At 70.9% G+C, this 55976-nt stretch carries 55 protein-coding genes (2 of these 55 only partly in view); 32 read left to right on the top strand and 23 right to left on the bottom strand.

What is annotated here, in order from left to right; all coding sequences use genetic code 11:
* The 4 genes in view from ACFYXF_RS38420 to ACFYXF_RS38435 are tightly spaced (at most 22 nt apart) and all read left to right on the top strand, a layout consistent with a single transcriptional unit that may run on beyond the window.
* On the top strand, positions 1-72 hold the end of the coding sequence (locus ACFYXF_RS38420) for a carbohydrate ABC transporter permease (protein WP_389356612.1). 831 nt of this gene lie to the left of the window's left edge; the window shows 72 of its 903 coding nt (coding positions 832-903); its start codon lies beyond the left edge, outside the window; the stop codon is at positions 70-72.
* 16 nt (positions 73-88) lie between these two features.
* The gene (locus ACFYXF_RS38425; protein ID WP_389356613.1) at positions 89-1036 is read left to right on the top strand and encodes a carbohydrate ABC transporter permease; all 948 of its coding nucleotides are present in this window, start codon (positions 89-91) and stop codon (positions 1034-1036) included.
* A gap of 22 nt (positions 1037-1058) precedes the next feature.
* Positions 1059-2396 (top strand): ABC transporter substrate-binding protein, encoded by a 1338-nt coding sequence (locus ACFYXF_RS38430; RefSeq protein WP_389356614.1) that lies wholly within the window; start codon positions 1059-1061, stop codon positions 2394-2396.
* 14 nt (positions 2397-2410) lie between these two features.
* Positions 2411-3613: a Gfo/Idh/MocA family protein gene (locus ACFYXF_RS38435; RefSeq protein ID WP_389356615.1), complete on the top strand. Its 1203-nt coding sequence runs from the start codon at positions 2411-2413 to the stop codon at positions 3611-3613.
* A 36-nt stretch (positions 3614-3649) separates the two neighbouring features.
* Here ACFYXF_RS38435 and ACFYXF_RS38440 read toward each other — a convergent pair whose 3' ends face one another.
* Both ACFYXF_RS38440 and ACFYXF_RS38445 read right to left on the bottom strand, forming a co-directional pair.
* On the bottom strand, positions 3650-4345 hold the full coding sequence (locus ACFYXF_RS38440) for a L,D-transpeptidase family protein (protein ID WP_389356616.1): 696 nt from the start codon (positions 4343-4345) through the stop codon (positions 3650-3652).
* 83 nt (positions 4346-4428) lie between these two features.
* On the bottom strand, positions 4429-5259 hold the full coding sequence (locus ACFYXF_RS38445) for an SDR family NAD(P)-dependent oxidoreductase (RefSeq protein ID WP_389356617.1): 831 nt from the start codon (positions 5257-5259) through the stop codon (positions 4429-4431).
* 49 nt (positions 5260-5308) lie between these two features.
* On the opposite strand from ACFYXF_RS38445, the gene ACFYXF_RS38450 reads away from it, so the two are divergent.
* Entirely contained in the window at positions 5309-5854 is a 546-nt protein-coding gene (locus ACFYXF_RS38450) for a hypothetical protein (RefSeq protein WP_389356618.1), read from the top strand.
* A 7-nt stretch (positions 5855-5861) separates the two neighbouring features.
* Here the strand turns inward: ACFYXF_RS38450 and ACFYXF_RS38455 are convergent, their stop codons facing one another.
* The 3 genes from ACFYXF_RS38455 to ACFYXF_RS38465 are packed head-to-tail and all read right to left on the bottom strand — an operon-like array spanning position 5862 to position 7897.
* The gene (locus ACFYXF_RS38455) at positions 5862-6788 is read right to left on the bottom strand and encodes an SDR family oxidoreductase (RefSeq protein ID WP_389356619.1); all 927 of its coding nucleotides are present in this window, start codon (positions 6786-6788) and stop codon (positions 5862-5864) included.
* Between the two features lie 58 nt (positions 6789-6846).
* Positions 6847-7434 carry a DUF6624 domain-containing protein gene (locus ACFYXF_RS38460; protein ID WP_389356620.1) on the bottom strand — a complete coding sequence of 196 codons (588 nt, stop codon included), beginning with the start codon at positions 7432-7434 and terminating at the stop codon, positions 6847-6849.
* A gap of 43 nt (positions 7435-7477) precedes the next feature.
* Complete coding sequence (locus ACFYXF_RS38465; protein ID WP_389356621.1) at positions 7478-7897, bottom strand: ATP-binding protein; 420 nt, start codon at positions 7895-7897, stop codon at positions 7478-7480.
* Between the two features lie 325 nt (positions 7898-8222).
* Between ACFYXF_RS38465 and ACFYXF_RS38470 the strand changes: the two genes are divergently transcribed.
* Positions 8223-9059, top strand: a complete 837-nt coding sequence (locus ACFYXF_RS38470) for an SDR family NAD(P)-dependent oxidoreductase (protein ID WP_389356622.1) — start codon at positions 8223-8225, stop codon at positions 9057-9059.
* Between the two features lie 132 nt (positions 9060-9191).
* Here ACFYXF_RS38470 and ACFYXF_RS38475 read toward each other — a convergent pair whose 3' ends face one another.
* The gene (locus ACFYXF_RS38475; protein ID WP_389356623.1) at positions 9192-10637 is read right to left on the bottom strand and encodes a hypothetical protein; all 1446 of its coding nucleotides are present in this window, start codon (positions 10635-10637) and stop codon (positions 9192-9194) included.
* Positions 10638-10896: 259 nt separating this feature from the next.
* Between ACFYXF_RS38475 and ACFYXF_RS38480 the strand changes: the two genes are divergently transcribed.
* The 5 genes from ACFYXF_RS38480 to ACFYXF_RS38500 all read left to right on the top strand — a co-directional run bounded on the left by ACFYXF_RS38480 (position 10897) and on the right by ACFYXF_RS38500 (position 14677).
* Positions 10897-11718, top strand: coding sequence for a helix-turn-helix domain-containing protein (locus ACFYXF_RS38480; RefSeq protein ID WP_389356624.1), 822 nt, complete (start codon positions 10897-10899; stop codon positions 11716-11718).
* Between the two features lie 3 nt (positions 11719-11721).
* Positions 11722-11967, top strand: a complete 246-nt coding sequence (locus ACFYXF_RS38485; protein WP_389356625.1) for a DUF397 domain-containing protein — start codon at positions 11722-11724, stop codon at positions 11965-11967.
* Between the two features lie 258 nt (positions 11968-12225).
* Positions 12226-12765 (top strand): hypothetical protein, encoded by a 540-nt coding sequence (locus ACFYXF_RS38490; RefSeq protein WP_389356626.1) that lies wholly within the window; start codon positions 12226-12228, stop codon positions 12763-12765.
* Between the two features lie 33 nt (positions 12766-12798).
* Positions 12799-13608 (top strand): SAM-dependent methyltransferase, encoded by an 810-nt coding sequence (locus ACFYXF_RS38495; RefSeq protein ID WP_389356627.1) that lies wholly within the window; start codon positions 12799-12801, stop codon positions 13606-13608.
* A 133-nt stretch (positions 13609-13741) separates the two neighbouring features.
* Entirely contained in the window at positions 13742-14677 is a 936-nt protein-coding gene (locus ACFYXF_RS38500) for an alpha/beta hydrolase fold domain-containing protein (protein WP_389356628.1), read from the top strand.
* A 45-nt stretch (positions 14678-14722) separates the two neighbouring features.
* Here the strand turns inward: ACFYXF_RS38500 and ACFYXF_RS38505 are convergent, their stop codons facing one another.
* From ACFYXF_RS38505 to ACFYXF_RS38540, 8 genes are all read right to left on the bottom strand, one after another.
* Positions 14723-15631 carry an RNA polymerase sigma-70 factor gene (locus ACFYXF_RS38505; protein ID WP_389356629.1) on the bottom strand — a complete coding sequence of 303 codons (909 nt, stop codon included), beginning with the start codon at positions 15629-15631 and terminating at the stop codon, positions 14723-14725.
* A 102-nt stretch (positions 15632-15733) separates the two neighbouring features.
* Entirely contained in the window at positions 15734-16933 is a 1200-nt protein-coding gene (locus ACFYXF_RS38510) for an NAD(P)/FAD-dependent oxidoreductase (RefSeq protein WP_389356630.1), read from the bottom strand.
* A gap of 293 nt (positions 16934-17226) precedes the next feature.
* Positions 17227-18564, bottom strand: coding sequence for an MFS transporter (locus tag ACFYXF_RS38515; RefSeq protein WP_389356631.1), 1338 nt, complete (start codon positions 18562-18564; stop codon positions 17227-17229).
* A 167-nt stretch (positions 18565-18731) separates the two neighbouring features.
* Positions 18732-19685 carry a catechol 2,3-dioxygenase gene (locus ACFYXF_RS38520; protein WP_389356632.1) on the bottom strand — a complete coding sequence of 318 codons (954 nt, stop codon included), beginning with the start codon at positions 19683-19685 and terminating at the stop codon, positions 18732-18734.
* Entirely contained in the window at positions 19685-20758 is a 1074-nt protein-coding gene (locus tag ACFYXF_RS38525) for a 4-oxalomesaconate tautomerase (protein ID WP_389356704.1), read from the bottom strand. The genes ACFYXF_RS38520 and ACFYXF_RS38525 overlap by 1 nt, the downstream gene beginning before the upstream one ends.
* Before the next feature lie 29 nt (positions 20759-20787).
* Entirely contained in the window at positions 20788-21498 is a 711-nt protein-coding gene (locus tag ACFYXF_RS38530) for a 4-carboxy-4-hydroxy-2-oxoadipate aldolase/oxaloacetate decarboxylase (protein ID WP_389356633.1), read from the bottom strand.
* A complete protein-coding gene (locus ACFYXF_RS38535; protein ID WP_389356634.1) occupies positions 21495-22244 on the bottom strand; it encodes a PIG-L deacetylase family protein in 750 nt (249 codons plus the stop codon). Before ACFYXF_RS38535 ends, ACFYXF_RS38530 begins: the two co-directional genes overlap by 4 nt.
* A 79-nt stretch (positions 22245-22323) precedes the next feature.
* Positions 22324-22974 (bottom strand): GntR family transcriptional regulator, encoded by a 651-nt coding sequence (locus ACFYXF_RS38540; protein ID WP_389356635.1) that lies wholly within the window; start codon positions 22972-22974, stop codon positions 22324-22326.
* Positions 22975-23200: 226 nt separating this feature from the next.
* On the opposite strand from ACFYXF_RS38540, the gene ACFYXF_RS38545 reads away from it, so the two are divergent.
* Positions 23201-25276, top strand: a complete 2076-nt coding sequence (locus tag ACFYXF_RS38545; protein WP_389356636.1) for a discoidin domain-containing protein — start codon at positions 23201-23203, stop codon at positions 25274-25276.
* A 22-nt stretch (positions 25277-25298) separates the two neighbouring features.
* Positions 25299-25892 carry a TetR/AcrR family transcriptional regulator gene (locus ACFYXF_RS38550; protein WP_389356637.1) on the top strand — a complete coding sequence of 198 codons (594 nt, stop codon included), beginning with the start codon at positions 25299-25301 and terminating at the stop codon, positions 25890-25892.
* Positions 25893-25919: 27 nt separating this feature from the next.
* Here the strand turns inward: ACFYXF_RS38550 and ACFYXF_RS38555 are convergent, their stop codons facing one another.
* A complete protein-coding gene (locus ACFYXF_RS38555) occupies positions 25920-26774 on the bottom strand; it encodes a DMT family transporter (RefSeq protein WP_389356638.1) in 855 nt (284 codons plus the stop codon).
* 116 nt (positions 26775-26890) lie between these two features.
* Between ACFYXF_RS38555 and ACFYXF_RS38560 the strand changes: the two genes are divergently transcribed.
* Positions 26891-27769, top strand: a complete 879-nt coding sequence (locus ACFYXF_RS38560) for a LysR family transcriptional regulator (protein ID WP_389356639.1) — start codon at positions 26891-26893, stop codon at positions 27767-27769.
* 86 nt (positions 27770-27855) lie between these two features.
* Here the strand turns inward: ACFYXF_RS38560 and ACFYXF_RS38565 are convergent, their stop codons facing one another.
* From ACFYXF_RS38565 to ACFYXF_RS38575, 3 genes are read right to left on the bottom strand one after another with little or no spacing between them, the layout of a single operon-like run.
* On the bottom strand, positions 27856-28500 hold the full coding sequence (locus ACFYXF_RS38565; RefSeq protein ID WP_389356640.1) for an NAD(P)H-dependent oxidoreductase: 645 nt from the start codon (positions 28498-28500) through the stop codon (positions 27856-27858).
* Positions 28501-28531: 31 nt separating this feature from the next.
* Complete coding sequence (locus ACFYXF_RS38570; RefSeq protein ID WP_389356641.1) at positions 28532-29980, bottom strand: sensor histidine kinase; 1449 nt, start codon at positions 29978-29980, stop codon at positions 28532-28534.
* Positions 29977-30675 carry a response regulator transcription factor gene (locus ACFYXF_RS38575; RefSeq protein ID WP_389356642.1) on the bottom strand — a complete coding sequence of 233 codons (699 nt, stop codon included), beginning with the start codon at positions 30673-30675 and terminating at the stop codon, positions 29977-29979. Before ACFYXF_RS38575 ends, ACFYXF_RS38570 begins: the two co-directional genes overlap by 4 nt.
* A 150-nt stretch (positions 30676-30825) precedes the next feature.
* Between ACFYXF_RS38575 and ACFYXF_RS38580 the strand changes: the two genes are divergently transcribed.
* Genes ACFYXF_RS38580 through ACFYXF_RS38590 form a run of 3 tightly spaced genes read left to right on the top strand, consistent with a single transcriptional unit; the run spans position 30826 to position 33626 of the window.
* The gene (locus ACFYXF_RS38580; protein WP_389356643.1) at positions 30826-32163 is read left to right on the top strand and encodes a ferric reductase-like transmembrane domain-containing protein; all 1338 of its coding nucleotides are present in this window, start codon (positions 30826-30828) and stop codon (positions 32161-32163) included.
* A gap of 10 nt (positions 32164-32173) precedes the next feature.
* The gene (locus ACFYXF_RS38585) at positions 32174-32899 is read left to right on the top strand and encodes an FMN-binding protein (RefSeq protein ID WP_389356644.1); all 726 of its coding nucleotides are present in this window, start codon (positions 32174-32176) and stop codon (positions 32897-32899) included.
* 4 nt (positions 32900-32903) lie between these two features.
* Positions 32904-33626: an FAD:protein FMN transferase gene (locus tag ACFYXF_RS38590; RefSeq protein ID WP_389356645.1), complete on the top strand. Its 723-nt coding sequence runs from the start codon at positions 32904-32906 to the stop codon at positions 33624-33626.
* 80 nt (positions 33627-33706) lie between these two features.
* Here ACFYXF_RS38590 and ACFYXF_RS38595 read toward each other — a convergent pair whose 3' ends face one another.
* Entirely contained in the window at positions 33707-34336 is a 630-nt protein-coding gene (locus tag ACFYXF_RS38595) for an MBL fold metallo-hydrolase (protein ID WP_389356646.1), read from the bottom strand.
* The gene (locus tag ACFYXF_RS38600) at positions 34336-35421 is read right to left on the bottom strand and encodes an S-(hydroxymethyl)mycothiol dehydrogenase (RefSeq protein WP_389356705.1); all 1086 of its coding nucleotides are present in this window, start codon (positions 35419-35421) and stop codon (positions 34336-34338) included. The genes ACFYXF_RS38595 and ACFYXF_RS38600 overlap by 1 nt, the downstream gene beginning before the upstream one ends.
* 209 nt (positions 35422-35630) lie before the next feature.
* On the opposite strand from ACFYXF_RS38600, the gene ACFYXF_RS38605 reads away from it, so the two are divergent.
* Together ACFYXF_RS38605 and ACFYXF_RS38610 are read left to right on the top strand one after the other, a co-directional pair.
* Entirely contained in the window at positions 35631-37463 is a 1833-nt protein-coding gene (locus tag ACFYXF_RS38605) for a rhodanese-like domain-containing protein (protein WP_389356647.1), read from the top strand.
* A complete protein-coding gene (locus ACFYXF_RS38610) occupies positions 37460-38206 on the top strand; it encodes a sulfite exporter TauE/SafE family protein (RefSeq protein ID WP_389356648.1) in 747 nt (248 codons plus the stop codon). Before ACFYXF_RS38605 ends, ACFYXF_RS38610 begins: the two co-directional genes overlap by 4 nt.
* Before the next feature lie 81 nt (positions 38207-38287).
* Here ACFYXF_RS38610 and ACFYXF_RS38615 read toward each other — a convergent pair whose 3' ends face one another.
* Positions 38288-38575, bottom strand: coding sequence for a metal-sensitive transcriptional regulator (locus ACFYXF_RS38615; RefSeq protein ID WP_105973141.1), 288 nt, complete (start codon positions 38573-38575; stop codon positions 38288-38290).
* 88 nt (positions 38576-38663) lie between these two features.
* Here ACFYXF_RS38615 and ACFYXF_RS38620 point away from each other — a divergent pair, with 88 nt between their 5' ends.
* Positions 38664-39293: a rhodanese-like domain-containing protein gene (locus ACFYXF_RS38620; protein ID WP_389356649.1), complete on the top strand. Its 630-nt coding sequence runs from the start codon at positions 38664-38666 to the stop codon at positions 39291-39293.
* Here ACFYXF_RS38620 and ACFYXF_RS38625 read toward each other — a convergent pair.
* Complete coding sequence (locus tag ACFYXF_RS38625) at positions 39283-39885, bottom strand: transketolase (protein WP_389356650.1); 603 nt, start codon at positions 39883-39885, stop codon at positions 39283-39285. The genes ACFYXF_RS38620 and ACFYXF_RS38625 overlap by 11 nt on opposite strands.
* Before the next feature lie 257 nt (positions 39886-40142).
* Here ACFYXF_RS38625 and ACFYXF_RS38630 point away from each other — a divergent pair, with 257 nt between their 5' ends.
* From ACFYXF_RS38630 to ACFYXF_RS38645, 4 genes are all read left to right on the top strand, one after another.
* A complete protein-coding gene (locus ACFYXF_RS38630) occupies positions 40143-40937 on the top strand; it encodes an isopentenyl transferase family protein (protein WP_389356651.1) in 795 nt (264 codons plus the stop codon).
* Positions 40934-42319, top strand: a complete 1386-nt coding sequence (locus ACFYXF_RS38635; protein WP_389356652.1) for an FAD-binding protein — start codon at positions 40934-40936, stop codon at positions 42317-42319. Before ACFYXF_RS38630 ends, ACFYXF_RS38635 begins: the two co-directional genes overlap by 4 nt.
* 14 nt (positions 42320-42333) lie before the next feature.
* Positions 42334-43878: a TIGR00730 family Rossman fold protein gene (locus ACFYXF_RS38640; protein ID WP_389356653.1), complete on the top strand. Its 1545-nt coding sequence runs from the start codon at positions 42334-42336 to the stop codon at positions 43876-43878.
* A 70-nt stretch (positions 43879-43948) separates the two neighbouring features.
* Positions 43949-45712 carry an ABC transporter ATP-binding protein gene (locus ACFYXF_RS38645; RefSeq protein WP_389356654.1) on the top strand — a complete coding sequence of 588 codons (1764 nt, stop codon included), beginning with the start codon at positions 43949-43951 and terminating at the stop codon, positions 45710-45712.
* A 3-nt stretch (positions 45713-45715) separates the two neighbouring features.
* Here the strand turns inward: ACFYXF_RS38645 and ACFYXF_RS38650 are convergent, their stop codons facing one another.
* On the bottom strand, positions 45716-46561 hold the full coding sequence (locus ACFYXF_RS38650) for a (2Fe-2S)-binding protein (protein WP_389356655.1): 846 nt from the start codon (positions 46559-46561) through the stop codon (positions 45716-45718).
* A 209-nt stretch (positions 46562-46770) separates the two neighbouring features.
* Here ACFYXF_RS38650 and ACFYXF_RS38655 point away from each other — a divergent pair, with 209 nt between their 5' ends.
* The 8 genes from ACFYXF_RS38655 to ACFYXF_RS38690 all read left to right on the top strand — a co-directional run.
* Entirely contained in the window at positions 46771-47763 is a 993-nt protein-coding gene (locus ACFYXF_RS38655) for a FecCD family ABC transporter permease (protein ID WP_389356706.1), read from the top strand.
* Positions 47760-48809 (top strand): FecCD family ABC transporter permease, encoded by a 1050-nt coding sequence (locus ACFYXF_RS38660; protein WP_389356656.1) that lies wholly within the window; start codon positions 47760-47762, stop codon positions 48807-48809. The genes ACFYXF_RS38655 and ACFYXF_RS38660 overlap by 4 nt, the downstream gene beginning before the upstream one ends.
* The gene (locus ACFYXF_RS38665; RefSeq protein WP_389356657.1) at positions 48806-49633 is read left to right on the top strand and encodes an ABC transporter ATP-binding protein; all 828 of its coding nucleotides are present in this window, start codon (positions 48806-48808) and stop codon (positions 49631-49633) included. Before ACFYXF_RS38660 ends, ACFYXF_RS38665 begins: the two co-directional genes overlap by 4 nt.
* A gap of 43 nt (positions 49634-49676) precedes the next feature.
* A complete protein-coding gene (locus tag ACFYXF_RS38670) occupies positions 49677-50720 on the top strand; it encodes an ABC transporter substrate-binding protein (RefSeq protein ID WP_389356658.1) in 1044 nt (347 codons plus the stop codon).
* Between the two features lie 120 nt (positions 50721-50840).
* On the top strand, positions 50841-52028 hold the full coding sequence (locus ACFYXF_RS38675; protein ID WP_389356659.1) for an acetyl-CoA carboxylase biotin carboxylase subunit family protein: 1188 nt from the start codon (positions 50841-50843) through the stop codon (positions 52026-52028).
* Between the two features lie 14 nt (positions 52029-52042).
* Positions 52043-53758 (top strand): IucA/IucC family protein, encoded by a 1716-nt coding sequence (locus ACFYXF_RS38680; RefSeq protein ID WP_389356707.1) that lies wholly within the window; start codon positions 52043-52045, stop codon positions 53756-53758.
* On the top strand, positions 53755-54966 hold the full coding sequence (locus tag ACFYXF_RS38685; RefSeq protein WP_389356660.1) for an MFS transporter: 1212 nt from the start codon (positions 53755-53757) through the stop codon (positions 54964-54966). Before ACFYXF_RS38680 ends, ACFYXF_RS38685 begins: the two co-directional genes overlap by 4 nt.
* A protein-coding gene (locus ACFYXF_RS38690) for an IucA/IucC family protein (protein ID WP_389356661.1) crosses the window boundary here: on the top strand, positions 54966-55976 show its 5' portion. 777 nt of this gene lie beyond the right edge of the window; the window shows 1011 of its 1788 coding nt (coding positions 1-1011); its start codon is at positions 54966-54968; its stop codon lies off the right edge, out of view. The genes ACFYXF_RS38685 and ACFYXF_RS38690 overlap by 1 nt, the downstream gene beginning before the upstream one ends.

A 55976-nucleotide genomic window follows, 5' to 3' on the forward strand; every position in this document is an offset into this window, starting at 1 on the left:
CTGGTCGTGCTGAGCGCGATCACCTTCCTCCAGTACCGGCTCACCCGGGCCGGCCAGACCGACCTCGGCTGACCGGAAGGAGCATGCAATGACAACACTGACCTCACCGGCTCCGGCCCCGACGCCCACACCGACCAGGGCTGTCGTACGACCGCTGCGGCCCAGGCCCTCCCTCGGGCGGATCGCCGCCTGGGCGGTGCTGGCCGCGATCATGCTGGTCACCCTGGTGCCGTTCTACTGGATCCTGCGCACCGCCCTGTCCACCAACACCGGCCTCGCGGCGAACCCCTCCGACCCGCTGCCGGTGGGCCTCACCACCGGTGGGTTCGAGCGGGCGCTCGGGCTCCAGTCGACCAAGGAGGCCATCGCGCAGGGCGGCGCGGGCGGCGGTCTGGACTTCTGGCGCTATCTCCTCAACTCGGTGATCGTGTCGACCCTGATCAGCGGCTGCCAGCTCTTCTTCTCGGCGATGGCCGCGTACGCCTTCGCCCGGCTGCGCTGGCGCGGCCGGGACACGGTCTTCGGGCTGTTCCTGGCGGGCCTGATGGTCCCGGCGATCTTCACCCTGCTGCCGAACTTCGTCCTGATCAAGCAACTCGGCCTGGTGGACAACCTGTTGGGGATCGCGCTGCCGACGATGTTCATGACGCCGTTCGCGGTGTTCTTCCTGCGGCAGTTCTTCATGAACGTGCCCCGGGAGGTCGAGGAGGCGGCCCTGCTCGACGGCGCCGGGAAGATCCGGATCTTCTTCCGGGTGATGCTGCCAATGGCGTCGACGCCCGTCATCACGCTGGGCGTACTGACGTACATCACTTCCTGGAACGACTACTTCTGGCCGCTGATGGTGTCCTACAGCGACAGCTCGCGCCTGCTCACCGTGGCACTGGCCATGTTCCGCGCGCAGACACCCCAGACCGGCTACGACTGGTCCGGCCTGATGGCGGCCACCCTCATCGCCGCCCTCCCGATGCTCGTGCTCTTCGGCTTCTTCGCACGGCGCATCGTCAGCTCCATCAGCTTCACCGGCGTCAAGTAAGGGGACAGGGATGCGAATTCACATGCGAACGGTCGGCGCGCTGACCGGGGCGCTGGCGCTGTCCCTGGTGACCGGCTGCGCTCAGGGCGGCGCGGCCGGGTCGGGCGGGAACACGGTGACGTACTGGCTGTGGGACGCCAGCCAGCAACCCGCGTACGAGGCTTGCGCGAAGGGGTTCGAGAAGGAGAATCCGGGCCTGACGGTGAAGATCACCCAGATGGGCTGGGCCGACTACTGGACCAAACTCACCGCGAGTTTCATCGCGGGCACCGAGCCGGACGTCTTCACCGACCACATCCAGAAGTTCGGGCAGTTCGCCGATCTGAACGTGCTCGAACCGCTGGACGACCTGGACATCGACGACTCCGCCTACCAGGCGGGTCTGGCCGCCAACTGGAAGGGTCAGGACGGCCATCGCTACGGGACGCCCAAGGACTGGGACACCGTCGCGCTCTTCTACAACCAGAAGATGGCCGAGGCGGCCGGGCTCACCGCCGACCGGCTGAACACCCTCTCCTGGAACCCGCAGGACGGCGGCACCTTCGAGAAGGCCATCGCGCACCTGACCGTCGACAAGAACGGCAAACGCGGGGACGAGAAGGGCTTCGACAAGGACAACGTCAAGGTCTACGGGCTGGCCACGGGCGGCGCCGGCGACGGCGACGGCCAGACCACCTGGAGCCCGTTCACCGCCTCGGCGGGCTGGAAGTACACGGACAAGGCACGCTGGGGCACCAAGTACCAGTACGACAGCGAGACCTTCCAGTCGGTGATCGACTGGTACTTCGGCCTGGCGAAGAAGGGCTACCTGGCGCCCTTCACCGACTACACCGACGGCGCCAACCCGGCCAACGCCCAGCTCGCCTCCGGCAAGGCCGCGGCCTCCTTCGACGGTGCCTGGATGATCTCCACGTACTACGGCACCAAGGGCATCGACATCGCCACCGCACCCACGCCGACCGGCCCGACCGGGAAGCGGGCCACCATGATGAACGGCCTCGCCGACTCGGTCACCAAGAACGCCCGCAACAAGGAGGGCGCGAAGAAATGGGTGCGGTACCTGGCCTCCGACGAGTGCCAGCAGACCGTCGGCGGCTACGGGATCGTCTTCCCCGCCACCCTTGGCGGCACCCAGGCGGCTGTGGCGGCGTACAAGAAGAAGGGCATCGACGTGTCCGCGTTCACCGAACCGGTCACCGACAAGAAGAACTCCGCCACCTTCTCCTTCCCGATCACCGACTACGCGGCGGACGTGTACTCCCTGATGCGCCCCGCGATGCAGGACGTCTTCGCCAACAACGCCCCGGTGAGCGGCCTCGACGGGACCAACGACCAGATCAATCTCATCCTCGGACAGTGAAAGGCTCACACTTCATGACGTTCTCCCTCGGCATCGTGGGCGCCGGGCAGTTCTCCGGCCAGTTCGCCAAGCTGTTCCTCGCCCATCCGGGCGTCGGCGAGGTGTACGTGACCGACCTCCTGCCGGAGCGGGCGGAGCAACTGGCCGCGGCGGAAGGCCTGTCGGGCACCTTCCCCTCGTACGAGGCGATGCTGGAGTCGCCGGCGGTCGACGCGGTGGCGATCTTCACCCAGCGCTGGACGCACGGCCCGCTGGTCCTCCAGGGGCTCGGCGCGGGCAAGCACGTGTACTCGGCGGTGCCGATGGCGGTCAGCGCGGAGGAGATCGGCGCGATCATCGACGCCGTACGGGCCACCGGGCTCACCTACATGATGGGTGAGACGAGTCAGTACAACCCGGCGACCGTCCACGCCCGCAACCGGATAGCGGAGGGCGCCTTCGGCAGGATCTTCTACGCCGAGGGCGACTACGTCCACGACATGGACCTCGGGTTCTACGAGGCCTACCAGTACAGCGGCGGCGAGAACTGGAAGGCGACCGCCAGCTATCCCCCGCTGCTCTACCCGACGCACTCGGTGGGCGGGGTGCTCGGCGCCTGGCAGACGCACGCGGTGAGCGTGTCGGCGATCGGGGTGCGGGACGAGCGCGGCGACGGGGTGTTCGACAAGGAGGTCAGCCAGTTCGGCAACGACTTCTCGAACGCGAGCGCGCTGTTCGAGGTCGCGGGCGGCGGTTCGTTCCGTACGAACGAGTTCCGCCGGGTCGGCTACCCGTCGCAGATCCGGGAGTCGCGGTTCCGGTTCTTCGGTACGGACGCGAGCATGGAGCAGCTGGCCACGGTCGCCTTCTGGCAGGACAAGAAGGGGGTCACGGACATCAGCGAGCTGCTGGAACCCAAGCCCACCATGGCTCCTGACGATCCGTCACTCCAGCACATCGCCCCGGACCTGAGGGCCGCGTTCACCTCGGGCTCGGCTCCGGTGCACGACCGCTCGCGCCTCCCGAGGGAGTTCGACAACCTGCACAACGGCCACGAGGGCAGCCACCACTTCCTGGTGGACGACTTCGTGACGGCGGTCAACACCCGCACCCTGCCGACGGTGAACGCGTGGGTGGCCGCCCGCTACACCCTGCCGGGCATCGTGGCGCACGACTCGGCACGGCAGGGCGGGGAGCGGCTGCCGATCCCGGACTTCGGGGACGCTCCCGACGCGTAAGTCGCGGTCCTCGGTGGCGGGTGCGGCCGGGTGCTGTCAGGTGCCCGGCTTGCGCCCGTACACGAAGACGTCGTCGCCGTTCTTCAGGAGGGACCAGTACTTCTTGGCGGTCGTCTTCGTCATGTTGACGCAGCCGTGCGAGCCCGGCGGGTTCCACATGCTGAGGCCGACCGAGTGGAAGGCCTGGCCGCCGTCGAAGAACTGGCTGTAGGGCATGGGCACGTTGTAGATGTTCGAGACGTGGTCGATGTCCCGCCAGTAGATCTTCTTCAGCCCGGTGCGGGTCTCGTAGTGGTTGCGGCCGGTACGGACCGGCACCGGGCCGTAGACGAGACGGCTGCCGTCCTGGATCCAGCTGAGCTGGAGCGTGAGGTTGACGCAGGCGATCCGGCCCTTGTTCGTCGGGCACTTGCCTTCCTTGTTGGGCTTGTTGCCGACGGCCCGCTGCTTCAGCATCAGGTCCATCACGCCCCAGGTGACGGGACCCGCGTAGCCCTGGTTGGGGGTGATGCCGTGCTTGTTCTGGAAGGCGCGGATGGCCTTGCAGTCACCGACCGACTGCACGCCGTCGACGGGCCGCCCGAGGAACTTCTCGACCTTCTTCTGGTACGGACCGGTCTGTGTCGTACAGCTCGCGGCCTGCGCCGGGGCGGTGCCGAGCACCAGCGTGAGCGGCGCCACCAGCGCCGTGATGCCGAGCGCGACGGCTCCTCGTCTGCGTACGTCCCCCATGGTGGAACCTCTCTCCTGCGTATATGTACCGATGTGTACCGAGTGCGGGTTGCGATGTGCGGTCAATGTGCGATTCCTGCCAGCTAGACCGGTGTTTCGGGTGATCGGTTGTAGGGCGGCCCGGGCCGGGACGAAACGGTGACATTGCGGAACCCGGTGTTGACCGCAGTGAGGCCGCCGTCGACGCGCAGGGTGGTGCCGGTGATCCAGGCCGCGTCGCCGGAGGCGAGGAAGGCGACGGCGGCGGCGACGTCCTCCGGTTCGCCGATCCGCCCCAGGGGATACAGCTCACGCAGCGCCTCCAACTCCCCGTCACGGCCCGCCCAGGCCGTGGTCCGTACGGTGCCCGGCTCGACCAGATTGACGCGGACCCCGCGGGCGGCGGCGTGCCCGGCGAGGGTGCGGGTGAGGGAGGCGAGGCCCGCCTTGGCCGCGCTGTAGGCGTGGTTGCCGAAGGACTGGACGCCGTTCACGGAGCCGATGCTCACGACGGCGCCCCGGCCGGAGGCCACCAGGTGCGGGAGCGCGGCCCGGCAGCAGCGGTAGGCGCCGGTCAGGGTGAGGTCGAGGTCACGGTCCCAGGTCTCGTCGAGCTGGTCCTCGAACAGCGGGACGTCGGGCGTACAGCCGTAGGCGTTGTTGACCAGGACGTCGAGCGAGCCGAAGGAGGCGACGGCACGCTCGACGGCGGCCTCGGCCGAGGCTCGGTCAGCCACGTCGCACACGAACGCCTCGGCCGCCAGGCCGCGTTCGCGCAGCGCCACCGCCGTGCGCTCGGCCGCGTCGAGGTCGACATCGGTCACCAGGACCCGCGCGCCCTCCTCGGCCAGCCTGCGCGCGGTGGCCGCGCCGATGCCCCGGGCCGCGCCCGTGACCAGAACTCCGTATCCCTCGAAGCGCCGCGTCGATGTCATGGACAGACGGTACTGTCCCGGCGATCAACTGGGCGGATAACGTGCGGACATGTCCGCGTTCATGCAGCAACTCCCCGCTCTCATAGGCGTCGTCATCGGCGCGCTCGGCTCCTACTGGGCCGTCGCGCGAGGGGAGCGTGTCCGCTCCGTCCGTGAACGGGAGGCGCGTTGGGAGGAGCGGCTGCTCGCGGTGTACACGGACTACGCGCGGGCGCTCAAGAAGTCGGTCACCCTGACGTACCGGGTCGCGGCGAGCCTCGGCAACGACCCGCATCCGCATCCCCTCACCCCCGAGGAGGCGGCCCCGCTCCTCGCCGAGGCCACCCTCGCCAGGGACCCGTCCGGGGAGGCGCTGCTTCTGCTGGGCGACCCGGAGGTGGTGGCGAAGGCCCGCGAGTGGGTGGCCGTACTGCTGGAGATGGAGGGGTTCCTGCGGGAGCGGACCGAGGATCCGCAGGCCTGGCAGGCGTTGCTGGAGCGCCAACGGGCGGGCCGCGAGGGCTACTACGCGGCCGTACGCAACGATCTGGCCCTGCCGCCGGGCCACTCGGCGCTATGGCCGGTCCTGCCGACGGACCCGACATGGGGCGGCTGAAGTACCCCTACCGGTATCCGCTCGCGTCCGCCGGTTTCCCCGCGTCCTGGACCTCGACCATGTAGCGCCAGGCGTCCGGACGGCTGCCGTCGAGGTCGGTGAAGCCGTAGACCTGGGCGAGCCCGCCGCTGGAGAAGGACTGGCCGTTCCAGCGGGCCACGTCGGGATCGGTCGCGAGGGCCGTCACGGCGCGGCCGACGAAGCGCGGGGTCTCCGAGATGGCGAAGTGCGGGATGCGTTCCAGGGCGTCCCGCCAGTTCTCCTCGCCGACGCCGAAGTGTTCGAGCATCATCTCGGAGCGCAGCCAGCCGGGGGTCAGCGTGACGGCGGTTGCGCCGCGCGGGCCGAGTTCATGTCCGAGGGCGAAGCCCATACGCAGCACGGACGACTTGGCGAGGTCGTAGAAGAAGGAGAGCCGGTAGTTGTCCCGGTTGTATTCGGCGGTGCCGTCGGTCATCTCGACGACCAGGCCGCCGGGGTTGCGCAGCAGCAGGGGCAGGACGTGGTGGCTGGTGATGGCGTGGGTCTCGACGGCGAGGCGCAGCAGCCGCAGCCCGTTGTCCAGGTCGTGCTCCCAGACCGGGCTCTCCCACTCGAACAGGTTCTCGCCGCCCCAGATGTCGTTCACCAGGACGTCGAGCCGGTTCTGCTCCTCGGCGATGCGCTCGACCAGCGCCTTGACCTGGGCCGGGTCGAGATGGTCGGTGGGTACGGCGATGCCGTGGCCGCCCGCCGCGGTGACCAGGTCGGCGGTGTCCTCGATGGTCTCCGGCCGGTCGTACTCGGAGCGCTGCTGCCGGGTGCTGCGTCCGGTCACGTAGACGGTGGCCCCGGCGGCGCCGAGTTCCACCGCGATACCGCGTCCGGCACCTCTGGTCGCGCCCGCGACCAGGGCGACCTTGCCCGTCAGGCTCCGGTTGCTGTCCTGCCGCATGTCCATGGCTCCTCCGTGCGCGATCGACGACCCGACCGACCCGGCCCGTGAACCGGTGTCACGTCCAGGGTGTCGCCAATTCCGGACATCCGCTGTCCGGTATTCCGCTCACGGCATGCCGTAGTGCGGGCAGGTGCTCCGCCAGCGGGGCCAGGCCGACGTCCTGGCGACGTTCCTCGACCGTCTCCGGGTGGCGGATGGGGTACGGGCAGAGCGTGCCGGCGTCGATACGGGTGCCGTAGAACTGCGGCTGGCCCAGTTCGACCGCGCAGTGGTCGGCGATGTAGGCGTGGTGCACGGCCGGGCAGCCGCCGTCCGCCACGGCTTCGGCGATCAGATCGCGACAGGTCAGCTGGAAGCCGAGGTCGGCGGTGTGCAGCAGGATCATCAGGGCCGCCGTGGAGGCGGGCTCCCCGACCTGACCGGCCTCCGGCCAGCCGCGCCGGGCCACGGCCGCCTTGAGGGCGTCGGAGTTGGCGGCGCGGCACCGGGTGACGAAATGCCGGTTGAGGGCGGTGGGGTCCTCGCGGGCCCGGCGGGTCAGATGCTGGTCCTCCTCGGCCCTGCGCACCAGTTCGGCGGCCAGCGCGGCCGGGGCTCCCGGTGGCGGTTCGGCCGCCGGGCCTTGTGCGTTCTCGGTCTCCATCGGCGGTGCGCTCCTCATACCGTTCTCCTGCCCCCGACGACCTTCACGTCTTCTCTCCTGTGACCAGCGAGAACCACACCTTCTTGCCCGGGGTGCCCGGATCCGGCGGCGCCGTGCCCCAGTCGTCCGCGAGCGCGGCGACGATGGACAGCCCCCGGCCCGACTCGGCCGCGGTGCCGGGGGTACGTGGCCGGGGCAGCCGGGGCGAGGGGTCCGAGAGGGTGACGCGCAGTTCGTGCTCGGTGTGTTCGAGCACGAGGGCGATGGCTTCGGCCGGGCCGGCGCCCCCGTGCCGGACCGCGTTCGCGAACAGCTCGTCCGTCGCGAGGACGGCGTCGTCGAGCAGATGCGAGAGCTGCCAGAGGGTGAGGTGCGCGGCCACCGTGCGCCGTACCCAGGCCGCACACGAGGGGTGCGCGGGCACGGCGACCTGGAACAGGCGGGGCCTGCTGAGGGAGATCAAGGAAGCCTCACCATGTAGTTCACGTTCACGTACACGTACTCATCTGCGCCTGCGTCGTCCATGCGGTCCGAGTGGTCCGGGTGGTCCGTCCCGTCCGGTCCGGTGTCGTCCACCGTCCGCCACCCGGCCCGGCACACGGAGGTGCGGCGACGGCCGGGTAAGCCAGGCGGGGATGCCGCGGGTGCCGTCATCAGGACTCCTTCCGATGCGCCGGAGCGCCGGTGGCTGTTGTCGAAGACAACAGCACCGGGGGCCCACCGGGACAGGGAGTGCGGGGGTTGTCCGGTTGCATATGCGTAGTGGCGGGGGCGGTAGGTTCCCGTTCATGGAGTACGTGAACGAAGGCCGGGCCACCGGCTCGCGGTACCGCTCCGGCGGCCCGGCCGGGGTACGGGGCAAGAGGGTGCTGGTCACCGGGGGCACCCGGGGGCTCGGCGAACGGATCGTACGGCTGCTGCTCGCTGAGGGCGCACGGGTGGCGACCTGTGCGCGCACGGAGTCGGGGCTGGCGTCGTTGAGGGCCTCCCTGGACGAGGAGGCGAGCGGCCGACTGCTCACCGAGGTGCTGGACGTGGTGGAGCCCGATCGGCTGGAGGACTTCGCCAGTGCTGCGACGAAACGTTTCGGCGGAGCGTTGGACGGCGTCGTCGCGTGTGTCGGGGGCTCCCGGGGCGGGCGACTCGAACGATCGGTCGCACAGGACTGGACGGCGACCTGGGAGCTGAACGCCGGTCACACGGCCCGGCTCGTCCGGGCCGCGCTGCCGGGGCTGCGGGCGGCCGGCGGCGGCTCGGTCGTCGTGATCGCGTCGATCTCCGGCTGGAAACCGGGACCGTACGCGCAGTACGGCGTGGCCAAGGCCGCCCAGATCCACCTGGCGGCCTCCCTGGCCCGCGAACTCGGCCCCGACCGCATCCGCGTGAACGCGGTCTCCCCGGGCTCGATGCTGATTCCCGGTCGCCGCTGGGACCGGATGCGGGTTGAGGAACCTGAGGCGTACGCGGCGTTCACGGCTGCCGAGTTGCCCGGCGGTGAGCCGGTCACGCCGGAGGAGGTCGCTGAGGTGGTCGCGTTTCTGCTGTCCGACGCGTCGAGTGGTGTCTCGGGGGCGAATCTGCCGGTGGACAGGGGGCAGAACTCGCCTACGCCGGAGGGGTATTGAGGTAGCGGGGGTATGAGTGGGTTGGGTCCGCTGGGTTTGTTGCTGCGGGAGCGTCGTGGCTGGTCGCGCAGTTCCCCGCGCCCCTTAGGGCCGCGTCCGCGCCCAGTGCCCTTGGCCATCGCAAGGGCTCCGTCATGCCGCCGCCCCCAGTACCGGGCGTGATCTGCGGTCGAACTCCTGCACCATCGGCTCTCCCCGGTGCGGGGCCAGTCGCCCCCGGAAGTCGCGCAGGGCCTGGATCGAGCGTTCGCTGTGGACGCCGCTCAGGGCGTCCAGTGCCTCCGTGGCCGTGCTCAACGCCTCGTCGAGGCGGTGTTGTTGGAGGTGGGCCGTGGCAAGTACCGAGCGGCTGATGGCCTGGCGGCGGCGGCGGTCCGCGTGGGCGCGTACCGACTGCTTCGCGGTGTCCTCCGCCTGGGCCGCCCAGCCCAGGTCCCGGAAGCACACCGCCGACTCCGCCTCCAGATAGTGGTGGTCCAGGAAGCGCACCCAGGGCGACTCCTGGTCGCTGCCCCGGCTCGCGGCCAGTTGCTGCTCGGCCGCGTGCAGGGCGTCGGAGGTCTCGCGGGCGCGGCCGAGCGCCGCGTGTCCCCTGGCCGACATGGCGTACAGGCGCATGAGGCCGAGCGGGCTGCCCGCGCCCTTCGCCGTGGCGAGGCCGGCCCGTGCCAGGCACACGCCCTCGTCGGGGCGGCCGAGGCTCGTCGCCAGGTGGGACAGACCGGCCAGGATCTGCCCGCCGAGCACCCGGTCGCGCCCCTCGGCGCAGAGCCGCAGCCCCTGGGTCATATAGCGCTGGGCGAGCCCGTACTCCCCCGCGTCGTACGAACTCCAGCCGGCCATCGCCGCGAGGCGGGCCGCGGCGGCGAACAGCTCGCGCAGCCGGCCCGGGGCGACGCCGCGCTGCTGGAGCATGGGGATGATCTCGGTGGACAGGTAGTGCACGATGCTGGTGCGGACCCCGCCGCCCCCGTAGTGGTTGTCCATCTCGTCGAACATGCCGATCATCGCGTGGACCTGTTCCACCGGACCGGCGGCGCCGGGTGGCGCGACGGCCACCGACGCGAGGCGGACGGCACCCGCGTCAGCCGCCGTCCCCTCGTTCTCCAACAGCCAGAGCAGCCACTCCCGTTGAGGGTTCGTCAGGGCTCCCGCGACGAACGGGACCGTGCCGAGAAGGGTGCGCCGGGAGATGTCGGTGGAGCCGAGTTCCGCCAGGGTGTGCAGGGTTTCCGCCACGTCCTCGCCGTACACAAGTGCCCTGCCCACGACCGGGCGTTGCTGGTCCGGCACGAAGCCGAGGTCCGCCGGGGAGAGCGGGCGGGCCAGCCGCTCGCTCAGCACCGCGGCGATCAACTCGGGTGTGCCGCCCCGGGGCTGCTGGCCCTGGAGCCAGCGGGTGACCGACGCCTTGTCGTAGTTGGTGTCCACGCCCTGCCGGCGGCCCAGTTCGTTGACGCGGTGCGCGAGTGAGGCGTACGAGCAGCCGGCGTCCTTGAGCGCGGTCGCCAGGGTCTTGTTGGCTCCGCCCGCGCCCTTGCCGGGGCTTCTCGGTTGTCCGTTCGTCACGGCGGCCATCCAGGGTCTCGCAGTCTCGCAGCACGTCGGTGTGGGGCTGACTCGGCGACGCCAACTCACGGTGTGCGCCAGGTCACTCGATCACTATGGTGACCGACAGGCACAGCTCGCAACCTTCGTTCTGATAATTTCAGAATGAAGCGCAAAGGCCTGTCGGTGTCAACCGAAGACGTGGCACACTGCCCGCTGTGACGGCGGTCCCCGGAGGTCCCACGTGAGCGAGAACCGCTCAGGCGGAAGTGCCCCCACTGTCCTTCGGATGGTCCTCGGAAAGCGGTTGAGGCATCTGCGGGAGCAGGCAGGGGTGTCGTTCGAGGACGCCGCACGGGCGATCGAGGTCACGCCGTTGACGGTCCGCCGGATGGAGAAGGCCGAGGTCGGCCTCCGCATCCCCTACGTGAAGGAGCTGCTGCGCACCTACGGGGTCCTGGCCAAGGAGGTCGACGACTTCCTCAAGCTGGCCAGGGAGGCCAACAAGCCCGGCTGGTGGTACACGTACCGCGATGTGCTGCCGGAGTGGTTCAGCGCCTATGTGAGCCTGGAGAGCGAAGCCACCGTCATCCGGCTCTACGAACCCCACTACGTCCCCGGCCTGTTGCAGACCCACGACTATGCCGCCGCGCTGCTGCGCATCGGCTTTCCCAACGAGAGTCCCGAGGACATCCGGCGCCGGGTCGACCTGAGACTGAAGCGCCAGGATCTGCTCGACAAGCCCGAGGCGCCCGCCGTCTGGGCCGTACTGGACGAGACCGTGCTGCGCCGGCCCGTGGGCGGGGCCGAGGTGATGCGGGCTCAGATCGACCACCTCAGTGAGGTGTTGGAGTACCCGAAGGTCCGTATCCAGATCATGCGCTTCGCCGTCGGCCCGCACCCCGGAGCCTTCGGCCCCTTCCACTACTTCCGCTTCGGCTTCTCCGAACTGCCCGACGTCGTCTACACGGAGAGCCTCGCCGGCGCGCAGTACTTCGACCAGCCCGCCGACGTCGTGACGTACCTGGAGGTACTGGACCGGATGTCCGTTCAGGCGGAGCCGGTCGCTCGGACCAGGGAGACCCTGGCAGCACTGCGTAAGGAGTTGTGAACCATGGCAACCAACGGCCCCATCCACAGCGGGATGCCCGCGTCCGAACTCGGCTCCGAGGGCTGGCACAAGCCCTGGAGCGGCACCAACGGCGGCAGCTGCGTCGAGGCCAAGCGACTGCCCGACGGCAGTGTCGCGTTCCGGCAGTCCAAGGACCCGGACGGGCCCGCGCTGGTCTACTCCCGGGACGAGATGGTGTCGTTCCTGGAGGGCGCCAAGTCCGGCCAGGCCGACTTCCTGATCGCCTGACCCGCTGACCCACCGGCGCACTTCGCCGGCGTACGGCGCACCACCACACCCGCACAACCGGACAACCCGCACGAGCACTCCCGCCGTGCGCAGGTCCCGTACACACTGAGGGAGTTGACGCACGACCTCACGCATCACTGCGAAGACCGAAGGGAGCGGCATGCGTACGCCGCCTCGCGTCCCGGGTCGAGTCATGCCGCCCGGACGCGCCGGCCTCCCCTGCCGGGCCGCTCCCCGACGGACCGGGACGCCCCCGCGATGAACCTTCCGCAGACCACCGCGGAAGCCGTGGCCCCGTACCGCACCCTGGTCGTCGAGGGCCACGAGGGCATCCGCCGGACCCCGGTGTTCGCCGAACTGGCCCGCGCCGGTTTCCTGTTACGGCGGCCGCCGGGCGGTCTGCACCACCTCGACCCGACGCTGCCGTACCGCGAACTGCTGTCCGCACCCGGCCGGCTCGCCATCGACGGCGGCATCATCAGGGAACTCGTGTACGGGCCGCTGCGTCACGGACGTTCCCGGGTGACCTGGATCCAGGCACTCGACCACGCCGAGGCGGTCGCGGAACGCGACGGCGCCATGCTCCATCTCGTCGGCGGCGAGCACGGCGACGACGACGCGGAGACCGTGGCCGCGACCCTCGCGTACGCCCGGGTGTTCCGCACGCTCGCCCAGCACGTTCCCGTCGTGACGATCGACGCCGCCGAGCCGCCCGCCGAACCGGGTCGCCGCATCCGTGCACCCGCGTCCCGCCAGTCCCAACTCCGGCAACCTGCACGGCAGTTGACGGTAGGTTAGCGAAGTCCGCGTGAGGCGAATCAGGAGACCCCGATGACAGACGGCCGGCCCACCCCCGACCAGGAAGCACTGTCCAAGATCGACACCACGGTGCCGCACTCCGCCCGTATCTGGAACTACTGGATGGGTGGCAAGGACAACTACGAGGTCGACCGCCAGGCGGGCGACGAGTACCGCGAGATCGCCCCCAACATCGAGACGATGGCCCGGGCTTCCCGCGTGTACCTGATCCGCGCGGTCACCTTCGTGGCCCGCGAGTGCGGTATCCGCCAGTTCCTCGACATCGGCACCGGCCTGCCGACGTACGACAACACGCACCAGGTGGCCCAGAAGGTCGCCCCCGAGTCGCGCATCGTCTACGTCGACAACGACCCGCTCGTCCTGCGGCACGCCCAGGCGCTGCTCACCAGCACCCCCGAGGGCACCACGGACTACGTGGACTCGGATCTGCGCGAGCCCGAGAAGATCATCGAGGCGGCGGGCAGGTTCCTGGACTTCGACAAGCCGGTGGCGCTGATGCTGATGGGCATCCTCGGCCACATCCAGGACTGGGAGGAGGCCAAGTCGATCACGCACCGCCTCCAGGCCGCCCTGCCCCCGGGCAGCTACTTCGTGCACTACGACAGCACGGACACCGACGAGGAACTCAAGCGCGCCCAGCAGGGGTACGACGACACGGGCGCGGTCCCGTACGTGCTGCGCAGCCCCGACAAGCTCACGGCGCTCTACGAGGGTCTGGAGCTGCTGGAGCCGGGCATCGTCTCCTGCCCGCTGTGGCGCCCGGAGCCCGGCACCTCGCCGGAGCCGACGGACGTGTACGGGGGGATCGCCTACAAGGCGTAGCGACTGTCCGGCGGACGGCGCCCGGGCGAGTTCCCGGTCGCCCGGGCGGCTTCCGCTGTACCGAACGGTCGTGTTTAATGTCATCCTGTCGATCGACAGGATTCCTGGCAATAGCCCGACCGATCGGAACCGCATGTCCCTCCTGGCCCGGCCTGCGGTGGCCTCCCTCATCGCCAAGACGATGCAGCGTCTCGTCACTCTCGCGGAGCGGCGGACCAGTGGACGGGGTACCACTGCCGCCGCCCACGCCCGCCTTCCCGAATTCGCGCGCGACACCAGCGAGTTGACGGTCCCTTCGTCGGTCGTCCCCGCCCGGGTCACGGTCTACCGGCCCGCGACCGAGGACCCGGCCCCGCCCGTCCACGTCAACTTCCACGGCGGCGGCTTCATCATGGCCGTCACGGAGACGGACGACGCCTTGTGCCGTGCCGTCGCCGCGCTGGCGGGCGCGGTCGTCGTCAACGTCGACTACGTCGTCGCTCCGCAGCATCCGTTCCCGGCCCCGCCCCGGCAGGCGTACGAGGTGGTCCGCTGGATCGCCGAGCACGGTGCCGAGCACGGCTGGGACGGCGCCCGGCTCACCGTCGGCGGGCAGAGCGCGGGCGGCGGTCTCGCGGCGGCCGTGGCACGCCAGGCCCTGGAGGAGGCCGGTCCCTCGATCGCGCTCCAGGTTCTCCACTACGCGCCGCTCGACCTCGCGACCCCCGCGAAGGACAAGCGGGCGGCGATCGCCAAGCCGATGCTGCGCCCGTGGATGGGCGAGGTGTTCGACAGCGCGTACGTCCCGGACCCGCGCGAGCGCGCCGACCGGCTGGTCTCCCCCGCCCACCCGAAGGAGACCGCTGACCTCAAGGGCATCGCCCCGGCCCTGATCGTCACGGCCGCGCACGACCGCCTGCGCGCGGAGAACGTGCGCTACGCCGAGCGGCTGCGGCAGGTGGGGGCGCTGGTCGAACACCATGACGTGGCGGGGGTCGACCACGGCTACGACCTCAACGACGACGAGCGGGCGCGGGAGATCTACGCCTTCATCGCCCGGCACGTACGGCAGGCCACGGCGGACGACTGACGCCCCCGCCAGTGGCCCGCCGCGGCCTGTCGGCCTGCCTCGCCTTCATCGCAGAGTGAGGGGGGTCTCCGTCTCCGCGCGGGTCAGTTTCTCGGGGTTGCGGACGTAGTAGAGGCCGGTGACGCGCGCGTTCTCGATGCGCATCGCCATGATCCCGTCGAGTTCGCCGTCCAGGTGTACGGCGAGTGCCGTGCTGCCGTTGACCACGGTCGGGGCGATGGTGATCGGGCTCGTGTTCTTGCCGAGCGCGCCGACCAGGAAGCGGGCCACCTTCTCGGCACCGTTGATCGGCCTCAGCGCGGCCTGCTTGATGCCGCCGCCGTCGTTGACCATGACGACGTCCGGGGCGAGCACGTCGAGGAGGGTCTGCGGGTCCCCGGTCTCCAGTACGCGCTGGAACGATTCCAGGACGGCCCGGCTCTCGTCGGGCGACACCGTCTGGCGGGGGCGGCGGGCGTCGACGTGGCGGCGGGCGCGGTGGGCGATCTGACGGACGGTCGCGGGGGTCTTGTCGACGGCGGCGGCGATCTCGTCGTAGCCGGTGTCGAAGACCTCGCGCAGGACGAAGACGGCCCGTTCGGTCGGGGAGAGGGTTTCCAGGACAAGCATCAGGGCCATGGAGATGCTCTCGGCGAGTTCGACGTCCTCGGCGACGTCCGGGGTGGTCAGCAGCGGTTCGGGCAGCCACTGGCCGACGTAGGCCTCCTTGCGGCGGCTCATGGTGCGCAGCCGGTTGAGGGACTGGCGGGTGGTGATCCTGACCAGGTAGGCGCGCTGGTCGCGGACCTGGGCGAGGTCGACCTTGACCCAGCGCAGCCAGGTCTCCTGGAGGACGTCCTCTGCGTCGGCCGCCGAGCCGAGCATCTCGTAGGCGACGGTGAAGAGCAGGTTGCGGTGGGCGACGAACGTCTCGGTCGCCGGGTCGGTCTCATCGGTGCTCGGGCGTGCGTCCACGACATGGTCCTCTTCGTCCTCGTTGACAGTCGACAGCCGTTCCGTCGACAGGGAGACGTTGCCCGGCGCTCCGAATGTGACACGCCGGGCTCCGGCTCCGGTTCAGGCCGCCCGCTCGGCGGGGGTCCGCTTCTGGCCGAGTTCGCTCTGGAGCAGTTCGCGGCGCTTGGCGTCCTTGGTCCACCAGGTGCGCGCACCGGGCTTGCGGGCCTCGTACGACAGCTGCCAGGGGATGCTCCTGCAGATGAGTTCCTTGACCTTGGCGCCCGACCGGCCGCCGATGTAGTACTTCCTGACGGTGTCGTCCTTCGTCATGACCTGGAAGATCCCGGCGCGGCGCCCCAGGCTGATGCACGTGCCGACGAAACCCACCTCGACGGACGCCGGCTGCTCCCCCGCGATGCGGCTCAGCACCGTCTCGGCGGCCTGCGGGCCCAGCTGGACCGCGGCCTGGCAGCTCATCCGGAACGGCAGGTCCGAGGGGGCCGCCGAGTCCCCGGCCGCGACGATGCGCGGGTCGTCCACGCTCGTCAGCGTCTCGTCCGTGAGCAGGCGGCCCAGGGCGTCGGTGCGCAGTCCGCTGCGGGCGGCCAGGTCCGGCACGCCGAAACCGGCGGTCCAGATCGTCACCGCGCTGGACAGCTCGCGGCCACCGGCGAGCCGTACGGCGTCACGGGTCACCTCCGTGACCTTCGTGTCGGGGCCGTCGAGCACGGTCACCCCGAAGGCGGTGAGCCGCTTGGCCACCGAGCGCCGCCCTCGCGGGTGCAGCGACGGGCCGAGCGGGCCGCCGCACACCAGGGTCACCGCGCGGCCCTGCTCCGCCAGCTCGGCGGCGGTCTCGATACCGGTCGGCCCGGCGCCGACGACGGTCACCGGTGCCGTGACGGCCTCGGCGTCGAGAACCGGCCGCAGCCGCTGCGCCTCCTCCAGACCGGCGATCGGGTAGGCGAACTCGGCGGCACCAGGCACGCTCGGGGCGGCGCTGCCGCTGCCGACCGCGTAGACGAGGTGGTCGTATCCGACGGTCCCGCCGCTCGCCAGCGTCACGACACGCCCGGCCGCGTCGATCCGGGTCGCGCTGTCCACCACCAGGCGAACCCTCTCGGCGAGAACCTTCCGGTAGTCGACGACCGCCTCGCCGGTGCCGCCCACCATCTGGTGCAGGCGGATCCGGTCGACGAAGGACGGGCGCGGGTTGATCAGGGTGACGGTCACGTCGGCGCGCTGCGTGAGCCGGTTGGCCGCCATGACGCCCGCGTACCCGCCACCGATCACTACGACCTCGATGTTCCCGGTCATGGTGTCTCTCCTCCGTTGGAACGGCACCCCTTCGAAGGGGGTTCGGCCTCAAGACACCGGTCGACCGGGGGTTGTGACAGGTGGGCGCACAATTTTTTTCGCCCCCGCCGCCCCTACCCGTCCCATCCCTCGGGGGCTCCGCCCCCGAACCCCCATATCGCGCTACGCGCTCGTCCTCAAACGCCGGACGGGCTGGATAGTCAGCCCCTCCGGCGTTTGAGGAGCGGGGGTTCGGGGGCGGAGCCCCCGAGGATGGGACGGGTAGGGGCGGCGGGGGCGAGGAAGATGCCTGCTCAGCCCGCGGCCGACAGTTCCTCCGCCCGCTTTTCCGACGGCGCCTGCCGAGGCGCCCGCAGGCCCGTCAGCGCGACGAACACCGTCGCCAGTACCGCCGCGACGGCGAACGCCGTGAACCCCCAGCTCTCCGACCCGTTCGCCACCAGCCGGCCCCCGAGCCACGGCCCGAACACCGCGCCGAAGCGGCCGATGCCGGACACCCAGCCCACCGCCGTCGCCCGGTTGGCGTCGGTCGAGCGGCCCGCCACCGTCGCGTAGATCATGGCCTGGGCGCTGAAGAGGAACATGCCGGTGAGGAAGACCACGGTGTACGTGAGCGGCAGTGCCATGTGGACGCCCAGGAGGTAGACGCCCACCGCCGTGCCCGCGAACCAGATCGTGGCGATACGGGCGGAGCCGTAGCGGTCGGAGCAGCGGCCGGCGACCAGCATCCCCACGATGCCGCCGAGGTTGATGACGATCAGGAAGGAGAGGGAGGAGCCCAGTTCGTAGCCCGCGCCGCGCATCATCGTCGGCAGCCAGTTGCTGACCCCGTACACCAGGAGCAGTCCGCAGAAGGACGCCAGCCAGAAGAGAGCCGTCGTACGCCACAGGTCGCCGCGGAACAGGGCCGCGACCGCGCTCCAGCGGTCCCCGGCGGCGGGGCGCTCCGTCGCGGCGGCGGGCAGTTCGACGTCGTAGCGGTCGGCGAGCGCCCGGGCCTCCTCGACCCGTCCCTTGGCGATCAGGAAGCGCATCGACTCGGGCAGGTACTTCGCGACCAGCGGGACCCCGATCAGCAGCGGGATCACGCAGATCCAGTACGCGACACGCCAGCCGTCGGGGCCGCTCGTCCACAGGCCCAGGAAGCCCGCCATGATGCCGCCGGCCTGGTGCGCGGTCATCAGCGTGCCGACGATCAGGGCGCCCCGGCCGCGTGGGGCGTACTCGGAGACCATCGTGATCGTCGTGGGGAGAAGGCCACCGAGGCCCAGGCCGGCGATGAAGCGGCCGAGGCCGAACACCCCGAGGCTGGGGGCGACCGCGCACAGGACGGACGCCAGCGAGAACACGGCGGTGCAGGTGAGGATGACCTTCTTGCGGCCGATCCAGTCGGTGACCGTGCCCGCGGACAGGGCGCCGATCAGCATGCCGAAGGTGGCGTAGCTGCCGAGGTCACCGGCCTGGGCGGGGACGAGTCCGAGGGCCTTGTGCTCCAGCATGTGGGGCAGTTCGGCGCCGTAGACGAACATGTCGAGGCCGTCGAAGAAGACGACCAGCCAACACAGACCGACGACGAGCACGGCCAGTCTGCCGCCGCGAGCGGGCGGAGCGGAGGCGGGGGACGGAGACATCGTTGTTTCCTATCGTCCAGCAGGAGAGCGGGGGGAGGTGCGCTCGACGGTAGGGAGCCGTCGAGTAAGTGTCAACGTTTTTGTCAACAATCTCAGGAAGCGGCGGTCCGGGGAGGGGTGTGGGCCGCGTCGTCGCCGGTCACGGCCCACACTCGCCGGTCGGAGCGTCAGCTGTCGAGCGGAGGCGTCCCGTGCGTGTGGAACGACTCGATGGTCTTCAGACCCCACGCCTGGCCCTTGGCCCGCTCCTCCTTCGTCCAGGTGATCAGCGGCCAGTCGGGGGCCAGGACGAGGCGGGTGAGCGGGTTGCAGAGTTCGATGCGGTTGCCGCCGGGCTCGTAGACGTACAGGAAGAACGTCTGCTGGATGGCGTGCTTGTGCGGGCCGGTCTCGATGTGCACGCCGTTGTCCAGGCACAGGTCGGCCGCGCGCAGGATGTCCTCGCGGGTGTCCGTGGCGAACGCGATGTGGTGCAGCCGGCCGCTGGAGCCGGACCAGTCCTCCGTGTAGACGATGTCGTACGACTTGTTGGTGAACGTCAGCCACTGCGCGGCCAGGCGCCCCTCGTCGAGCACGATCTGCTCGGTGGGGCGGGCGCCGAGGACGTGCTGGACGAAGCCGGCGTTCGAATCGACCGCGGCGGCGAGGAAGTTGACGTGGTCGAGGCGGCGTACGCCGACGCCCGTCGCGGGCTTGGCCTGGGGCTGGTTCTTGAGGCCGGGCCGCAGCTCGGGCGGCGCCTCGTACCACTCGCTCTCCCAGTACAGGGCGTACTCGTGGCCGTCGGGGTCGGTGGTGACGTACAGCGGGCCGAGACCCGGTTCGTCCTCGACCCAGCGGCCGGGGCGGCCCGCGTTCTCGGTCTCCTTGACCCGGCGTTGCAGTGCCTCCTCGCTGGAGGCGCGCAGGGCGGTGCGGCGGATGCCGGAGGTCGAGTGGGCGGTGAGGGTGAGGCTGTGGTGCTCGTAGTCGTCCCAGGTCCTCAGATACACCGAGTCGCCGGAGCGGCCGTTCTCGGTCAGGCCGAGGATCGTGGTGAAGAACCGGACGCTGGCGTCCAGGTCGGGGGTGAGGAGTTCGACATGGCCGAGGTGGGCGATGTCGCCGAGCGGCGGGGTCATCAGCTGCTCCTGACGGGGAGAGGTGCGGCGGGGCGGGGGAAGACCGTGCCGTCGAAGATCTTGCGGGCGGTACGGACGACGGCCGTGCGGTGCGCGACCGGGGTGGGGCCGTCGGTGTCGCTGAGGGAGACGACGGTTTCGACGTCCAGGAATCCGGTGGGGTGTTCGATGCGCAGTGGGGCGTCGTCGGGGGTGGGGAGACGCGCCACGCCCTCCCCTACGCCACCGGGTATGCGCAGCCCGGCGGCGACACTCGCGGCACCCAGCACACCGATCGCCGTGTGACAGCGGACCGGGATGAAGGTGCGGGTCATGACGGTGCCGCCGTGCGCGGGCGGGGCGAGCAGGCTGAGCTTGGGCACGGTCGTCGCGGAGACATCACCGAGGCCCATCAACTTGCCCGCCTCCAGCCGGATCTCGCGCAGCCGTTCGTTGAGGGTGACGTTCTCCTCCAGGTCCCTCGGTTCCTCGTAACCGGTGACACCGAGGGCGGAGGCGGCGATCAGCACGGTCGGCATGCCGTTGTCGACGCAGGTCACCGGTGTACCGGCGACGGTGTCCCGGACCCGGCCGGTCGGCAGCAGGGGTCCGCTCCCCCGCCCGAACCCGATCGTCACCGGAGCGGCGCCACCGGGCACACCGGAGATCTCGGTCGTGCCCTCGTACACGACCCGCCCCTCCGCCGTGGGAAAGGTCGCGGTGGCGTGGTCGCCGCTGTTGACCATGCGGATGCGTACGGAGGTCAACTCGTCCCCGGCCGCGACGAGTCCGCGTTCGACGGCGAACGGGCCGACGCCCGCGAGGAGGTTCCCGCAGTTCTGACGGTCACTCACCTCCGGCTCCTCGACGCCGACTTGGAGGAACAGATAGTCGACGTCGGCCTGTTCGTCGTCCGAGCGGAGGACGACGGCCACCTTGCTGGTGAGCGGGTGCGCTCCGCCGAGGCCGTCGATCTGGCGGGGGTCGGGGCTGCCCATGACCCGCAGCAGCAGGTCGTCGCGGGACGCGGGATCGGCCGGAAGGTCCTCGGCGAGGAAGTAGGCGCCCTTGGAGGTGCCGCCCCGCATCAGCATGCAGCGCAGCTCCTCCCCCGGGCCGGTGCTCACGAGTCGGCTCCGCCCCGGACGTACTCCTCGTACGACTGGTACGTGACCCCCAGCCGTACGAGCGTCTCGCGCAGCCCGTACCGGTCCAGGCCCAACTGGCCGTCGGCGAAGGCCAGTCGGGACGCCTCCTCCTTCGCGATGCGGGCCTCGGACGCCTTGACCGCCTCGGCCGAGCGCAGCCGGGGGACGACCATCACGCCGTCGTCGTCGGCGATGATCACATCACCGGGGTGGATCTGCCGGCCGCCGACCACGATCGGGACGTTGACCGAGCCGCCCGTCGCCTTGACCGTGCCCTGAGCGGAGACCGCAGCCGACCAGACGGGGAAGTCCATGGCGCGCAGTTCGGCGGTGTCACGGACGCCGGTGTTGATGACCAGGCCACGAACACCCCGGCGCCGCAGGGCGGTTGCGAAGAGTTCGCCGAACAGGCCGTCCGTACTGGGGGACGTGGTGGTGACGACCAGGATGTCGCCCTCGGCGCACTGTTCGACGGCCGCGTGGATCATGAGGTTGTCGCCGGGCCAGCACAGCGCGGTGACGGCGGTGCCCGCGATGCGTACGTCCTGCTGGATCGGGCGCAGGGAGGGGCCGAGGAGACCGGTGCGGCCCAGGGCCTCGTGGACGGTGGCCACGCCGTGGCGGGCCAGCGTCTCGACGTCCTCGGCCGCTGCGCGCGGCGGGTTGGTGACGATGACGCCGCTCATGCCAGTTCCCCCGTGACCTGCGGGTAGGGGCGCATATACGCCTCGCCGTAAGTGGTGTGCGGGAGGCCGAGGTTGGGGCCGGCGTTGCGCTTGAGCTGGACTCCGCGCCGCTTGGCGAGGTCGGTGTAGTAGTCCCACAGGTGCTGCTGGGCGGACAGGCACTCCATGGCCTTGCGCTTGGTGTCGAACACCTCGGTGATGTCGAGCAGCACCTGCGGGGTGAAGTCGCACATCTCCGGCTGATGGGGCTCGAAGAAGAACACCGGGGGCGCGCCCAGGACTTCACCGGGGGCGGGGTAGCCGATGGCCTGGGCGAGAATGCGCGCGTCCAGGGCCATCCGGGCGGCGGCCGGGTGGTCGGCGTTGTAGGGGTCGGCGAGCGGGTGGGTGAGGACCACATCGGGCTGGGTGTCCCGGTAGATCCCCACCAGTTGGTCGGTCAGCTCGGGGGTGGCGAGGAGGGGGTAGTCGCCGGCGTCGAGGAAGCGGACCTCGGCGCCGAGCGCGGCGGCGGCCTGCTCGGCCTCGGTCCGGCGGATCCCCTTGATCTCCTCCAGCGATTTGCCCTCCCGCCAGGCCTTGGCGGACTCGCCGCGTTCCCCGTACGACAGGCAGGCGATGACGACCTTCTCGCCACGGGAGGCCGCCAGCGCGATGGCACCTCCCGCCCGCCAGACGAAGTCACCGGCATGCGCGCTGATCACGAGCGTCGAGCGAGCGGCTGCGGGCACCGCACCATGTGTCATTGCAGAAATCTCCTTGGTGGACAGGTCCTTCGGCCCACCTCGGCGGCGTCATCCGCGCAACGCGTGTTCGCAGAACACACTATTCGCGCAACGCGGCGATCACGCTCGTGAGATGGGCGCGAGCGGCCGCTTCGGCCGCCTGCGGGTCCCTCGCCGTGATCGTCTCGACCATGGCGAGGTGTTCACTCAGGGACTGCTGGGGACGCCCCGGTCGCAGCGCGAGCTGGAAACGGTGGCGCACCAACTGGGCGTTGAGCTTCTCCAGCAGCTCCACGGCCGTCTGCTGGCCGGAGAACTGTCTGATCCGGGCGTGCAGATCCTGGTTGAGTTCGGAGTACGTGACCGGCTCGCCGTTGGCGACCGCCTTGGCCATCGCCTCGCCGATGCCGGTCAGTTGGGCCAGCTGGTCGTCGGTCGCCGCGACGGCCGCCTTGGCCGCGCACAGCCCTTCGAGGACCATCCGGCATTCGGTGATGGCGACCGCCTCCTCCACGGTCACCACCCGCACCCGCGAACCACGGTTGCGGATCCGTTCGACGAGTCCCTCCGACTCCAGCTCGATCAGCGCCGCCCGGACGCTGGCCCGTGTCACACCGAACTGCTCGGCGAGTTCGTTCTCCACCAGCCGCTGGGCCGGTGCCATGTCGCCGCGCAGGATCGCCTGCCGCAGCCGCTCCAACGCGTGCTGCTTGGCCTGCTCTCCGGTGCCTGGACGGGCTTGTTTCGGCATGTGCCCTCCTGAGTGAGTGCCTGTCGACGCTAAATCTAGACGGACAAGATTGTCAACAATATTGTTTTCCATAATCGCACACAGTTGACCCACAGAAACCCCGCCGCACGACCCCGATCCGTTATCAGGTCAAGCGTCCCGGACTATTGACTCCATCACCCCGCTGTCGCGATCCTCATCACAGAGTTGCGCGAGCCATGACAACCCTGGTGCAAGGACGTGAGTGATGACTGTGCCTGCTGCCTTCCCGCCACATCCGCGCCGCGGACGCAGACCCCTGACCGTGTTGTCGCTGCTGCTCGCCGTACTGGCGCTGACGCTCGGCACCGTGCCCAGCTCGGCGGCCGGCACGGACTGGTGGACGCCGAGCGCGCGGCCGACGCCCGACTCCCAGATCAACGTCACGGGTGAGCCCTTCAAGGGCACCAACTCCCAGGGCGAGGTACAGGGGTTCGTCGACGCGCACAACCACCTGTTCTCCAACGAGGCCTTCGGCGGACGCCTGATCTGCGGCAAGGTCTTCTCCACCAGCGGGATCGCGGACGCCCTCAAGGACTGTCCCGAGCACTACCCGGACGGCACGCTCGCGATCTTCGACTACATCACCCACGGCGGCGACGGGAAGCACGACCCGGTCGGCTACCCGACGTTCAAGGACTGGCCCGCGTACGACTCGATGACGCACCAGGCGAACTACTACGCCTGGATCGAGCGCGCCTGGCGCGGCGGCCAGCGTGTGCTGGTCAACGACCTGGTCACCAACGGCGTGATCTGCTCGGTCTACTTCTTCAAGGACCGCAGCTGCGACGAGATGACGTCGATCCGCCTCCAGGCCCAGCTGACCTACGACCTCCAGGACTACATCGACGCCCAGTACGGCGGCACGGGCAAGGGCTGGTTCCGGATCGTCACCGACACCGCGCAGGCCCGTGAGGTGATCAAGGCGGGCAAGCTGGCGGTCGTGCTCGGTGTCGAGACGTCGGAGCCCTTCGGCTGCAAGCAGATCCTGGACATCGCGCAGTGCAGCAAGGCCGACATCGACAAGGGCCTCGACGAGCTGTACGACCTCGGCGTGCGCAGCATGTTCCTGTGCCACAAGTTCGACAACGCGTTGTGCGGGGTGCGGTTCGACGAGGGCGGTCTCGGTACGGCGATCAACGTCGGCCAGTTCCTGTCGACGGGCACCTTCTGGCAGACGGAGACGTGCACGACCGCGATGCACGACAACCCCATCGGCGGCGCCACGGCGACCAGCGCGACGGAGGACCTGCCGGCCGGCACCGAACTGCCGACGTACAGCTCGACCGCCCAGTGCAACACCCGCGGGCTCACCGATCTCGGCGAGTACGCGGTGCGCGGCATGATGAAACGCAAGATGATGCTGGAGATCGAACACATGAGCGTCAAGGCCACCGGCCAGGCGCTGGACATCTTCGAGTCCGAGTCCTACCCGGGCGTGCTCTCCTCGCACAGCTGGATGGACCTCAACTGGACCGACCGCGTCTACGGTCTCGGCGGCTTCATCGCCCAGTACATGCGCTCCTCCCAGGAGTTCGTCACGGAGGCCGCCCGCACCGACGCCCTGCGCACCAAGTACGGCGTGGGCTACGGCTACGGCACCGACTTCAACGGCATCGGCGACCACCCGGCCCCGCGCGGCACGGACACCGGTACGACGGTGACGTACCCCTTCACCAGTGTCGACGGCGGCTCGGTGATCAACCGGCAGACCACCGGTTCGCGCACCTGGGACATCAACACGGACGGTGCCGCGCACGTCGGGCTGATCCCGGACTGGATCCAGGACATCAAGCAGGTCGGCGGCGCGGACGCGGTGAGCGACCTGTTCCGGGGCGCCGAGTCCTACCTCGACACCTGGGGCGCCTCCGAGAACCACAGGGCCGGGGTCAACCTCGCCAAGGGCGTGACGGCGACGGCGAGTTCGTCCGAGTCGAACCCGTTCACCAGCTACCAGCCCGGCCGGGCCGTCGACGGCGACTCGGGCACCCGCTGGGCGAGCGACTGGAGCGACGACCAGTGGCTCCAGCTCGACCTCGGGTCGACGAACCTGGTCAAGCGGGTCACCCTCGACTGGGAGAAGGCGTTCGGCAAGTCGTACCGCATCGAGCTGTCGACGGACGGTACGACCTGGCAGACCGCGTGGTCCACGACCGTCGGCGACGGCGGCCTGGACACGGCACAGTTCGCGGGAGTACCGGCCCGCTATGTGCGCGTCCACGGCCTTGATCGGGGTACGGACTGGGGATACTCGCTCTACGAGGTGGGTGTCTACAGCACCTGAGTTCCGTACCTAGGGGGAGTTCATGGCACGCAAGCCGTCGGCCGAGCGGCGCCGGCAGCTGACGGAGGCGGCCATCCGCGCGATGACCCGGGACGGCGTCCCCAGGACGACGACCCGGTCCATCGCGGCCGAGGCGGGCGTGTCACTGAGCGTCTTCCACTACTGCTTCGACTCCAAGCAGGCCCTGGTCGAGTCGGTCATGACGACGATCACGGACCACTCCGTCGACATGGTGCGCGCGGCGATCCAGCCGCAGTCCACCCTCCAGGAGACGATCCGGGCGGGCTTCCGGGCGTACTGGGACCATGTGGCCGCCCATCCGGGCGAGCACATGCTGACATACGAACTCACCCAGTACGCCCTGCGGGAGCCGGGGTTCGCGCATCTGGCCCGCCGGCAGTACGAGCTGTACGGCGATGCGTACGCCGGCCTGCTGGAGCAGCTGCGCGAGAGCATGGGCTTCGAACTGAGCGTGCCCGTCCCGGTGTTGGCCCGCTATCTGGCCGCGATGACGGACGGGCTGACCCTCAACTTCCTCGCCCTCGGCGACGAGAAGGCCTGTGTGGAGATCCTCGACACGGTCACCGACCATGTGGCCTCCCTCGTACGGGAGTAATCCGTACGGGAGTCGGGGGCGCGTGCCCTACTTCGGCGAGGTCAGGATGGACACCGCGTTGGCGGCGACGATCGCCCCGATGCTCGCCCATTCCAGGGCGCCCAGGTTCTCGCCCAAGCCGATCCAGCCGACCACGGCGGCCAGTACCGGGTTGACACTCATGAACAGCCCGAAGGCCCGGGCAGGCACCCGGCGCAGGGTGAACATGTCGGCGAGATAGGGCACGGCCGAGGCGAGCACCCCGGCGACGACGGCGTAGCCGACGGCCGCGAGGGTCGGCGGGTGGTCGACGACCAGGACGATCCCGACCGGCAGGAAGAGCAGCGCGGAGACGCCCGCGGCGGCGGCCGAACCCTCCGCACCGGGCAGCCGCCGCCCGACCGCGCGGTTGAGCAGGATGTACGAGGCCCAGCAGGCGGCGGCGAGCAGCCCGAGGCCCATCCCGAGGTAGTCGGCGGACGGCTGGGGGCGCAGCAGCGCGACGACGCCGACCGCGGCGATCACCGCACAGCAGGCGTCCACGCGCCGCCGGGTGGCCGCCAGGGCGATGGCGAGCGGCCCGAGGAACTCCAGGGTGACCGCCAGGCCGAGGCCGATCCGGTCGATGGCGGTGTACAGGGACAGGTTCATCGTCCCGAAGACCAGGGCCAGCAGGAGCACGGGCCACCACTGGGCGCGGGTGAAGCTCCGCAGGCGGGGCCGGGCGACGGCGAACAGGACGACGGCGGCGACGTACTGGCGGACGGCGACGACCCCGACCGGGCCGAGCACCGGGAAGGCGAGGGAGCCGGTCGCGGCGCCGACCTGGTTGGCCAGCCCGCTGCCGAGCATGACGGCGACGCCGGTGAGCCTCGCGGCGCGGGGCTTCGGGGGCGCTGTCATGGCGACGCCGCTGGGGGCAGCTGCTGTGTGTGTGGGGCCTGCGGTCATACGCCGATCGTGCGCCGGTTCCGTGGATGCGCAAAATGCATGGGCTCAGCCATCTATACGCTGGAGTCATGGATGCGCTTCAGGGACGGAACCCACAGATCGAGCTGCGGCAGTTGCGCTGTCTCGTCGCGATCGTCGACGAGGGCACCTTCACGGACGCCGCCATCGCGCTCGGTGTCTCCCAGGCGGCCGTCTCCCGCACCCTGGCCTCGCTCGAACAGGCCCTGGGCGTACGGCTGTTGCGGCGGACCTCGCGCGAGGTGAGCGTGACGGCCACCGGGCTGCGCGTGGTGGCGCACGCCCGGCGGGTGCTCGGTGAGGTGGACGACCTGGTCCAGGAGGCGACGTCCGGTCATGCCCGGCTGCGGATCGGGTACGCCTGGTCGGCGCTGGGCCGCCACACCCTCGTCTTCCAGCGGCGCTGGGCCGAACGACACCCGGAGACGGAGGTGCAGCTCATCCGGACCAACTCCGGCACCGGTGGGCTGGCGGAGGGGGCGTGCGATCTGGCCGTCGTGCGCCGACCGCTGGACGACCGGCGGTTCGACTCCGTCGTCCTCGGCCTGGAACGGCGCATGTGTGTCATGGCCGCCGACGATCCGCTGGCGCGGCGGCGGTGGATCCGGCTCGCGGACATCAGCGGGCGCACGGTGTTGGTGGACCGGCGGACCGGGACGACCACGGAGGAGTTGTGGCCGCCGGGGTCGCGTCCGGTGGTCCAGGAGACCCACGATGTCGACGACTGGCTGAACTCGATCTCGACGGGGCGCTGTGTCGGGCTGACGCCCGAGGCCACCGCGCACCAGTATCGGCGGCCCGGGGTGGTCTACCGGCCGGTGCGGGATGCGGAGCCGGTGGTGGTTCGGCTCGCCTGGTGGCGGGATGATCCGCATCCTGCGGGGGCGGCGGTGGTTGGGTTGTTGACCGACCTCTATCGCGAGGAGTGAGGGGTTGTTTGTTTTCTGCGGGCCGGTGGGGGCTTGTCGCGCAGTTCCCCGCGCCCCTAAAAGAAGGGGCGCTCCTCCACCGCCTGTCAGTAGCTCACCGCCAGCAGGCGTTCCGCGTAATCCGCCAGGTACTCCTCCCTCTGTTTCGGCGATACCTCACCCGGGGTCCTCGCCACGAAGGGGGGCAGGACGTCGAAGCCGAGGCAGCTGAGGATGCCGTGGTGGATGGGCCAGAGGGCTCGGTTCAGGTCTTCTTCGGTGCCGTGGGGGGTGTAGAGGCCTGAGGGGGTGCCCGTCGTGGTGCAGATCAGGGCTTGTCTGCCCTTCAAGGGGCCCGTGTCGTAGGTGCGGCCCTCTCCGTAGGCGAAGCCTCGGGCCATCGTGCGGTCTATCCAGCCCTTGAGGATGGCGGGCATTCCGGACCACCACAGGGGGAACTGGAGGATCAACAGGTCGCACCGGGCGACCTTCTCCTGTTCCGCGAGGACGTCGGGCGGGGTCTCGTGGGCCGCGTGGACCCGTTCCTGCTCGGCGGGGACGTCCAGGTAGTCGGGGTCGGTCCAGACGCCGGGGAAGTCGTCGGCGTCGACGGCGGCCTTCCAGCCGAGCCGGTAGAGGTCGCTGACCACGACCTCGTGTCCGGCGCGTCTGAGGACGTCGACGGCTCTGACCTTCAGCGCGCCGTTGAAGGAGCAGAGTTCGGGATGGGCGAAAACGATCAGCACGTTCACTGTGGGGGGTCTCCTCGGATCGTCCGTTCGTTCAGTTCTTCGGAGGTCGGTCCGTCCTGTCGAGCGGGATACGGAGGGTGAAGGCGGTCGAGCCGGGTCCGCTCGTCAGGTCGAGGGTGCCGCCGTGCGCCTGTACCAGGGACAGCGCGACCGCGAGGCCGAGGCCGCTGCCGCCCCGGTCGCGGCTGCGGGCCTTGTCGACGCGGTAGAAGCGGTCGAAGACCCGGTCCTGGTCGGCGGCCGGGATGCCGGGGCCGGCGTCGGCGACCCGGACCACCGCGTGGCCGGCGTCGACGTTCACGTCCACGGACACCGGGGTGCCTGCGGGCGTGTGCACGGCCGCGTTGGTGAGCAGGTTGTCCAGGACCTGCCGGATGCGGAGGGGGTCGAGGCGCAGGAGCAGTTCCTTGGGGGCGGCCGTCACCGTCAGGGGGTGCCCCGGGTGGCCCGCGCGGAAGGCGTCGGCCGCCTGGCCGGTCAGGTCCACCAGGTCGGCGTTCTCCGGGCGCAGCGGGGTCTCGATCTGGGCCGCGTCTAGTCGGGCGAGCAGCAGCAGGTCGTCGAGGAGGATGCCCATCCGGGCGGCCTCGGCGCGCAGGCGGGCCAGGTGCTTGTCCCGTTCGCCGGGCTCGTTGGCGGCGGCGTACTGGAAGAGGTCCGCATAGCCCCGTACCGACATCAGAGGGGTACGGAGTTCATGGGAGGCGTCGGCGACGAAGCGGCGCAGGCGCTGTTCGGCCTCCGTGCGGACGGCGAGGGAGTCGTCGATGTGTTCGAGCATGGTGTTGAACGCGGTGCGCAGCTCCTCGACCTCCGGGCCGCCGTTGCCCCGGTCGGCGCGTACGGGCAGCCGGGCGGAGTCGGTGAAGTCGTGCGAGGTGATGCCGCGCGCGGTGTGGGCCATGTCACTGAGGGGCCTGAGGCCACGCCGCAGCACCGCGCGGCCGAAGATCACCAGACCCAGCAGGGCGATGGCGAAGGCGACCACCTGGACCGTGACCAGCTGGTCCATGGTGTTCTCGATGTCGTCCATGGGCGCCGCCGTGACCAGGACGACACCGGACTCGACCTCGCAGGCGCGCAGCCGGTAGGCGTCCCCGTCGATGCGCGCGGTGCGGTAGACGGGGTCGGTGCCCGACGTCCGCAGGCTCGCGGCGGTGGCGAGGAGTTCCCGGGAGTCGGGCGGCACGTCGGCGGGCTCGCGCAGGACCGGCGTACCGCCGGAGACCTTGTACGAGGCGGTGTACCAGCCGTAGTACGGCTTGCCCTGCACGCTGCCGTAGTCCACGACGTCCTTGGACTGGGTGATCTGGACGAGCTTCATCTGGTCGCTGAGCTGGCGTTCCAGGTACTCCCGCATGTACATCGAGAGGGCCGCGCCGACGACGGCGAACACGACGAGCGAGAGCACGCCCATGCCCAGCGCCAGGCGCGTGCCCAGTCGCAGCCTGCGGTAGCTCTCCCGGCAGCGGCGGATCACTCGCCGACCTGCCGGACCACGTACCCGACGCCTCGCACGGTGTGGATCAGCGGTTCGTCGTGGTCCTCGGGATCGTCGAGCTTTCGGCGCAGCCGGCTGACGACCAGTTCCACGACGTTGGAGCGGCCGCCGAAGCCGTACTCCCAGACGTGGTCGAGGATCTGTGCCTTGGTGAGCACGGTCGGCGACTTGCGCATCAGGTAGCGCAGCACCTCGTACTCGGTCGGGGTGAGCGTGAGCCGTTTGTCGCCTCGGCGGACCTCTCGGGTGTCCTCGTCCATCGTCAGGTCGGCCACCCGGAGCACGGAGCGCTGGAAGCCGGGCCCCGCGCTGCGGCGCAGCACGGTGCGCAGCCGGGCCATCAGCTCCTCCACCGCGAAGGGTTTGACCAGGTAGTCGTCGCCGCCCCGGGTGAGGCCCGCGACCCGGTCCGCGACTCCGTCACGGGCGGTGAGGAAGACCACGGGCACCATCGTGCCCGACAGCCGCAGCCGGTCGAGCACGGCGAAGCCGTCGAGGCCCGGGAGCATCAGGTCGAGCACCACGATGTCGGGATGGAACTCGGCGGCCCGGCTCAGCGCCTCCTCACCGGAGTACGCGGTGACCGCCTCCCAGCCCTCGTAGCGGGCGACCGTCGCGACCAGGTCGGCGATGGGCGGGTCGTCGTCCACGACGAGGAGTCGTACTTTTTCCACGTGCTCATAGTGCTCCACGTGACCCCCGTGCCATACCGCCCTCCCCTCCCTACGCGAGATCGATAACAACTTGAAAGTCCAACGACAGCATTACGACAGCTACCGTCGGTCAAGCTCGGTGTCCCCGGACCCGATCAAGGAGCACTGTCCGTGACGACCGTCCAATCGCCTCCCGCGCCCCCCACGGCGATACGACCCAAAGTGGTGGCCCGCACCGGCCTGTACGCCGTGCTGGCCGCCAACGTGGCCGTCGTGACCGTCTTCTTCGCCCAGGCAGGCTTCGCCTCGAACGCGCTGATCGTCATGGGCCGGCTCGCCGGGCTGTACGGCGCGCTCTTCATGGCCTTCCAGCTGGTCCTGGTGGCCCGGCTGCCGTGGCTGGACCACCGCATCGGCATGGACCGGCTGACGTCCTGGCACCGCTGGGTCGGCTTCGGACTGCTGTGGACGCTGATGGCCCACGCGGTGTTCATCACCTTCGGCTACGCCGAGGGCACGTCCATGGGTCCGGTCGACGAGCTGGTGGAACTGGCCGAGACCACCGAGGGCGTGCTCCGCGCGATCGTCGCCCTCGTCCTGATCATGATCATCGGCGCGGTCTCCGCGCGCTACGCCCGCCGCCGGCTCGCCTACGAGACCTGGCACTTCATCCACCTCTACACCTATGTGGCGGTGGTCCTGGCGTTCACGCACCAGGTCGGTGTCGGTACGACGTTCACCTCGTCGTCCGCCGCGACGACGTACTGGTGGACCATGTGGGGCGTGGCGCTCGGTTCGGTGTTCCTGGGCCGTGTGGTGCTGCCGCTGCGCAAGAACCTCCGTCACCAGCTGCGGGTCTCGGCGGTCGTCCCCGAGGCCGACAACGTCGTGTCGATCTACATGACCGGCCGTGACCTGGACAAGCTACCCGCCCGCGCCGGCCAGTTCTTCCTGTGGCGGTTCCTCACCAAGGACCGCTGGTGGCAGGCGAACCCGTTCTCGCTGTCGGCGGCGCCCGACGGCAGGTCGCTACGGCTGACGGCGAAGGTGGCCGGCGACGGCACCGCGACCCTGAAGCACATCCCGGTCGGCACCCGCGTCTTCGCCGAGGGCCCGTACGGCGCGTTCACCTCGATGCACCGCACCCGCCCCGAGGCCGTGCTCATCGCCGGCGGTGTGGGCGTCACGCCGATCCGCGCGCTGCTCGAGGAGATCCAGAGCCACGCCGTGGTCATCTACCGGGTGGCCAGGGACCAGGACGCCGTCCTGTACGAGGAACTGCGGGACATCGCCCACGCCAAGGGCTGCGAGCTGCACCTGGTGTCCGGGCCGGTCGCCCCCGACAAGCTGGCCCCGGCCGAGCTGGCCAAGCTGGTGCCGGACATCACGGACCGGGACGTCTTCCTGTGCGGCCCGCCGCCCATGATGAACGCGGTGCTGCGCAGCCTGCGGGAACTGGGCGTGCCCAAGTCGCAGACCCACTTCGAGCGCTTCAGCCTGGCCGGATAAGAGGAACGTCGTGAAACGAGCACTGCCTGTACTGGTCCTGAGCATCGCGGGCCTGGTCCCCGTCTGGCTCTACGAGCCGTCGCTGGGCACGACGTCCTCGGAGGCCTCCGCCTCGACGCCGTCCGCGTCCTCCTCCGCCGCTTCGGGTTCCTCGGGTACGTCGTCGACGGTCGTCAAGGGCACGACCGTGACCACCGAGAAGGGCGATGTCCAGGTCGAGGTGACGTTCGCGGGGACGAAGATCTCCTCGGTGCGGATGCTGAAGCAGCCGAACCACCCGCAGACCACCGCCGCCGTGCCGGTCCTGATCAAGGAGACGCTGGCCGCGCAGAGCGCCGACATCGACACGGTGTCCGGCGCGACGATCACGAGTGACGGCTACAAGGAGTCCCTCCAGGCCGCCATCGACTCCCAGGCGGACTCCGCAGCGTCGTCCCCGTCGCCCTCCGCGTCGGCCTCGGCTTCCGCCGAGTCCGCGTCGAAGGTCGTCTCGGGGACCGCGGTGGACACCGAGAAGGGCACCGTGCAGATCGAGGTGACCTTCGAGGGCGACACGATCGCGTCCGTGAAGATGCTCCAGCAGCCGAACCACCCGCAGACCACGGCGGCCGTGCCGGTGCTGATCTCGGAGACGCTGGCCGCGCAGAGCGCGGACATCGACACGGTGTCGGGTGCGACGATCACGAGCGACGGCTACAAGGAGTCCCTCCAGGCCGCGATCGACGCGAAGGGCTGAGCGGATGCGGCGCGTCGAACACATCATGGGGTTCCCGATCTCGCTGCGCATCGACGACGAGAACGCCCCGGCGGAGGCGGCCGACGCCGTGTTCGCCTGGCTCCACGAGGTCGACGCGCGCTTCAGCCCCTTCAAGGACGACAGCGAGGTGTCCCGCCTCGACCGGGGCGAGCTGGCGACCGGCGACCTGAGCGCGGACCTCACCGAGGTGCTCGGCCTGTGCGAGGAGTACCGGGTCGCGACCAAGGGCGCCTTCGACGTACGGCTGCCCGGCCGTGGCCTCGATCCGTGCGCGATGGTGAAGGGCTGGGCGGTGCAGCGGGCGGCGGATCTGCTGGCGGCGGCGGGCGTACGGACGTACTGCCTGAACGCCGGTGGTGACGTGGTCGCCGCCGGGCGCCCCTGGCGGGTCGGGGTACGTCACCCCGAGCACGCCGACCAGCTGTGCACGGTGCTGGAGCTCACGGAGGGCGGTGTGGCGACCTCGGCCCGCTATGAACGCGGCGACCACATCCTCGACGGCCGCACCGGCCGCCCGGCGACCGGGCTGCTGAGCCTGACCGTCGTGGCCGCCACGCTCACCGAGGCGGACGCCACGGCGACGGCGGCGTTCGCGATGGGCGCGGAGGGCGTCGACTGGGCCGCCGCGCGCAAGGGCTGCGAGATCTTCGCGGTGGACGCCGACCGCCAGGTCTTCCGGACGGCGGGCTTCCCGGTGGCTGCCTGAGGTTTCCTTGGCTGATGTCGTACGTCCGTGTGGGCGCCCTCCGTTGTGACGGTGGGCGCCCACTGGCGTGTCCGTGGCCGTCAGTGGCCCCGGGCGATCCACTCCTCCAAGTGCGGTGCCTCGGCCCCGATGGTGGTGGGGTCGCCGTGCCCGGTGAGGACCTTCGTCCCGGGCGGGAGGGCGAGCAGGCGGTCCCGGATCGAGTCGATGATCGTCGGGAAGTGGGAGTAGGAGCGGCCGGTGGCGCCCGGGCCGCCGTTGAAGAGGGTGTCGCCGGTGAAGACGGTGGCGAGTCCCGGGTCGTAGAGGCAGACCGCGCCGGGTGCGTGTCCGGGTGTGTGCAGGACCGTCAGGTCGGCGCCGGCGGCCTCGATCACCTGGCCGTCGGCCAGCCAGGCGTCGGGTTCGCGGTCCGGGTGGGTCTGCTTCCACAGCGGCAGGTCGTCGCGGTGCAGCCAGATGGTGGCGCCGGTGAGCGCGGCGAGTGCGGGGGCCGCGTCGATGTGGTCGTTGTGGGCGTGGGTGCAGATGATGGCGGTCAGGCGCCGGTCGCCGACGGCCGCCGCGATGGCGTCGGCGTCATGGGCGGCGTCGATGACGATCGCCTCGTGGTCGTCGCCGACGATCCAGACGTTGTTGTCGACGTCCCAGGTGCCGCCGTCGAGGCTGAACTGCCCAGAGGTGACGAGGCGTTCGATACGCGCGGCCATCACAGCACCACCACGGAACGCAGCACGTCGCCGCCGTGCATCCGCTCGAACGCCTTCTCCACCTCGTCGAGTTGGATGGTCTCCGTCACGAACTTCGCGAGGTCCAGGCGTCCTTGGAGGTGGAGGTCGATGAGCATCGGGAAGTCACGGGAGGGCAGGCAGTCCCCGTACCAGGACGACTTCAGCGAGCCGCCGCGCCCGAAGACGTCGAGCAGCGGGAGTTCGAGCTTCATCTCCGGCGTGGGGACACCCACGAGGACGACGGTCCCGGCGAGGTCGCGGGCGTAGAAGGCCTGCTTGTAGGTCTCCGGGCGGCCGACCGCCTCGATGACGACGTCGGCGCCGAAACCGCCCGTGAGTCCCTGGATCGCCTCGACCGGATCGGTCTCCTTGGAGTTGACCGTGTGCGTGGCGCCCATCGTGCGGGCGGTGGCGAGCTTCCGGTCGTCGATGTCGACGGCGATGATCTTCGCGGCACCGGCCAGGTTGGCGCCCGCGATGGCGGCGTCGCCGACTCCGCCGCAGCCGATGACGGCGACGGTGTCGCCGCGTCCGACGTTGCCGGTGTTGATGGCGGCACCGATGCCGGCCATGACCCCGCACCCGAGCAGCCCGGCGACGGCGGCGGAGACCGACGGGTCGACCTTGGTGCACTGCCCGGCCGCGACGAGGGTCTTCTCGGCGAAGGCACCGATACCGAGGGCCGGGGAGAGTTCCGTCCCGTCGGTGAGGGTCATCTTCTGCTTGGCGTTGTGCGTGTTGAAGCAGTACCACGGGCGCCCGCGCAGGCAGGCGCGACAGTTCCCGCACACGGCACGCCAGTTGAGGATCACGAAGTCACCGGGGGCGACATCGGTGACGCCCTCCCCCACCGACTCCACGATGCCGGCGGCCTCGTGGCCGAGGAGGAAGGGGAATTCGTCGTTGATCCCGCCCTGCTTGTAGTGCAGGTCGGTGTGGCACACCCCGCAGGCCTGGATCTGCACCACGGCCTCGCCCGGACCGGGGTCGGGCACGACGATCGTCTCGACCCGCACCGGTTCGTTCCTGCCCGGTGCGATCACGCCGCGTACTTCCTGCGCCATGGTGCTGAACCCTTCCATCGGCCAATGTTCGGTTCTTCTCTCCGACCCTACGTGCGACTGATCGGTAACGGCACGTCCAGGGTCGAGCCCGGCGCGACCCGGCCCATGGATACCCCCGGGGGTACCTCTGCTACGGTGGTGAATATACCCCCCGGGGTAATTTCACGAGGCTTCCTACGGCTTCACGAGGAAAGGAAAGGGGTGCCGCCATGTACTTCGTCGACCGCATCGAGGTCCCTGGACTGGGCAACCGCGGCTATCTGGCGGGCGGGCCGCACCGGGCCGTGGCGGTCGATCCGCCACGGGACATCGACCGGGTGATCGAGGCCGCCGCCCGACGGGGTGTGCGCGTCACGCACGTCGTCGAGACGCACGTCCACAACGACTACGTCACCGGGGGCCTGGAGCTGGCCCGGATCACCGGGGCCGCGTATCTCGTCCCGGCGGGAGCGCGGGTCGCGTACGACAGGGTGCCGGTGACGGACGGGGACGGCGTGGAGATCGAGGAGGGGCTGGTGCTGCGGGCGCTGGCCACGCCCGGGCACACCCCGCACCACACCGCGTACGTCCTGGAGGAGGCCGGCTCGGCCGTGGCCGTGTTCACCGGCGGTTCGCTGCTGATCGGCACGGTCGGGCGGCCGGACCTGGTCGAGCCGAGGCTCACCGGGGAGCTGGCCCGGGCGCAGTACGACTCGGCGCACCGGCTGGCCGCCGAACTCCCCGACGAGACGGCCGTACTGCCCACGCACGGCTTCGGCAGCTTCTGTTCCGCCGGAACGGCAACCGGCGACGCCACGACCATCGGCCGGGAACGCGTCACGAACGAGGCACTGCTCAAGGACGCCGACACGTTCGTCGCCGAACTGCTCGCCGGGCTGGACGACGTGCCCGCGTACTACGCGCACATGGGCCCGCTGAACTCCGCGGGCCCCGCACCCGTCGACCTGACTCCGCCGGCCCCGGCGGACGCCGAGGAGATCGCGGCGCGGCTGGCCGCCGGGGAGTGGGTGGTGGACCTGCGCAACCGGGTGGCGTTCGCCGAGGGCCATGTCGCCGGGACGCTCAACTTCGAGGCGGAGGGACAGCTCGCCACGTATCTGGCGTGGCTGCTGCCGTGGGGCAAGCCGGTGACACTGCTCGCGGAGTCGGCGTCCCAACTCGCCGATGCCCAGCGGGAGTTGACACGGGTCGGCATCGACCGCCCGGCCGCCGCCTCGACGGGCACCCCGGCCGGGTGGCTGCGCCCGGGTGAGCGACCGCGCACGTTCCCACGCGCCACGTTCGCGGATCTGGCGGGCCAGGAGCGCAATGAGGTCGTGATTCTGGACGTGCGGCGGGACTCCGAGCGTGCGGGTGGTCATATCGCGGGTTCGCTGCACATCCCGCTCCACCAACTGCGCGACCGGCTCACGGAGATACCCGACGGGACGGTGTGGGTGCACTGCGCGGGCGGTATGCGGGCCGGGATCGCCGCCTCACTGCTGGACGCGGCGGGGCGTGTCGTGGTCGCCGTCGACGACGGCTTCGCCGCCGCCCGCGAGGCCGGACTCCCGATGGCCCGGGTCACCCCGGCCGAGGCCCACGAACTCACGGGCGCGGACGGGACCGCCGTACTCCTGGACGTCCGCGAGGCCGAGGAGTGGGCTGCCGGGCACGCCGCCGGCGCGGTGCACGCGCCGCTGTCGTCGCTGACAGCGGGCGCCTCGCTGCCGGGGGCGGCGCAGGGGCACCCACTGATCGCGATCTGCCGCTCCGGCAAGCGCTCCCGACAGGCCGCGGCACTGCTCACGGCACGCGGCGCGGAGGTCTCGGACGTGCTCGGCGGGATGGGGGCGTGGGTGGGGGCGGGTCTGCCGACAGAGACCGGGGGTGGCCTGCCGCCGGAGGCGAACCTGTCGGTGCCGAACGGGAGCGGGACACAGAGCGAGGCAGGTCTCTCAGCAGCGGCCGGAAGCGGGCTGCCGGCCCCGGCGGACCTGTCGGCAGCGACCGCGAGCCGACCGCACACGGCCGCCTCCAGCGACGGCGGACCCGTCGCGTGAGTGCGTTCGTTCTCGCCCTGCTCGCCGGAGCCGTGACCGGTCTCGCGCTGGGGGCGCTCGGCGGCGGCGGCAGCGTGCTGGCCGTGCCCGCGTTGATCTATCTGCTCGGTTTCACCCCGGCCGCGGCCACCACCGCGAGCCTGGCCATCGTCACCGTCACCTCCGCCACCGCGCTGGCCGCGCACGCCCGTGCGAACACCGTCGAGTGGCGGGCCGGAGCCGTGTTCGCGGCGGCGGGGCTGGTGCCCGCGATGCTCGGCGGGGCGGTCAGCGGGTATGTGCCGTCCGCCCTGCTGACCGGCGCGTTCGCGATGATCGCCGGGGTCGCCGCGTACCGCATGCTGCGCCCTTCGGCGTCCGTACAGGAGGGGGCGCCGGTGCGGCCCGTTCAGGTCGCTCAGGCCGGCGCGGGGCTGGGTGCGGTGACCGGGGTGCTGGGGGTGGGCGGCGGTTTTCTCGCCGTACCGGCACTCGTGAACGTCGTGGGGCTGCGGATGCGGGCCGCCGTCGGGACGAGCCTGCTGGTGATCACCGTCAACTCGCTGGCCGCGCTGCTCGCCCGGGCCGGTACGGCGACCCGTGTCGACTGGGCCCTCGTCGCGCCCTTCGCCGGAGCCTCGATCCTCGGCGCGTGGGACGGCAAACGGCTCGCGGGCCGGGTCTCCGGTGGCCGGCTCCAGCGGATCTTCGCCTGGGTGCTGATGGCGGTGGCCCTGTTCATGCTGGCCGACGCGGTGCTGTGACCGTCACCCACATGCCGCGCCGTCCCGACGGGGAGGCCCCGAGAGGCTCTCCCCCGTCCACCGCTCACTCCTCGATCCCCATCACGCCAGCGACAGGAACAGCTTCTCCAGCCGGGCCCGCATCTGCTCCTTCGTCTCGCCGCTCCGCTCGGCCGCCTCCACATCGGTCAGGCACTGCTGCAGTCCCGTCGCGATGATGGCGAAGCCCGCCCGGTCCAGGGCACGCGAGGCGGCGGCGAGCTGGGTGACGACCTCCTCGCAGTCACGGCCCTCCTCGATCATCCGGATCACCCCGGAGATCTGACCCTGCGCCCGGCGCAGCCGATTCAGCACCGACTTCAGCTCATCGCCCTCGAACTGCAGCTCCACAACCACTCCTCCACATACCCCGCTACATACCCTTGGGGGTATTTTACCTCCCCAACGGTCACACCCCACGAAAGGATCCCAGTCACTCATGACCGCTCCCGTCACCCCCGTCGCCCTCGACACCGACCAGGCCCGCACCCGCCTGCCCCAGCTGACCGTCATCGATGTCCGCACCCCGGGCGAGTACGCCTCCGGGCATCTCCCCGGCGCCCTCAACATCCCCCTGGACCACGTCCGGCGCGCGCTGCCCGTCCTCAAGGAGGCGGCGGACCAGGGAGAACTGCTCGTCGTCTGTGCCTCCGGCGCCCGCTCCGAGTCCGCCTGTGCGGTCCTCGCCGAGAACGGTGTCCCGGCCATGACCCTGACCGGCGGCACCCAGGGCTGGCGGGACGGAGGACACGAACTGCACCGCCCGGCGACCAAGGCCCGCGCCGTCTGGTCCATGGAACGTCAGGTCCGCTTCACCGCGGGCACCATCGTCCTCGTGGGCCTCGGACTGGGCCTCCTGCACCCCGCCTGGCAGTTGCTGTCCGCGGGGGTCGCGGGCGGCCTCGTGTTCTCGGCCGTCAGCAACACCTGCGGCATGGCCTACCTGTTGGCCAAACTGCCGCACAACCGGCCACGGCCCGCCGACCTCGACGCCACCCTCACCGCGCTCGCGCAGCGATCCCGGGCACAGGCCGGGTCGGCCGGGCACGCCACCGACGTCAGCGCATGAAGTCCCGTACGGCCCGGGCGAGTTCGGTCTCGTCCAGGCCGTCCGGCCCGTCCGTCCCACCGAGGGCGAGCAGCCGGTGCGGTACGTGGACCAGCGTGCCGGCGACATGATGGGCCGAGGTGCCGCGCGGACAGGGCTCGACCAGCACCACGTCGGCGTGGTCGGCGGCGAGCACGGCGGTGCGCAGTCCGACCTCGTCGAAGGGGCGGACGGTGGCCGCGTAGAGGACGGCGAGATCCAGTCCGGCCGTGGCCCGCAGCACCGGGTCGAGGGTGGCACCCACCGCGAGCACCACGCCGGCACTTCCTTCCCGGACCAGTTCGAAGCCCTCGGTCGCGCCGTGCGGTTCGGCGTTGGACTCGGCGGACACATGGACGTACGCCCGCTCACTCCGGGCCATGGCGGTCGCGACGGCCCGCCGCACCTCGTCCGGGTGGCCCGGGACGTACACGGTCCAGCCGGGACGGGCGGCGAACCGGGCCAGTTCCTCCGGGACACCGAAGCCGACGAGGACCCCGGCGTCCGGGCGGCCCGCGTCGCCTCCCGGGAGCGGCAGGGCGTCGGCGGCGGCGAGCAGCATCTCGGATTGCACGGTGTCCTCCTGGGTAAGAACCTGACGCACAGCGTGAGGAATTCATTAGAAAAGGCGCTTCAGTGCCCGCCTCACACCACTGCGGATTCCCCGGAATTCAACACTCCACTCCGTGTTTTCCGGCCTTTAACAATCACAGATCAATGTGGTTGTTTCTTTGCCCTGCCCAGGCTGTGAGCTGGTGTTGACGCAACGTCATGCCGTGCTTCTCTTGTCCGTGCTCGACAACGGTTGCACGGAACGGGAGGGAAACTCCGATGGCCGAGAGCCCAGCGGACAGCACGACTGATTGCACGGCTGATTGCGCGCTTCGCCCTTTTGTTCATCTGATCGCGGGGCCGACAGGCGTGGGGAAGAGCGCGGCGGCCAACGACCTGGCCCGGGTCACCGGCGCCCCGGTGGTCGTCGCCGACCGGCTCCAGTGCTTCACGGACCTGGCCACCACCAGCGCCCGCGCGGGTGGACAGGCCCCGGGTGTACGGCGGTACTGGCTCGGCGACCGGACCGTCGCCGACGGCGACCTCGGCGCGAAAGCGGCCGCCGAGTCCCTGTTCGACCTGGTGGAGCGGCTGAGCGCCCGCCATCGGTTCGTGATCGTCGAGGGCGGTTCGATCTCCCTGCTGCGCGTGCTGGCCGCGCGCTGCGCCACGCAGCCCTGGGAGCTGTCCGTACGGGTGCTGCCGCTGCCCGCGTACGACGAGTACGTCGAGGCGCTCACCGGCCGGGCGCTGACGATGCTCGCCCCGCCGGCCCCCGACCGCAGCCTTCTGGAGGAGCTGGCCACACTCTGGACCGATCCCCGGCAACGTCGTTTCGCGGCGTCCGTGAACGGTTTCGAGGCCGTTCTGGAATGCTGTGCGAAATATTCACTGGATGTAGAGACCATTCACAAACAGGTGCTGCCTGCTCCGGTGCTGTCACGGATGGCGTCCCTGATCGCCCTGCGCCATGCCGAACACGGCATTCTGCAGAGCCGCGTGTTCACCGAAACTTTCGAGAAACGGGTGCCTGGACCGGTTTTCGATCCCGGCATGCTGGGGCGTGCGGCATGAAAGGAATCGCGAGCATCGATCCCCGGTCGGATTACCTGGTTCCGTTCCCGGAGTCGGCCGCCAAGGACTCGGCGGACATCGGGGACCTGTTCCGGGCCGCCGACGACTTCGGCCATATCGTCGGATCACGGCCGCTCGGCATGTTCTCGCCCCCGTCCATGGCCGCGCTGCGCGAGTTCGTCGCGCTGGCCGGCCCAAGCGGTCTGCCGGTCACCGCCCGGGGCGGCGGCTACTCCGTCTACGGCCAGGGCCAGGCCGAGGGCGGGTACGTCGTCGACCTGAGCGCCCTGAACGAGGTGCGCTGCGCGCCCGCCGCACGGACGGTGACCGCCGGGGCGGGCGCCCGCTGGAGCGAGGTCGTCCGGGCCGCCCTCGCCGAGGGGCTCACCCCGCCCGTGCTCCCCGACCATCTCGGCGGCAGCGTCGGCGGACTGCTGAGCACCGGCGGCCTGGGCGGCTCCAGTCACCTGCACGGCCTCGTCGCCGACCACGTAAGGGAGTTGGACGTCGTCACGGGCGCCGGCGAGGAGGTGACCTGCTCGCGCGAGCGCCACCCCGACCTGTTCGACGCCGTACTGGCGGGCCTCGGCCAGTGCGCGCTGATCGTCCGCGCCACGCTCGACCTGGTCCCCGCGCCCACCCTGGTCCGCCGCTTCCGCCTCTACCACCACACGCCCGGCACCTACTTCGCCGACCAGCGTGCCCTCGCCCGCGACGACCGCTTCAGCCATGTGAGCGGCCAGGCACGGCCCGCGCTCGACGGCGCCTGGGACTACATGATCGAGGCCGTGGCCCCGCACACCGCCCAACTCCCCTGCGACGACACCCTGTTGACCGGCGGCCTCGAACACGACCGGGACACCGAGGAGATCGAGAACCTCTCGTACGAGGAGTTCCTGTGCCGCATGGACCGCGACGAGCGGATCCTGCGCACCACCGGCGAGTGGCAGCGCCCGCACCCCTGGCTCACGCTGCTCCTCCCGGAGGAGGCCGCCGCCGAGTTCGTCCCCACGGTACTGGCCGACCACGCGCAGAGCGGCCTGCGCGCCTGCGGAGTGGTCCAGCTGCGCCCGCTCACCTCACAGGCCCTGCGCGCCCCGCTGCTGCGCCGGCCGCCGGGTGAACTCCTGTGCCTGCTCTCCCTGATGCGCACGGCACCGCCCGGCGCCCCCGAGAACGTACGGGAGGCGGTCGCCGCCAACCGGGCGCTGTACGAGCGGGCGCGCGACCTCGGCGGTGTCCTCCACCCGACCAGCGCGGTGCCGATGACCTCCGGGGACTGGCGGGCCCACTTCGGCCCCGCCTGGGAGACCCTCGCCCGCGCGAAGCACCACTACGACCCGCACTCCGTCCTCACTCGGGGGTACGGACTGTGGCCGTAACCGCCGTAGCTTCCGTGTCCGCCGTCACCGTCTTCTGCGGCGCCTCCCCCGGACACCACCCCGGCCATCAGGAGACCGCCGCCGACCTGGGCCGCGCCCTCGCGGAGGCGGGCCTGCCGCTCGTCTACGGCGGCGCCCGCACCGGCCTCATGGGCACGCTCGCGGACGCCGCGCTGGACGCCGGCGGCAAGGTGACGGGCGTCGTACCGCGCCGGATGCTGCCGTACGAGATCGCACACACCGGTCTCAGCGAGCTGGAGGTGGTGGCGGACATCCATGAACGCAAGGCGCGGATGGCGGAGTTGGGCGACGCGTTCGTGGCGCTGCCGGGCGGGCTCGGTACGGCGGAGGAGCTGCTGGAGGCGCTGGCGTGGGCGCAGCTGCGCATCCACCGCAAGCCGTGTCTCCTGCTCGACCCGTACGGCTTCTACCGTCCGCTGCTGGCGTTCCTGGAACACGCGCGGGACGAGGGCTTCCTGCACCCCGGGGATCTGGAGCGGATCGTGGTGTGTGCGTCGGCCGAGGAGGTGGTCGCCCAACTGACCGCACCATTCGTCCAGTTGTCCAGCGAGGTGGCTGAGGCACGGCCGACTCCCGTACGACGGAGGCTTCCTGGTGGCCGGACCGCGTTCCTGTTCTCGGGCGCCGGGTCGCAGCGGCCGGGGATGGGGCGTGAACTCCACGACGCCTTCCCGGTGTTCGCGGCGGCGCTGGAGGAGGTGTGCGCAGGGCTCGACCCGTATCTGGACGTGCCGCTGCTGGACGTGATGTTCGCCGAGGCCGGTACACGCACGGCCGCGCTGCTGGACCGGATCGCGTTCGGGAATCCGGCGATCTTCGCGCTCCAGGTCGCGCAGTACCGGCTGCTGGAGAGCTGGGGTGTGCGCCCGGACGTGCTGTTCGGGTACTCGGCCGGGCGGATGGCCGCCGCCCATGCCGCCGGAGTGTTCTCGCTGACGGACGGCTGCCGTGCGGTGGGCACGCTGTCGCGGCTCATGGGCGCGCTGCCGAAGGGGGGTGCGATGGCGGCGGTGGAGGCGTCCCCGGAGGAGCTGCGCCCGAGGCCAGGTGTGGTGGTCGCGGCGGTCAACGGGCCCCGGGCGGTGGTGGTTTCGGGCGACCGGGACGCGGTGACGGCCGTACAGGAGGAGTGGGCGGGCCACCGTCGGTGGACACGGACGCTGCGTACCGACGTGGCCGCGCACTCGCCGCACTTCGACCCGCTCCTCGACGAATACCGCCGCACCCTGGAGACGCTGCACCTCCACGCCCCGCGCCTCCCCCTGGTCTCCGACATCACGGCGAAACCGGTCGGCTCCGAGGCCTGTACGCCGGAGTTCTGGGTGCGCGAGCTGCGCGAGCCGGTCCAGTTCGCGGACGCGGTAAGCATGTTGGCGCAGGACGAGGTGACCACGTATCTCGAACTCGGCCCGGGCGAGGTACTGGCCGGCATGCTCGGCGACTGTCTGCCGAACGCGGACACCCCACCCCTCGTCCTCACTACGGCGCTGGACTGGCGGGCGCTGCACGAGGAGCACACGGACAACGGGCAGGAATAGCTGCTTCTCCACTTCCCCGGCGGCCGACGTAGGGTGAAATCTCCCGCCCGTCCGCCCGCCGAGGAGCCCCGTGAGCATCGCAGAGCCGAACGCCGGTCAGCCCGCCTGGCGGCTGCTCCTCGGATACGTACGGCCGCACCGCTGGACCCTGCTGGTGGGCGCCCTGCTCTCGCTGGCCACGGGGGCCGCCGGGCTGGCGCTGCCGTTGGTGGCGCGGGGGCTCATCGACGATCTGTCCCACGACCGGACGATCACCAAGGCCCTGCTGCTGATGTCGGCGCTGGTCGTCGCCAACGCGGCGCTGGGCGCGCTGGGTTCGTATGTACTGCGACGGACCGCCGAGTCGGTGGTGCTGGGGGCGCGGCGGGCGCTGTCCTCCTATCTGCTGCGGCTTCGGATACCGGCCGTGGACCGGACCGAGCCCGGCGATCTGATGGCCCGGGTCACGTCCGACACGACCCTGCTCCGCGAGGTCACCACCGACTCGCTCGTCGGCCTCGGCACCGGCGGGCTCACCCTGATGGCGACGATCGTGATGATGGGCCTGGTGGACCCGGTGCTGCTGGGCGTCACCCTCGCCGTGATCCTGGGCGCGGGGACCGTGCTCGGGGTGATCGTGCCGCGTATCAACAAGGCGAGCCGGCGGGCGCAGGACGCGGTCGGTGTCATGGGCGCCTCGCTGGAACGGGTGCTGGGCGCGCTGCGCACGATCAAGGCCTCCGGCGCCGAGCACCGCGAGGAGCGGAACCTGCACGCGGCGGCCGAGGAGTCGTGGCGGCAGAGTGTGAGCGCCGCCAAGTGGGCTGCTGCGGCGGGCAATACGGCGGGCCTCGCGATGCAGATCGCGTTCATCACGGTGCTCGCGGTCGGCGGCGCGCGGGTCGCGACGGGCGCGGTCGAGGTCGGCACGCTGGTCGCTTTCCTCCTCTACGTCTTCTATCTGATGTCGCCGATCCAGCAGGTCGTCGGAGCGGTCACGCAGTACCAGACGGGTGCCGCGGCCCTCACCCGTATCCAGGAAGCCCTCGCCCTGCCCGCCGAACCGTCGTCGGCCCACCCGGCGCCCCTCCCGGCCGCCGACGCCGAACCGGCGGCGCTCGCCTTCGAGGAGGTGCGCTTCCGCTACGACGACGATCTTCCGTACGTCCATCACGGCGTGACATTCGCCGTGCCGGCCCGGGGCATGACGGCGTTCGTCGGCCCGTCCGGCGCGGGCAAGACGACCGTCTTCTCGCTCATCGAGCGCTTCTACGACCCCGAGTCGGGCGTGATCACGCTCGACGGCCGGAACGCCGCCGACTGGGAGCTGACCGAACTCCGGTCCGCCATCGGCTATGTCGAGCAGGACGCGCCCGTGCTGTCGGGCTCGTTGCGCGACAACCTGCTCCTGGGTAATCCGGAGGCGGACGAGGAGTCGCTCACCCGCGTGGTCAAGACGACCCGCCTCGACGGTCTGGTCGCCCGGCTGCCGCGCGGCCTCGACACCCTGGTCGGGCATCGCGGCACCAAGCTGTCGGGCGGTGAGCGCCAGCGGGTGACCATCGCCCGTGCGCTGCTGCGCCGCCCCAGGCTGCTCCTGCTCGACGAGGCGACCTCGCAGCTGGACGCGGTGAACGAGGCGGCGCTGCGGGACACGGTCGCGGATGTCGCCCGTACGACGACCGTTCTGGTCGTCGCCCACCGGCTGTCGACGGTGACGACGGCGGACCGGATCGTGGTGATGGACGCGGGGCGGGTACGGGCCGTGGGCACCCATCGTGAACTCGTCGCGGGGGACCCGCTGTACGCCGAACTTGCGGCGACGCAGTTCCTGGCGACGACCGACTCCGGCTGAGTCTCAGCTCTCCAGCCTGCGCAGGCGTTCCGAGTCGCAGGTGCGGGGGCAGGTGGAGCAGGCCTCGTCGGGGCGGATCGTGTAGTAGAGGCAGCAGCCGGCACGGGTGCGGGTCGGGTGGCGCTGCCCTGACGTGTCGGTGAGGTGGCGGAAGTCGGCGCCGCCGGGGTACGGGGAGACGGCGGAGGGCAGCAGTTCGGTGGCCGCGCGGATGGCGTCGCCCTCCCGGCCGAGGACGCGCCCGAGGTACCAGATCCCGGAGACGAGGTCGTCGGAGACCAGGCCCCACAGGGCACGCGATCGCCGACGGGCGACCGGGCCGAGCGCGGTGAGCAGCGGGGCCATGTGGTCGGCGACGGCGGCGCGCAGCTCGGTGCGCAGCGCCTCCTCGTGCGGGAGCACCGTGACTCCGGGGAGGGTGGCGGCTGGGTCTCCAGGGAGGCAGGAGAAGGAAGACCCCGGTGTGATCTTGTACTCACCGGTGGCGAGGTCCAGCCGAACGTCCTCCGGCCGGATACGCGGCACCCGGCGCTCCAGGTACCAGACCCCGCTCATCAGCAGGCCGACCGACCAGGCGTAGTCGTGCAGGGCGCGGGACGCGGCGACATGCGGGCGGGCGGTGTGCCCGTAACGCTCCTGGATCCGCGCCGTCTCGGCCTCGACGAAGGCGTCGAGAGCTTCGTGACTGTCCGTCAACTCGGCTCCGGTGACACCCTCTTGAGCGCCCGTCACACCCGGCCTCGCGACCTCCACGCTGAGCACTTCACACATGTCCGTGAGGCGTTGATAGGCGCCGCCGAGCACGCGCGCGGCGGCGGTGGCCGGCGGGGACTCAAGGGCGACGCTCATCGGTACTCCTGCGCAGAGAGGTGCGAGTGGGGTTAGATAGGCAAGGCTTACCTTACTGGCAAGATCGCAAGGCGGTTACCGGGGTGCCCCCATGTCGATGATCAAGGACCATGCACGTCACAGCGCTTCCACAGCTGGTTGAAAAGTAAAGCATGCCTAACCTAAGCTCCCGGCTCGTGACTGCGAACCGTCGGGGCACACCGACCGGTGTGCCCTTCCGTGCCCTGAGGCACATCCCGATCCTTCTCACCGGATTCGGGGCCCTGGCCCTGATCTCCGCGCTGAGCCTCGCCCTCGGCGCGCGCTCGGTGCCCCTGTCGACGGTGACCGACGCGCTGTTCGGCCACGCCCAGGGAAGAGACGCACTCGTGGTGACCGGGCTGCGGCTGCCACGTACGGTGATCGGGCTCGCGGTCGGCGCGGCGCTCGGGGTCGCCGGGGCGGTCGCCCAGGGCATCACCCGCAATCCGCTCGCCTCACCGACCACTCTCGGGATCAACGCGGGTGCCGGTTTCGCGGTGGTGGTCGCGATCTTCGCGCTGAAGCTCAACGACCCTGTCGAATATGTGTGGTTCGCCTTCGCGGGCGCTGCGGGCGCCGCCCTGCTCGCCCAGTCGCTGGCCCGCCGGGCGGGCGACATCGACCCGGTACGGCTCGCGTTGGGCGGCACCGTCCTCCAACTGGTCCTGCTTTCCTGGACGTCGGCGGTGATGCTCCTCAACCAGCGCACCCTGGACGAGGCCCGCTTCTGGCTGGCGGGCTCCCTCTCCGGCCGCACCCTCACCACTCTCTGGCCGGTACTGCCCTCGCTGCTGCTCGGCCTGGTGCTCGCCCTCGCGGTCTCCCCCGCCCTCAACGCCCTTGCCCTGGGCGACGATTCGGCCCAGGCACTCGGCGTCCCGGTGGCCCGGATCCGCCTCGCGGGCGGTATCTCGGTCGTCCTGCTGGCCGGTTCGGCCGTCGCGGTGGCGGGCCCGATCGCGTTCATCGGCCTGGCGGCGCCTCATCTCGTACGTCCGCTGCTGGGTGGCGACCATCGCCTCCTGGTCCCCGGCTGTCTGATCGCCGGTCCCCTGCTCCTGCTCTCGGCCGATGTCCTGGGCCGTCTGGTGATCCGCCCCTCGGAACTGGAGGTCGGCATCGTGACCGCGTTCCTGGGCGCGCCCCTGCTGGCGCTGCTGGCACGGAAGGTGGCCTCATGACCAGCGCCGCCGCATTCGCCCGTACGACGTCCAACTCCCGGCTCCGACTGCGCCGCCGCGTGCTGCTGTACTCCGGCTGCGGCTTCGTCACCCTCTTCGCGCTGCTCACCGTCGCCCTGACCACCGGTGAGATGGGCATGCCGACCGGTACGGCACTGCGGGCGCTGGTCGGGCTCGGGGACTCCGGGGACGTACTGGTCGTGCAGCAGTTCCGGGCGCCGCGCGCCTTCGCGGCGATCGTCGCCGGGGCCGGGCTCGGTGTCGCCGGGTGTGTGCTGCAGCGGCTGTTCCGGAATCCGCTGGCCTCGCCCGATGTCATGGGCGTGACCGGCGGGGCGTCGCTCGGTGCCGTATCCCTCATCGCGGCCGGAGCCTCGCAGACCCTGATCCCTGTCGGCGCGCTGGCCGGAGGGCTGCTCTCGGCACTGCTGCTCGGCGTGTTCGCCTGGCGTTCCGGGGTCGCCGTGACGCGGCTGGTGCTGACCGGGCTCGCCGTGCAGGCGGGCCTCGCCGCCGCCGTGAACCTGCTGATCGTGCGCTTCCCGGCCGAGCTGGCCGGCTCCGCGCTCCAGTGGACCACCGGTTCGGTGTACGGGCGGACGTGGACGGAGGTGTGGGGAGCGGGCGGCGCCATGGTGGCCGCCCTGGCCGTCACGCTCGTACTGCACCGGCGGCTCGCCGTGCTGGACCTCGGGGACGACTCGGCGGGCGCCCTCGGGCTCAGTACCTCCGCCGCCCGGCTCCAACTCCTCTTCGTCGCCGTCGTGTTGGCGTCGCTGGCCGCCGCGCTCGCCGGTCCGGTGACGTTCGTGGCGCTCGCCGTACCGCACATCGTCCGCTTCCTCACCGGCCCGCCGACCGCCGTCTCACTCGCGCTGGCCGGTCTCACCGGTGCCGTACTGCTGCTCGCCTCCGACCTGGTCGTCCAGCATCTGCTGCCCGCCGAGGGGCTGCCGGTCGGGGCGGTCACCGCCACGCTCGGCGCGCCCTGGCTGCTGGTGCTGATGTTCCGTCAGAGCAAGCCCGTTCACAGGAGTCACGCATGACCGCCCGGCCGGACACCGTCAACCAGCTGCGCACCGAGGCCCTCGACCTGCGCTACGGCGACCGGCTCGTCGTCGGCGGGCTCGACCTCATCCTGCCCGGCGGCGCCGTCACCGCGATTGTCGGCCCCAACGCCTGTGGGAAATCAACCCTGTTGAGAGGGCTGAGCAGACTCCTCGCGCCCGCCGCCGGCACCGTCACGCTGGACGGCTCCGACATCCACCGCATGTCCGCGAAGACGCTCGCCCTGCGGATGGGGCTGCTGCCGCAGCAGCCGGTCACCCCGGAGGCGATCACCGTCGAGGCGCTCGTACGGCTCGGCCGGTACCCGCACCAGCGGCTGCTGGCCCCCTGGTCGACGGCCGACCAGCGGGCGGTAGACGAGGCCCTGGAGCGCACCGGCACGACCGCACTGCGCGACCAGCCCGTCGACCGGCTCTCCGGCGGGCAGCGCCAACGCGCCTGGATCGCGCTGGCGTTGGCGCAGGACACCGAGCTGCTCCTGCTCGACGAGCCGACCACCTTCCTCGATCTCCGGCACCAGCTCGACGTACTCGATCTGGTCGCCGCCCTGCACGCCGAGGCGGGCCGCACCGTGGTGATGGTGCTGCACGACCTCGGACAGGCCGCCCGTTACGCCGACCACATGGTGGTCCTCAAGGACGGCCGCCTCGCCGCCGTCGGCGCTCCCGGCGACGTGCTCGACGCGGAGCTGGTCAAGTCCGTGTTCGACGTGGACTGCCGGGTCATACCCGACCCGGAGACCGGCACCCCGCTGGTCATACCCAGAGGCAGCGCGGTGCGGCACTCCGCCGCGACCGCGTGACCCACCCGCACCACCCCAATCGACAGAAAGACCAACCCCCCTCATGCGCACCACCCCTTCCCTGCCCGGATTCGGCCGGTTCGGCCGCCTCGGCAGGCTCATCGCCCTGCTTCTCGCCGTCGTACTCGGCACCGCCGTCCTCGCCGCCTGCGGCAGCGACAACTCCGACGACAAGGGCACGGACACTACGGCGCGGGCCGCCGCCGACACGGCCGGATTCCCGCGCACCCTCAAGACCGTCATGGGCAAGGTGAAGATCCCCGCCAAGCCCAAGCGGGTCGTCGTGCTCGACACCGGCGAGCTGGACGACGTCACCCTCCTCGGCATCGACCCGGTCGGCGCGGTCGCCCCGCACTTCAAGTCCGAGGGCGGCTTCCCGACCTACCTGAAGGGCGAGTTGAGCGGCACGAAGGACGTCGGTCCGCTCCTGGAACCGAACCTCGAACTGATCGCCTCGCTCAAGCCCGATCTGATCCTGTCCTCGAAGGTCCGCCACGAGGCCATCTACAGCAAGCTCAGCGCGATCGCGCCGACCGTCTTCACGGAGACCACCGGCGGCGTCTGGAAGCAGAACCTGAAGGTGCACGCCGAGGCCCTCGGCCTGGAGACCGAGGCCGCCGCCAGGCTCAAGGAGTACGAGACGCGGGCCAAGGCGCTCGGTGCGGCCATCGAGGCGAAGGACAAGGGCACCATGCCGACCGCGTCCGTGGTCCGCTTCATCGCCGGTCCGACCCGCCTCTACCAGTCCAACTCCTACAGCGGTGTCGTCCTGGGCGACATCGGCCTTGTCCGCCCCAAGTCGCAGATCTCGACCGACCCCGAGGTCACGATGAAGGACGTCAGCCCGGAGCAGATCGACCAGGCCGACGCCGACCTGATCTTCGTCACCGCCGCCGACACCGAGGACAAGACGCAGAAGCAGCAGGTCGTCACCAACCCGGTCTGGAAGAGCCTGCCCGCCGTCAAGAACGGCAAGGTCTTCGAGGTCCCGGACGAGATCTGGATGTCCGGCATCGGCGTCCAGGCCGCCGAGCAGATGCTCGCCGACGTGGCCGAGGCCACCGGTGTGCGGCTCCCCAAGGAGTAACTCCCGCTGTACGGGGGCGGGGCGCGCCCTTCTGCACGCGCCCCGCTCCCGGGCCTCCGGCTCGAACCCCCGACCTGGACCCCAACCCCCCACCCGCTAGCGGAAGTTGTTCCACACGTCATGCATCTGTACCTGCTCGCCCTCAACCCCACCGACTCGGTCACCGAGGGCTTCCTGCCCGCCGCCGCCCGACTCGGCCTCGACGTCACCGTGTTGACCGACCAGCCCGACGCGCATCGGGCCATGTACCCGGACGTCGAGATCCTGGAGTGCGACGTCCGTGACTTCCGGGCTGTCGTCACCCGGATCTCCACGCATCACCGGCCCGACGCAGTCTTCAGCAACAGCGACCATCTCCAGACCCAGGCGGCCCTGGCCGCCGACTACTTCGGCCTGCCCGGCAAGGACTGGCGGGCCGCACTGGCCTGCAAGGACAAGGCTGAGATGCGGCGTCGGCTCGCGGTCGCGGGCGTGGACACGGTCTGGTCCGCCGAGCTGACGGAGACCCGTCCGATCGAACCCGTCGCGTCGGCCGCGCCGTATCCGTGTGTCCTCAAGCCGCGTGAGGGAGTGGCGAGCGAGGACGTCGTACTCGTCGCCGACGCACAGGAGTTGGAGAGTCGCGCCAGGGAGATCTTCGCGCGGCGGCCGGGTGCCGTACTGGTCGTCGAGGAGTATCTGCCCGGCGAGCTGTACACCCTGGAGACGCTCGGCGACAGGCACGTCCGACACGTCCTGGGCGGATTCCACACCGACGTGTCGCCGCCCCCGTACTTCATCGAGGAGCGGCTCGTCTTCGTCCCGGCCCACCCCGAGCCGGTCGTCGCGCAGATACTGGCCCAACTCGACGCTCTGGGCGTCGGGTTCGGCGCCTGCCACACCGAGTTCGTCGTGCACGAGGGGCGCGCCCGGATCATCGAGGTCAACTACCGGGCCATCGGCGACCAGGTCGACCTGCTGCTGGCCCGGCTCCTGGAGATCCCGCTCTTCGAGCACATCCTGCGCACCCACCTGGGCGAGCCGCTCCCGGCCGACCTGGGCGTTCGCCGTGACGGCGCGGCCCGTCTGGAGTACCCGTGCGCCGACCGCGCGGGCACGCTGGTCTCCGCTCCCCCGGCCAGCGAACTCACCGTGGACGGCGTACATCTGACATATCGTCCGCTGCGCGCGGTGGGTGAGCGACACGAGCTGTACCGCACCAACCGCGACTACCTGGGCGTCCTGCGGGCCACCGGCACCGACCAGCCGACGGTCGACCGGGTGTCGGCGGAGTTCCTGGCGGCGCGGCGCTGGGAGGTCCAGCCGTGACCGCCGCACCTCCCATGACTGCCGGAGCCGAGTTGCTCACCCGTGTCCTCAGCGCCCTGCTCCGCGAGGACGTCGTCGGTCTGCGCACCCGGGGCACGCTCACCCACCGCCCGGACGGCATCTGGCTGCGCCTGCCGACGGACACCGACGACGCCCTGCTGCTGCCGCTCACCGAGGACGGCTTCCAGTGCGTGTACGCCGCCCGGCTGCCGCTGCTCGTACGCGAGTCGGACGGCGCCGAGCTGACCTCGTACGACGCCGTGCTCGCCGAACTCCGAGCGCTGGCCGACCCCGTGGACCGCGCCGGCTTCGACGCCTTCGCGGAGGAATGTCGGCAGACCCTGGCCACGCTTCGGCTGCACGACGCCACCCGGGAGGAGGTCACCGAGCGGCTGACGGACCGTCATGGCCCCGACCCCGCACGCTGGACGGGCCTGACGGCCTCCCTGGCGTACGACACCCTCGCGGCCCGGATCGACCATCCCGTGTATCCGACCGCGCGAGGCCGGTCAGGGCTGACGGAGGAGCAACTGCGGGCGTATGCGCCGGAGTTCCACCCCCGTTTCGCGCTGCGCTGGCTCGCCGTGCCCCAGGAGGCGGTGACGCTCGCGGGAGCGTTGCCGGAGGGTTGGCCGACGCCGGCCGTGCTCGGTATGGAGGAGCTGAGCGGCACGCATCTCGCCCTGCCCGTGCACCCGTTGACCGTCGGCGCCCCGCTCGACGAGGCGCTGCGGGTCACCGGCCTCGCGGGACGCACGCGGCTCGCCGACCACGGGTACCTCGAAGTGGTCCCGACGCTGTCGATGCGTACCGTCGCCGTGGCCGCCGATCCCACCCTGCACCTCAAACTCCCCCTGGCCACCGCCACGTTGGGACTGCGCAACCGGCGTTCCATCAAGCCGGGCACGCTCGTCGACGGCGCCGCCGGGCAGCGGCTGATCGAGCGGGTCGTCGAGCGCGAGCCGCGCTTCCGGGACACCGTTCTGCACGCCGACGAGACCACGTACGCGCACGCAGGACACGAACTCCTCGCCGTCCTGTGCCGCCGCTACCCGGCCGGCCTCGACGACACGGCCGTCGTCCCGCTGGCCGCATTGCTGGCCGAGGCGCCCGGCGGACGGCTGGTCGTCGACCAGCTCGCCGACCGCTTCCACGGCGGCGACCCGCTCGCCCTGCTGGACGCCTGCCTCACCCTCCTGTTCGACTGGCAGACCACGCTCTTCCGCCACGGCATCGCCCTGGAGTCGCATCAGCAGAACGTGTCGCTGGTCCTGGGGCCCGAACCCGGCCGGGTGCGACTGCTGTTCAAGGACAACGACGGGCCGCGCATCAACACCGACCGGCTCGCCGCCGTTCTGCCGGGGCCGTGGGGCTTCGACGACGAGCGGACCTACGGCACCGAGGACGGGCCGGTCGCCGATGTGTTCGCCACCATCACCGTCCATCTGTGCGCGGGCGCCTACGCGTTCGGGCTCGCCAGGCACGGCCGCGCGCCGCTGCCCACGCTGCTGGGGCTGGTCGGCGACCGGCTCTCCGAGGCCGTGGACCGGCTCGGCGGCACCCCGGCCGCCGTACTGCGCGGCCGGATCCTGGACGCGCCGCACCTGCCCGTGAAGGCGATGGTCAGCGCCGGAACCCTGCTCAGCAAGGAGCGTTCGGGCGCCGCCGACATCAACAAGTACTACACCACGGGCCCCAACTACCTTCTCCAGGCAAGGGATTCGGTATGAGCGCCGAGGCCGCCTGGCGCCTGCCAAGACCCTCGCCCCTCGGCCGCGGACATGTGCATGCGGTGGCCGCCTGCTACTTCGTCGCGTCCTTCGCGGCCCTGGGTCTTCCGCCGTATCTCACCGAGATCCTCCCGGAGTTGGGCGACCGTTCCGCGCGCTGGGCCGGGGTGCTGTATGTCGTCCCGACAGTGTTCGGCGCGCTCGGCGCACCCCTCTGGGGCAGGCTCGCTGACCGCTACGGTCGCAAACGGCTGCTGCTGCGGGCTCAGTTGGGTCTGGCCGTCGCCTTTGTGCTCGCCGGATGGGCGGATTCGCTGGCCACGTTCACGGTGGCGCTGATCCTCCAGGGCATCCTCGGCGGCACGTTCGCCGCGTCCAACGGCTACTTGGGGGCCGCGCTGGAGGGCCCGGCCCTGTCGAAGGCGCTCACGCTGATGCAGGGCAGCGCCCGAGCCGCCCTGGTCGTCGCGCCGATCGTCGTCGGCGCGCTGTCGGGCTGGCTGTCGCCGCACCGCCAGTACGCGCTGCTGGCCGTACTCCCGCTCACCGCCGCCCTGTTGCTCGCCGCGCTCCCCGAGCCGAGCGAGGAGCAGGCGCCCGAGTCCATACCCGAGACCACCGCGCCCTCCGCCGCGCCGGTGGTCTCCCTGCGCACCCTGTACGCCCTGGAGTTCGCGTTCGTGTTCTCCACCGTCATCTCCTTCCCCTATCTGATCTCCCTGGTCGAGGACCGGCTGCCGTGTACGTCGGCCACGTTGTCGGGCGTCCTCTTCGCCCTCCCCCACCTGGTCTATCTGGTGTCGGCGCTGGCGGTGCACTCCGTGGTCCGGGACCGGCCCCGGACCGGGATCGTCCTCGGATTCGCCTTCATCGCGCTCGGCCTCGCCGGACACGGCGTCGCGGGTTCGCTCACCACGCTGATCGCCGTACGGCTGGTCCTCGGAGTGGGGCTCACGCTCGGCCTGGTGTCCCTGTCCGTGCTGGCCGCCGACTGCGCCAAGGGCCGTGCGCCCGGCGGGATGTTCGGCGCGCTGGAGTTCTTCTCCAAGGCCGGCGCGGTCGCCGCCGGTCTCGCCGCGGCGGCGGGCAGCGCCCGTTTCGGCCCGGCCGCACCGGTGCTGACCGGCAGCGGTGCCGCCGCACTCACCGTCCTCGCCTCCCTCTTCCTCCCCAACCCCCGCTCGCACCGCGCCCGTTGGAGCCGCTGATGCCCTCACTGACCGACTCGCCCGCCACTACTGCAGCCGCCGAACTCTCTGCTGCCGCACTGTCTGCTGCCGGACCGCCCGTCGCCGAACTCCCCACCGCCGACGACGTGGTGACCCACACCCTCCTCAACTGCCTGCTGCGCGAGGTGTCGGGCCCGGAACGCCAGACCGTCGTCGACAACGGCCACCTCCTGCTCCGCCTCCCCCGCCGCGGAGTTCTCCTGCGGGTCAGCCTGCGCCGTACGTCCCTCCTGGGCGCCCACCGCTTCACCGGCCCGGTGAGCGAGCAGGCCGGCGACGGCTGGGCGTTGGTGGACTGGCGGCGGCTGGCCGAGTACACACGCGACGAGCTGTCCCTGCGGACCGGCGAGCGCAACGACGAGTTCCTGGAGCAGATCACCTCCAGCCACCAGGCCATCACGACCGCACTCGCCCACGAGCGCCCCGCCACACGGGCGGCCGACCACTCCCCCTCCCACCTCGCCGCCTATCTCGCCTCCGAGCAGTCCCTGCTCTTCGGCCACCGTTTCCACCCCACGCCCAAGGCCCGCACCGGCGACCCCCGCGCCTGGGCGGCGTACGCACCGGAGACCGGGGCCGTCTTCCCGCTCCGGCATCTCGCCGTACGCGCACACCTGATCGCCGAGGAGACCGCCGCCCCCTGGGCCGCCGCCGCACTGGACGGTCAGCGCACGGACGTTCCCGACGGCTACCGGCTGCTGCCGACGCACCCCTGGCAGTACGAGACCCTGCGCGAACACCCGCTGCTGCGGGCCGCGTTGGAGCGCGGTGACGTCCTGGACCTCGGCACGGGCGGGCGCCCCTTCGCCGCGACCGCCTCCGTGCGGACCCTGTACGACGGCGAGACGTTCCTCAAGTTCAGCCTGAACGTCAGGATCACCAACTGCCTGCGCAAGAACAGCAGTTACGAGCTGTCCGGTGCCGTCGCCCTCACCCGTGCCCTCGCCCCGGCCCTCGCCGAGCTGGCCGAGCGCTTCCCCGGCAGCGCG

The organism is Streptomyces sp. NPDC002680 (genome assembly GCF_042889145.1).
Classification (GTDB): Bacteria; Actinomycetota; Actinomycetes; order Streptomycetales; family Streptomycetaceae; genus Streptomyces; species Streptomyces adonidis.

Bases quoted from the DNA above. Each gene is read 5' to 3' on its own strand.
- ACFYXF_RS38460 (WP_389356620.1), bottom strand. From the start codon at position 7,434: ATGGAGACCGAGAACGCACAAGGCCCGGCGGCCGAACCGCCACCGGGA.
- ACFYXF_RS38595 (WP_389356646.1), bottom strand. From the start codon at position 34,336: ATGGCCGCGCGTATCGAACGCCTCGTCACCTCTGGGCAGTTCAGCCTC.
- ACFYXF_RS38620 (WP_389356649.1), top strand. From the start codon at position 38,664: ATGACCGCTCCCGTCACCCCCGTCGCCCTCGACACCGACCAGGCCCGC.
- ACFYXF_RS38485 (WP_389356625.1), top strand. From the start codon at position 11,722: ATGGCAACCAACGGCCCCATCCACAGCGGGATGCCCGCGTCCGAACTC.
- ACFYXF_RS38560 (WP_389356639.1), top strand. From the start codon at position 26,891: ATGGATGCGCTTCAGGGACGGAACCCACAGATCGAGCTGCGGCAGTTG.
- ACFYXF_RS38470 (WP_389356622.1), top strand. From the start codon at position 8,223: ATGGAGTACGTGAACGAAGGCCGGGCCACCGGCTCGCGGTACCGCTCC.
- ACFYXF_RS38445 (WP_389356617.1), bottom strand. From the start codon at position 5,259: ATGACATCGACGCGGCGCTTCGAGGGATACGGAGTTCTGGTCACGGGC.
- ACFYXF_RS38455 (WP_389356619.1), bottom strand. From the start codon at position 6,788: ATGCGGCAGGACAGCAACCGGAGCCTGACGGGCAAGGTCGCCCTGGTC.
- ACFYXF_RS38665 (WP_389356657.1), top strand. From the start codon at position 48,806: ATGACCGCCCGGCCGGACACCGTCAACCAGCTGCGCACCGAGGCCCTC.
- ACFYXF_RS38660 (WP_389356656.1), top strand. From the start codon at position 47,760: ATGACCAGCGCCGCCGCATTCGCCCGTACGACGTCCAACTCCCGGCTC.
- ACFYXF_RS38490 (WP_389356626.1), top strand. From the start codon at position 12,226: ATGAACCTTCCGCAGACCACCGCGGAAGCCGTGGCCCCGTACCGCACC.
- ACFYXF_RS38550 (WP_389356637.1), top strand. From the start codon at position 25,299: ATGGCACGCAAGCCGTCGGCCGAGCGGCGCCGGCAGCTGACGGAGGCG.
- ACFYXF_RS38520 (WP_389356632.1), bottom strand. From the start codon at position 19,685: ATGACCCCGCCGCTCGGCGACATCGCCCACCTCGGCCATGTCGAACTC.
- ACFYXF_RS38605 (WP_389356647.1), top strand. From the start codon at position 35,631: ATGTACTTCGTCGACCGCATCGAGGTCCCTGGACTGGGCAACCGCGGC.
- ACFYXF_RS38510 (WP_389356630.1), bottom strand. From the start codon at position 16,933: ATGACCGGGAACATCGAGGTCGTAGTGATCGGTGGCGGGTACGCGGGC.
- ACFYXF_RS38525 (WP_389356704.1), bottom strand. From the start codon at position 20,758: ATGCTGATGCGGGGCGGCACCTCCAAGGGCGCCTACTTCCTCGCCGAG.
- ACFYXF_RS38540 (WP_389356635.1), bottom strand. From the start codon at position 22,974: ATGCCGAAACAAGCCCGTCCAGGCACCGGAGAGCAGGCCAAGCAGCAC.
- ACFYXF_RS38635 (WP_389356652.1), top strand. From the start codon at position 40,934: ATGAAAGGAATCGCGAGCATCGATCCCCGGTCGGATTACCTGGTTCCG.
- ACFYXF_RS38630 (WP_389356651.1), top strand. From the start codon at position 40,143: ATGGCCGAGAGCCCAGCGGACAGCACGACTGATTGCACGGCTGATTGC.
- ACFYXF_RS38680 (WP_389356707.1), top strand. From the start codon at position 52,043: ATGACTGCCGGAGCCGAGTTGCTCACCCGTGTCCTCAGCGCCCTGCTC.
- ACFYXF_RS38450 (WP_389356618.1), top strand. From the start codon at position 5,309: ATGTCCGCGTTCATGCAGCAACTCCCCGCTCTCATAGGCGTCGTCATC.
- ACFYXF_RS38600 (WP_389356705.1), bottom strand. From the start codon at position 35,421: ATGGCGCAGGAAGTACGCGGCGTGATCGCACCGGGCAGGAACGAACCG.
- ACFYXF_RS38430 (WP_389356614.1), top strand. From the start codon at position 1,059: ATGCGAACGGTCGGCGCGCTGACCGGGGCGCTGGCGCTGTCCCTGGTG.
- ACFYXF_RS38530 (WP_389356633.1), bottom strand. From the start codon at position 21,498: ATGAGCGGCGTCATCGTCACCAACCCGCCGCGCGCAGCGGCCGAGGAC.
- ACFYXF_RS38500 (WP_389356628.1), top strand. From the start codon at position 13,742: ATGTCCCTCCTGGCCCGGCCTGCGGTGGCCTCCCTCATCGCCAAGACG.
- ACFYXF_RS38495 (WP_389356627.1), top strand. From the start codon at position 12,799: ATGACAGACGGCCGGCCCACCCCCGACCAGGAAGCACTGTCCAAGATC.
- ACFYXF_RS38545 (WP_389356636.1), top strand. From the start codon at position 23,201: ATGACTGTGCCTGCTGCCTTCCCGCCACATCCGCGCCGCGGACGCAGA.
- ACFYXF_RS38555 (WP_389356638.1), bottom strand. From the start codon at position 26,774: ATGACAGCGCCCCCGAAGCCCCGCGCCGCGAGGCTCACCGGCGTCGCC.
- ACFYXF_RS38535 (WP_389356634.1), bottom strand. From the start codon at position 22,244: ATGACACATGGTGCGGTGCCCGCAGCCGCTCGCTCGACGCTCGTGATC.
- ACFYXF_RS38590 (WP_389356645.1), top strand. From the start codon at position 32,904: ATGCGGCGCGTCGAACACATCATGGGGTTCCCGATCTCGCTGCGCATC.
- ACFYXF_RS38670 (WP_389356658.1), top strand. From the start codon at position 49,677: ATGCGCACCACCCCTTCCCTGCCCGGATTCGGCCGGTTCGGCCGCCTC.
- ACFYXF_RS38435 (WP_389356615.1), top strand. From the start codon at position 2,411: ATGACGTTCTCCCTCGGCATCGTGGGCGCCGGGCAGTTCTCCGGCCAG.
- ACFYXF_RS38475 (WP_389356623.1), bottom strand. From the start codon at position 10,637: ATGGCCGCCGTGACGAACGGACAACCGAGAAGCCCCGGCAAGGGCGCG.
- ACFYXF_RS38425 (WP_389356613.1), top strand. From the start codon at position 89: ATGACAACACTGACCTCACCGGCTCCGGCCCCGACGCCCACACCGACC.
- ACFYXF_RS38480 (WP_389356624.1), top strand. From the start codon at position 10,897: ATGGTCCTCGGAAAGCGGTTGAGGCATCTGCGGGAGCAGGCAGGGGTG.
- ACFYXF_RS38440 (WP_389356616.1), bottom strand. From the start codon at position 4,345: ATGGGGGACGTACGCAGACGAGGAGCCGTCGCGCTCGGCATCACGGCG.
- ACFYXF_RS38685 (WP_389356660.1), top strand. From the start codon at position 53,755: ATGAGCGCCGAGGCCGCCTGGCGCCTGCCAAGACCCTCGCCCCTCGGC.
- ACFYXF_RS38515 (WP_389356631.1), bottom strand. From the start codon at position 18,564: ATGTCTCCGTCCCCCGCCTCCGCTCCGCCCGCTCGCGGCGGCAGACTG.
- ACFYXF_RS38650 (WP_389356655.1), bottom strand. From the start codon at position 46,561: ATGAGCGTCGCCCTTGAGTCCCCGCCGGCCACCGCCGCCGCGCGCGTG.
- ACFYXF_RS38675 (WP_389356659.1), top strand. From the start codon at position 50,841: ATGCATCTGTACCTGCTCGCCCTCAACCCCACCGACTCGGTCACCGAG.